Consider the following 45,409-nt stretch of genomic DNA (forward strand, 5'->3'; position numbering starts at 1 on the left):
CGCGTGGCCGCCTGACGCTCTCGACCGCTACCGGCGGTGATGACGAGCGGACACGGTCGGTTGCAGCCTTCCGCCGTCGCGTCCAGCGCATGACCGGGCACCGTGCCTCGGACGTCGCCAAGGAACGCGTGATGCGCGAGGTGATCATCCCCGAGACGATCACCATCCAGGAACTCGCCAACCGCATGACCGAGCGTGGCGTCGACGTCATCCGCCTGCTGATGAAGCAGGGCGCGATGCACAAGATCACCGACGTGATCGACGCCGACACTGCTCAGCTGGTGGCCGAGGAAATGGGCCACACCGTCAAGCGCGTTGCCGAATCCGACGTCGAAGAAGGCCTGTTCGATACGCCCGACACCGATGAGATGCTGATCCAGCGTCCCCCGGTCGTGACCATCATGGGCCATGTCGACCACGGCAAGACCTCGCTGCTCGATGCGATCCGCCAGACCCATGTCGTGACCGGCGAGGCCGGTGGCATCACCCAGCATATCGGCGCCTATCAGGTGACGACGCCGACCGGCTCGAAGGTGACCTTCATCGATACCCCGGGCCACGCCGCCTTTACGGCGATGCGTGCACGTGGTGCCAAGGTGACGGATATCGTCGTTCTCGTGGTGGCGGCCGACGACGGCGTGATGCCGCAGACGGTCGAGGCCATCAACCACGCCAAGGCGGCCAAGGTTCCGCTGATCGTGGCGATCAACAAGATCGACAAGCCCGACGCCAACCCGGACCGCGTGCGGTCCGAGCTGCTGCAATACGAGATCCAGGTCGAGACGCTGGGCGGCGAGACGCTGGAAATCGAGGTTTCGGCCAAGACCGGCCAGAACCTCGACAAGCTTCTCGAGGCTATCTCGCTGCAGGCTGAACTGCTCGATCTCAAGGCCAATCCCGATCGCGCTGCCGAAGGCACCGTGATCGAGGCGAAGCTCGATCGTGGCCGCGGCCCGGTCGCGACCGTGCTCGTCCAGCGCGGCACGTTGCGCACCGGCGACATCGTCGTGGCGGGCTCGGAATGGGGCCGCGTGCGCGCCCTGATCGGCGACACCGGTGCCCAGATCAAGGAGGCGCCCCCGTCGCTGCCGGTCGAGGTTCTCGGATTCAACGGCACGCCTGAGGCCGGCGACCGCGTCGCGGTTGTCGAATCCGAAGCGCGTGCCCGTGAGGTCACCGATTACCGTGAGCGTCAGAAGCGCGACCGGATCGCAGCTCGTGGCGGTGGATCGGCAGCGGGCCGCTCGCTCGCGGAGATGATGCGCGACCTCAAGGAAGGCGCTGGCCGCAAGGAATTCCCGCTCGTCGTCAAGGGCGACGTGCAGGGTTCGGTCGAGGCCATCGTCGGCACGCTCGAGAAGGTCGGCAACGACGAGGTGCGCGCACGCGTGCTGCAGTCGGGTGTCGGCGGCATCACCGAATCCGATATCACGCTCGCCCAGGCTTCCGGCGCGGCTGTGATCGGCTTCAACGTGCGTGCCCACAAGGAAGCGCGCGAGGCGGCCGAACGGGCCGGCGTCGAAATCCGCTACTACAACATCATCTACAACCTCGTGGATGACGTGAAGGCGGCGATGTCGGGCCTGCTGGCTCCGACCCTGCGCGAGACGATGCTCGGCAATGCCCAGATCCTCGAGATCTTCAACGTCTCGAAGGTCGGCAAGATCGCCGGCTGCCGCGTCACCGACGGCACGATCGAACGCGGCGCCAATGTCCGCCTGATCCGCGACAATGTCGTGGTCCACGAGGGCAAGCTCTCGCAGCTCAAGCGCTTCAAGGACGACGCCAAGGAAGTGGTTGCCGGCCAGGAATGCGGCATGTCCTTCGAGAATTATCAGGACATGCGCGCTGGCGACGTGATCGAGTGCTATCGCGTCGAGGAGATCAAGCGGACGCTGTGATCCGTCGCGGCCGGGCTTGTCCCGACCGCCTGACGATGACGAGCGCCCGCTCCTTCGCAGAACCTTGACGTCATGGCCGGGCCAAGCCCGGCCATGACGTTTCTACGATCCACGCTCATCCGGTCCGAGTCCGGAGATCGAGAACCATGGCAAGACCAGCAAAACCCAGCGGCCCCTCGCAGCGACAATTGCGCGTCGGCGAACTCATCCGTCACGCACTGGCCGAGATGCTCGCCCGCGGCGACATTCACGACGACGTGCTGGCGAAGCATGTCATCACCGTGCCGGAGGTGCGCCTCTCGCCCGATCTCAAGCTCGCGACGGCCTACATCATGCCGCTCGGCGGCAATGACATCGCGCCGGTCCTGAAGGCGCTCGATGGCCACAAGCGCTATATCCGGGGCGAGATCGCCCATCGGGTGAACCTGAAATACGCGCCCGATATCCGCTTCCGCCAGGATGAGAGCTTCTCGGAGGCCGAACGCATCGATGCGCTGCTCGATTCCGATTCGGTGCGCCGCGACACGCTGCGCCAGCCCCTGAAGATCGACCAAGACGACCATCATGACGACGAATAGCGAGACAGTGGCGCCTCCGCACGCGCAGCAGCCCCGCCCGAAGAAGCGCGACGTGCATGGTTGGGTGGTGCTCGACAAGCCCGTCGGCATGACCTCTACCCATGCGGTCAGCGTGGTGAAGCGCGCCTTCAGCGCCAAGAAGGCCGGCCATGCCGGCACGCTCGACCCCCTCGCTTCAGGCCTGCTGCCGATCGCGCTGGGCGAGGCGACCAAGACAGTCCCCTTCGTCATGGATGGCCGGAAGGCCTATCAGTTTACCGTCGCCTGGGGCTCGCAGACCGAGACCGACGATACCGAAGGCCGTGTGATTGCGACCTCGGAGCTACGCCCGCAGGAATACGCCATCGCGGCCCTGCTGCCGCGCTTCACGGGCACGATCCTGCAAACGCCCCCCAAATACTCAGCCATCAAGATCGCCGGCGAGCGCGCCTATGACCTCGCCCGGGATGGCGAAGAGGTGGTGCTGCAGCCCCGCCCGGTCGAGATCGATGCGCTGTCGATCGTCAGCCATGACGGCGCGACGACGACGTTCGAGGCCGAATGTGGCAAGGGCACCTATGTACGCGCCATCGCCCGCGATCTCGGCGTTGCGCTCGGCTGCCTCGGGCATGTCGCCCATCTCAGGCGCACCCGCGTCGGCCCCTTCACGGTGACCGAGGCGACGACCGTCGAGACGTTGCGCAGCAGCCAGGAAGAGGCCGAGGGCGCACTCCGGCCGGTCGCAGCAGCGCTTGAGCTCATTCCGGAGATCGTGGTCCATCGCGATGCGGCCCTGCGGCTGAAGCGTGGCCAGAGCGCACTATTGCGCGGTCGCGATGCGCCGATCGAAGCCGAGGCTGTCTATGCGACCAGCGGCGGCGTGCTCATCGCCACTGGCTCGATCAGCAATGGCGAGCTGGTGCCGCACCGGGTCTTCAATCTCTAATCCATGCGGTCGGATCCCGTATCCAATCCCATGATTCAACCCCCTGGGTTTGCGTCGGCCTTTCCGAAAGCCGCAATCCACTTTTCGGGCCGATGCTTCAGGCCGGGACGAGACTGAACTGCGTGGCGCGCAAGCGTGCAGCGTCACGCAGGGGCGGTGCTCCGAACAGGCGACTTGTACTTCCAGCTGAACTGCGACGGGCTTTCATAGCCCGCCCTGAAGCCCGCCAAGGCGGCATCGAACAACTCCGGCCTAGCCGGGTCCGGCATCATGCCGGAGCCAGGCGGCGGCCTGCATCTCGGCCGCCGCCGCTACCAGAAAGCCTGAATTGCTCGCGATGGTTCAGTAACCGACCGTGAAGCGCTGGCGCGAGTGGGCAGGCTTCTCCAGTTCGTCGACCAATGCGATCGCGTAGTCCTCGGCCGAAATCGCGCTCTTGCCCTGCGCATCGACCAGAAGCTGATCCCTGCCGAGGCGGAACTTGCCGGTGCGCTGGCCGGGCTGGATCAGCGCCGAGGGTGACAGGAACGTCCAGTCCAGTTGGCTCTCACCCTTGAGCAGCTCGAGGAAGGCGCCGCCCTTCTTCGCCTCTGCCAGATAGATCGCCGGGAACTCCGGCGTGTCGAACAGCTGCTTGCCTGGCGCGACCTCGAGACTGCCCGCGCCACCGACGACGAGATAGCGCTTCACGCCGGATTGCTTGACGGCGGCCAGCAGAACCGCCGGGTCGCTCGCGGTGAAATGCACGGCACTGATCACCGCGTCATGGCCAGCGAGCACGCTGGCCAGCCCGTCGCGATCGAAGACGTCGCCTTTCAACGGCGTCACACCAGTCGCCGCTGCGACCTTTCCGGGGTTGCGGGTGATCGCCGAAACCGCGTGTTCGCGGGCGGACAGCTCGGCCAGCAGGCGCGAGCCGATGAAGCCGGTAGCGCCGATGAGAGCGATTTTCATGAGATCTGCCTTTGGCTAGTATCTTTCAGGAACCAACATCCTGTGCGATACTAGATGGAGGCAGCGTGGAGCCTCGTAAAGAAGGCACTTTCACGCGACATGGTCACCTGAGGGAAACCACGATGCTGCAACGCCCGGACGCCTTCAACGCCCAATGCCCGACCCGCCAGGTCCTCGACCGCATCGGCGATAAATGGGCGGTGCTGATCCTGATTCTGCTCGGAGAGGGGACGTTGCGCTTCAACGAGCTGCGCCGACGCATCGACAACATCTCGCAGAAGATGCTGTCGCAGACATTGCGGAGCCTGGAGCGCGATGGGTTGATCAGCCGCGAGGCGTTCCCCACCGTGCCCGTAACTGTCGAGTATTCGCTGACCGAACTCGGCCGCACGCTTGCAGCAACCGTGCACGGATTGACGCGCTGGGCCGAGACCCATATCGGCGAGGTCGAGGAAGCGCAGAGGCGCTACGACCACGGTCTGCCCCGGCCTGCCTCGTCGCCGCGCTAGCGTTTTACCCAGATTCGTGTATATCCCGCGCCAACCGGCCTTGCGGCTGGCTGCGCATCTCCTCCGTGATGAGGTGGATTGCGGGTTCCGGACCTTGCTGGACGACATCCCGGCCTGGCCCGCCAGATCAACATTCAACTGAAGGATCACACGATGTCGATTACGCCGGAGCGCAAGACCGCGCTCGTGAAGGAACATGCCACCAAGCCGAATGACACCGGTTCGCCGGAGGTCCAGGTCGCGATCCTGACGGAGCGCATCAACAACCTGACCGGTCACTTCAAGTCGCATGTCAAGGACAACCACTCGCGTCGCGGCCTGCTGAAGCTGGTTTCGCAGCGCCGTTCGTTGCTCGACTATCTCAAGGGCAAGAGCGAAGCGCGCTACAGGACGCTGATCGAGAAGCTCGGCATCCGCCGCTGATCGATCGCAAGAGCTTCCCGCCCGGCACCGATCGGTTCCGGGCGGTTTTTCCAGAGCATGATGCCGAAAGGTGGGAACCATCTTTCGGGCGACATGATGCTCCTACTCCAGGGTCTGGCCGCAATGGTGCGGCGCCCTGACTCCAACGCGGCGGCCGCATGGGTGGCTTAGCCGCAGGCCTCCGCCGGACGCCCCGACGTCCATGGCAGGATCGCCGAGCGCTCGGGCGCAATGCTCACCGTCTCCCGAGCTTTCCGCCGTCTTGCCCATGGGCTTGAGACGTCCGGACGTGTGCCACATCCGATCCGAAAGAGAACCATGTTCGACATCCAAACCGAAGAGCTGATCTGGGGCGGGCGCAAGCTCGTGCTCGAAACCGGCAAGGTCGCCCGCCAGGCCGACGGCGCCGTGCTCGCCACCTATGGCGAGACCGTCGTGCTCGCCACCGTCGTCTCGGCCAAGGAGCCGAAGCCGGGCTTCGACTTCTTCCCGCTGACCGTGAACTACCAGGAAAAGACCTTCGCGGCCGGCCGCATCCCGGGCGGCTACTTCAAGCGCGAAGGCCGCCCGAGCGAGAAGGAGACCCTGGTCTCCCGCCTGATCGACCGGCCGATCCGCCCGCTTTTCGCCGACGGCTACAAGAACGACACCCAGGTGGTCTGCACCGTGCTCCAGCATGACCTGGAGAACGACCCCGACATCGTTGCGATGGTCGCAGCTTCGGCCGCACTGACCCTGTCCGGCGTGCCCTTCATGGGCCCGGTCGGCGCCGCCCGCGTCGGTTATTTCGACGGTGCCTACAAGCTCAACCCGCTGGTCGACGAGATCAAGGAATCGGGCCTCGACCTCGTCGTCGCCGGTACCCAGGACGCCGTCCTGATGGTCGAGTCGGAAGCCAAGGAACTCTCCGAAGAGATCATGCTCGGCGCCGTGATGTTCGGCCACAAGCATTTCCAGCCGGTGATCGACGCCATCATCCGTCTGGCTGAAAAGGCCGCCAAGGAGCCGCGCGACTACCAGCCGGCCGACCAGTCGGCGATCCTCGACGCCGTGCTCAAGGTTGGCGAAGCCGAGCTCCGCGTCGCCTACAAGATCACCGCCAAGGCCGAGCGCTATAAGGCTGTCGACGCCGTCAAGGCGAAGGTCGTAGAGGCGCTGGTCTCGGCCGAGCCGGATGGCGTGAAGACCTTCACCAAGGAACAGGTCGCCGGCCAGTTCAAGGAAGCCCAGGCCAAGATCGTGCGCTGGAACATCCTCGACGACGGCATCCGCATCGACGGTCGCGACGTCAAGACGGTCCGCAAGATCGTGGCGGAAGCTGGCATCCTGCCGCGCACCCACGGCTCGTCGCTGTTCACCCGCGGCGAAACCCAGGCGCTGGTCGTGACCACGCTCGGCACCGGCGACGACGAGCAGTTCATCGACTCGCTGGAAGGCACCTACAAGGAAACCTTCCTGCTGCACTACAACTTCCCTCCCTACTCCGTCGGCGAGACCGGCCGGATGGGTTCGCCCGGCCGCCGCGAGATCGGCCATGGCAAGCTCGCCTGGCGCGCGATCCGTCCGATGCTGCCGGCCAAGGGCGAGTTCCCCTACACGATCCGCGTCGTCTCGGAGATCACCGAGTCGAACGGCTCCTCCTCGATGGCCACCGTCTGCGGCGCCTCGCTGGCGCTGATGGATGCCGGCGTGCCGCTGAAGGCTCCGGTTGCGGGCATCGCCATGGGCCTGATCCTGGAAGGTGAGCGCTTCGCGGTGCTCTCCGACATCCTCGGCGACGAGGATCATCTCGGCGACATGGACTTCAAAGTGGCCGGTACCGCTGCGGGCATCACCTCGCTGCAGATGGACATCAAGATCGCCGGCATCACCGAGGAGATCATGCAGGTCGCGCTTGGCCAGGCCAAGGGCGGTCGTGACCACATCCTCGGCGAGATGTCCAAGGCGCTCTCCACCTCGCGCGCCCAGCTCGGCGAATATGCCCCGCGCATCGAGACGATGAAGATCCCGGTCGACAAGATCCGCGAAGTCATCGGTTCGGGCGGCAAGGTCATCCGCGAGATCGTCGAGAAGACCGGCGCCAAGGTGAACATCGAGGACGACGGCACCATCAAGATCGCTTCGGCCGACGGCAAGTCGATCGAAGCCGCGATCAAGTGGATCAAGTCGATCGTCTCGGAAGCCGAGCCGGGCATGATCTATGACGGCACCGTGGTGAAGATCATGGAGTTCGGCGCCTTCGTGAACTTCTTCGGCGCCAAGGACGGCCTGGTTCACATTTCCGAACTGGCCGCCCAGCGCGTCCAGAAGGTCTCGGACGTCGTCAAGGAAGGCGACAAGGTCAAGGTCAAGTTCCTCGGCCAGGACGAGCGCGGCAAGATCCGCCTCTCGATGAAGGTCGTCGACCAGGAGACGGGCGAGGATCTGACCGAGAAGCTCAAGGCTGCCCGCGACGCCGAGAAGGCCCGCGAGAAGCAGTCCGCCAGCGAGTAAGCTCCGGCTGCATCGCCAGACCACAGGACGCCCTGCATCTCACGATGCAGGGCGTTTTCTTTTTTGCGCTGCGAAGGGGCTGGCGCTCGCGCCTGTCTCCCAATAGTCTAGACTTATTGGTTCTTGGAGATCGGCATGACCGACCACAGCATCACGTCGCTTGAGACGCTCGCCGCCCGATATCCGAACCCCGTCGCGCCGGCCTCGGTCGCCAAGGAGATCGACCATGTCGACGAGAACTATGCTGCGCTGATCGCCGCCTCGCCCTTCATGGTGCTCGCGACCAACGGTCCGGAGGGCCCGGATTGTTCGCCGCGCGGGGATCTGCCGGGCTTTGTCACGGTCCGGGACGCGAAAACGCTCCTGATTCCGGACAGAAAAGGCAATAACCGTCTGGATTCGTTAAGAAATATTCTGTTCGATCCGAGAATCGGAATGCTCTTCCTGGTCCCCGGATACGGCGAAACCCTTCGGGTGAACGGCACAGCGACCCTTTCGACCGACCCCGAGCTCTGCGCGCGCTTCGAGATGGCCGGAAAGCTGCCGGCCTGCGTGATCGTGGTCGATGTGGAACAAGTCTACTTCCAATGCTCGCGCGCCGTGGTCCGGGCCGACCTTTGGAACCCGGCCAAACATGCCGACAGGCGTGAGTTGCCAAGCGCCGGACAGATCCTGCGTGACATCACTGCGCGGAACGAGGCGATCGAGACCTTTGACGGTGCTGCCTATGACAAGGCGCTGCCGGAGCGCGTGAAGGCGACGCTGTACTGAATCGTCGTGCGCAGCTGCACTTCCGGGCCGCCGCGTCGTGCGACGCGGCTCGTGAAATGGCGTGCCATGATCGAGACCCGCCCGACCATGACACGCCGAACCTGAAACCCGATCAGGTCACAGCAGGCCGTTGTCGCCCGCCAGCACCTTCAGGTTCACATCCGGCCTTGCACCGACATGGCTGATGATCTCGGCAGCGGCCAGCGCGCCGAGCCGCAGCGAGTCCCGCACCTCGCGGCCCGAGGTCAGGCCGAAGAGGAAGCCCGCGGCGAAGAGGTCGCCCGCGCCGGTTGAATCGACGATGCGCTCCACCGGGAAGACCGGTTCGGCGACGATGCCGTCAGGCGTCACCGCCAGAGCGCCCTTCTCCGAGCGCGTCACCGCCGCAACGATGTTCTCCGCGCGCAGCGCAGCGAGCGCGCTGTCGAAATCGCCGGTCTGGTAGAGGCTCTTCAGCTCGTGCTCATTGGCGAAGACGATATCGACCAGCCGGTTGCGGATCAGCCCGAGGAACTCGTCGCGATAACGATCCACGCAGAAGGAATCCGACAGGGTGATCGCGACACGGCCGCCAGCTGCATGGGCAAACTCCGAGGCCTTGCGGAAGGCTTCCTTGGCCGCCGGCGGATCCCAGAGATAGCCCTCGAGATAGATGATGTCGGCGTTCTGGACCGTATCCTTGTCGACATCCGCGACAGTGAGGCCCTGGCAGGCGCCGAGATAGGTATTCATCGTGCGCTCGCCATCAGGCGTAACGAAGATGAAGGAACGGGCGGTCGCCGGACCGTCGGCGGCAAAAGCGGTATCGAAGCTGACGCCCTGCGAGGTCAGGTCATGCCGGTAGAGCTTGCCGAGTTCGTCCTGCTTCACCTTGCCGATGAAGGCGCCCTTGCCGCCAAAGGAGGCAAGGCCCGCGATGGTGTTGGCGGCGGAACCGCCCGAGATGACCTTGGCCGGGCCCATCGCCGCATAGAGCGTCTCGGCACGGGGCTCGTCGATCAGCATCATCGCGCCCTTGGTCAGCTCATGCGCGACCAGAAAATCCTCTTCCGCGCGAGCGATGACATCGACGATGGCGTTGCCGAGCGCCAGAACATCGTAACGGGCATTTTTCATGAAGGAGTTCCGTGGGTTGGCGAAAATGGTACGAATGATGGGCGTTTCGCATCAGGACCCGATGCGGTCAAGCACGGCCACGCCGGCGACTGGCCTGGTCAAGCACGGCGCGCAGCGCGGCAAGTTCGTCGGGACCGAGTTCGGCGATCTCAAGGGCAAGCCGGTTGGCGATCAGCGTCGCCTCCGGTGCCAGTCCCGCAGTATCGACCGTGATGCGGGGGTGGGACAGCTCGGCGAGACGAACGAGTTCGTCAGCCTCGTCCCAGATCACGCCGAGCAGATGGATCACGCCCTGGATCAGCGCAAAGGTCGGCTGGCCGCGCTTGCCATGCTCAAGGGCCGAGAGATAGGCCGGCGTGACGCCCAGCGCCGCGGCCATTCCGGCCAACGTCACGCCGCGAGCTGCGCGCAGCTCCCGAACGCGCTGGCCAAAGGGTGTCACGCGCCGCTCTCACGGTGCCGGCGCAGACGGATATAGAGCGCGCCGGCGCCGCCATGGCGCTGCTCGGCCTCCTCGAAGCCGACGACGAAAGGGCGCAGATCCGGTAGCCTCAGCCAGTGCGGCACGCTGCGGCGCAGGACACCACGCTCTTCGCCGAAGATCGCATCGCCCGCGGCGCCCTTGCCCGTCACGACCAGAGCCAGCCTGGTGCCGCGCGCCTGCTCGCGGCGCAGAAAGGCACATAGCGCCGCATGAGCAGCATCCTGCCGCAGGCCGTGCAGGTCGATCACCGCCTCGACGGATTGGGTTCCGCGACGCAACTGGGTACGCAGGCGGCGCTCGAGCGGCGCCAGCGGCGGCGGGGTGATCCTGGGCGGTTTGACGGCAACCACCAGAACAGGGGCGGCAGCCTCAGTAGGAGGTGGCGCGGGGGCCGCTGCAGGCTCCTCAGGCGGCGGCGCGGCGCGCCCCCGCAATGGCGTCACCGAACGCGCAACCTGCCGCCACAGGGCAATGTCGGCCTCCGACAGGGTCTTCTCGCGACGGAGGCGCATTCCTCAGCGCGCCTCCGCCCGCGGGCAGAGCACCGTGAAGTCAAAGGAATGGCGGACCAGCCCGGCGCGATGACCCGCCGCCTGGCCGGAACCGACGAACAGGTCGACCCGCGACGGTCCGACGATGGCGGATCCCGTATCCTGCGCAATCATCAAGCGTGACAGCCGCTCCATGTCGCCGCTGCCGGTGGGAATTGTCGCATCGATCCAGGCTGGCAGTCCGTAGGGCCAGATGGCGCGGTCGACGGCGATGCTACGCAGCGGCGTCAGGGGCAAACCCGCACCACCGATCGGCCCCGACTCGGCCGGCAAGTCGTCCTTGCGGGCGAAGAAGACGAAGGAGCGGTTCAGGCGGATCAGGTCCCGGGCAAAACCGGCATCAGCCTTCAACCGAGCGACCAGCTTGTCCATGGTCATCTCGGCCGGCGGGATGTTCTCGCGCTCGCTGAGCACCCGGCCGAGTGACGTATAGGCGTGGCCGTTGCGGCCGGAATAGACCAGCCGCACGACCCTGCCGTCCTGCAACCGAACCCGGCCGGAGCCCTGCACCTGTAACACGAAGCGGTCGACCGGATCGCGCAGCCAGGCGATCTCCAGGCCCTGCCCGTCGAGCGCGCCATTCTCGATCGCCGTCCGATCGGGATAGGGCTCTAGGCCCCGGGGAGTGCGGCGGGCGGCGGACAAGGCAGGTTCCAGCCCCGGCCAAGCGTCGCCTGCAAGGCGCGTCACCAGATCGGCAGGGCGGGCATAGAGCGGCGTAGGGAACTGGGCGGAGGGGGCGAGCGAGCCTTCGAACTCCGGCTCGAAATAGCCGGTCATGAAGCCGCCCTCGGCGCCGCTCGGCCGGATGCGCCAGAAACTGAAACGCTCCTCGAAGAAGCGACGCGCCGCCGTCCGGTCGACCGGCCCGCGAGCCGTCAGCCTGCCGGCTTCGGCGCAGACAGCGGTGAGCACAGCGGGGATCGGGACGCCTTGCCGAAGCGGGGGATCGGTAGCGCAGCCAGCTGCGAAAATCGCCAGCGCAATGCGGTGATCGTCATCGGGCCATCCCGGTATTGCGCCGGGAGAGATGGCCTCTGCGCGGGCGCCGGGCGGCAAGCTTGGACCGGCGGGCGCTTGTGTCATTGCAGCGGACAACATGGCGGCCACCAGCGCAATGCGCCCGAGGCCACGGGTCACGCGCCGGCTTCGGTCGCGACCAAAAGCCAATTCGGGTCGCGGCTGCCGAGCTGACGCGAGAAGGTCCAGATATCGTTGACCTCCGAAACCGCCTCGGCGCTGCCGTCGACCACAACGCCCTGTGCATCACGGACAACACTGATCAGCTGCGAAACGAATGCGATCGTCACCTGAGCCGTCTTGCCCTTGACGTCGACGGCTGTGATCTCGGCCTTGTCGATCGAGACGAAGGAGGATTCCGCCTTCTCGCCGCGCTTCTCGCGGTCGGTAATCGCCTGCTCGAAGCCATCATAGACTTCCTTGGCGAGGAGGCCCTTCAGGACCTTGCGGTCGCCGCGGGCGAAGGCGGTGACGATTGTCTCGTAAGCAGATTTCGCACCCTGCAGGAAACCCTTCGGGTCGAAATCCTGCTCCTGGCGAACGATGGCCTCGATGCCGGCAATGATCGGCGAATCCGCAGGCGCAATGTCCTTCCAGCGCTCGGCCGCCGGAACGGCCGTCGCAGCGGGATCATTGGCTGCGCCGGGCAGGCGAATGACATTGTCGCGCTTGGCCTCGGGAGCGCCGGCCTGATCAGGTCGCATCGGCGGCGTCTCACGCCGCGCGAAGGGATCCTTTGGCGGCTGCTCGCTGCCGGTCTTCTGGCCAAGCACAGAGCGAAGCTTCCAGGCGACGAAAACGGCCAGAGCCAGGAAGACCAAAGTCGTCATGTCGAAGGAATTTTGCATCGAACGCTGATCCGGAACCCCAGTGACCGCCTCGCATCAACAGCGGCGGTCGGCCGGCCGCCGCATGCGATATGGTGATCAAGGCTCGTAACATCCACCCCCGAGCTTGTGAAGGCGGCTTCTTGTGCCTGAGGAAGCTCCATGATAGCCGACGCAAGCATTGCACCGGGGAGCGGTGCGCAGTCCCGGGCGCCGGCAAGGCGTGGGATTTCCCGATTAAAGCCTGCCAGACGATGATGGGACCGATGGCCAACGACATCCCCAACGGCAACGGCGCGAGCGAGGCGAACGCTCAGCCGAGCATGAATGCCCTGATCCAGTACACCAAGGACTTCTCCTTCGAGAATCCGAAGGCGCCCCGCGCGCTCGGCCAGCAGAACGAGCAGGGCCCGCAGATGTCCCTGCAGGTCAATGTCTCGACCACCGCGCTGTCGGAGACCGATTACGAGACCGTGCTCCAGCTCGAGGGCAAGGCCGTCCTGAACAACGAGACGCTGTTTGCGTTCGATCTCAGCTATGCCGGCGTGTTCCGGCTGCTGAACATACCGCAGGAGCATATTCACCCCGTTCTGGTGATCGACTGCGCGCGGCTGCTGTTCCCGTTCGCCCGCCAGATCATCGCGGACGCGGTCCAGACCGGCGGATTCCCGCCTTTCTATGTTCCGCAGATCGATTTCGCGATGCTGTATCAACAGCGCATGCAGGAGCTTCAGGCCCAGCAGCCGCAGGCGCCCAACGCCTGAGCGAGCCTGCCGCCTCCGCAAGCCGACGATATCGAAAGGGCCCTCGCGGGCCCTTTCTTGCATTTCAATCAATAATCGCGCGCATTTCGCAACGCCTTGCGCATCGGCAAGGCAAACTCCATCTCCCACATTCATTGAAGCGGGCGCCAATCCGGCGTCCGCATTTTGTTATGTGGAGACCCGATGGACCATCTGATGACGCTTGCTGCCGACCCCGCCGTATGGGCGGCTCTCGGGGCACTGATCGCCATGGAGGTTGTCCTCGGCATCGACAATCTGATCTTCATCTCGATCCTGACCAACAAGCTGCCTGAGGAGCAACGTTCGCTCGGCCGCAAGATCGGCATCGGGCTTGCCCTGTTCATGCGGCTCGCGCTGCTCGGTACCGTCGCCTTCATCGTGCAATTGACGGAGCCGATCGTCTCGCTCTTCGGCAAGGCCTTCTCCTGGCGCGATTTCATCCTGATCGCCGGCGGCCTTTTTCTGGTCTGGAAGGCGACGACCGAAATCCATCACAAGGTCGACGTCAATCACGGGCCCGATGTGTTCGACGGCGGTCGTGCGGCAACCGTGACCTTCGGCGCTGCGATCTTCCAGATCCTGCTGCTCGATCTGGTCTTCTCGATCGACAGCATCATCACGGCCGTCGGCATGACAGAGCATGTCCCGGTGATGATGATTGCGGTGATCGTCGCCGTGCTGGTGATGCTGCTGGCCGCCGACCCGCTGGCGAAGTTCATCGAAAAGAACCCGACGATCGTGATGCTGGCCCTCGGCTTCCTGCTGATGATCGGCGCCACGCTGATCGGCGAGGGTTTCGGCGCCCATATCCCGAAGGGCTACATCTACGCCGCCATGGCCTTCTCGGCGCTGATCGAGGGCCTCAACATGATGTCCCGGCGCGCCGATCGTAGCCGCAGCTGACCGACCCGAAGCTGAGCCGCGTGAGGCGGCTCAGCTTTCCTTGGCCAGACCGAGATAGCCGCTCCAGAGCGGTGTCTTCAGGGTCAGGATGAAGCTCTCATGAGCGGCCATTGCCGCCTCGTCGAGGCAGGGCGCGAGCGGGCGCTGGCGCTGCGGCCGCTCTGAAAGATCGGCGAGACCGTTGCCGGGACCGGCAGCGCTGACCACGCCAAGTCCGAGATCGGCCTGTTTGCCGCCGATCAGCTCGATATAAACCTCGGCGAGAATCTCCGAATCGAGCAGCGCGCCGTGCTGGGTGCGCCTCGTATTGTCGATGCCGTAGCGCTGGCAGAGCGCATCGAGACTGTTCGAGGCTCCGGGATGCTTGCGTCGCGCCATCGCCAGCGTATCGACGACCAGCGATGGATCGATCGGGCCACGGCCGACACGCTTCATCTCCATGTTCAGGAAGCCGACGTCGAAGGACGCGTTGTGGATGACGAGCCGCGCGCCATCGATGAAGGCTGCAAACTCCTCGGCAATGGCCGCGAAGACGGGCTTGTCCGCCAGGAAGGCATCGGACAGTCCGTGGACCTTGAAGGCGCCTTCCGCCATCGCCCGTTCGGGGTTGATGTATTGATGGAAGGTACGGCCGGATGGGCAGTGATTGACCAGTTCGACGCAGCCGATTTCAACGACGCGATCGCCGCCATTGGCTTCGACGCCGGTCGTCTCGGTATCGAGAACGATCTCACGCATGCCTGGACGCCTTTTCTTGCCGGCTCCGGCCAGGACGGCCGGCCAATGCCTGGAGGATAGAGCGGACCTGCCTCTGTGCCACCAGCAAGCCATGCGAGGTGTCCACAAGGAAGTGGGCGTGCCGGCGCTTCTCGGCATCCGGCATCTGGCGCGCAAGGATCGCGTCCAGCTTCTCCGCCGTCATCTCCGGACGCGCCAAAACGCGGGCGCGCTGCACTTCAGCAGAAGCCGTGATCACGACGACGGCGTCACAGCGATACCCTCCTCCAACCTCAAGCAGGAGCGGCACATCGAGGACCCCGATATCGCTCCCCGCTGCAATGCAGTTCTTGATGAAAGCGATCTCCTCCTCCCGCACCAGAGGATGAATGATCGCCTCCAGCGCGCGCAGGGCGTCGGGCTTGCCCACAACCATCGAGGAGAGTCGGGCACGATCGACGGCCCCGTTCACCACTGCGCCCGGAAAGGCCGCCGCGATCGGTGCGACCGCCCTGCCCCGGTAGAGCGCATGGACGGTGGCATCGGCATCATGGACAGGCACACCGTGGGCCCGGAACATCTCCGAGGTGGTCGACTTTCCCATGCCGATCGAGCCGGTCAGTCCCAGGATGAAGGTCATGCGGCACCCAGCGAATCAGGCGCCCAGGATATCGGCTTCGAGCCGGGCCCGCAGCGCCGGCGTGACCTTCGGGGTCACACCGAACCAGCGCGCGAAACCGGGGACGGCCTGATGCAGCAGCATGCCGAGGCCATCGACCGGAACACCGCCGCGACGTTCCGCCTCTTCGAGCAGGGGCGTCCGCAACGGCACGTACACGATGTCGTCAACGATCGTGCCGGGGCGCAGCCTGGTGAGATCGAGATCGAGCGGCGGCTTGCCGTTCATCCCAAGCGCCGTCGTGTTGACGATCAGATCGGCCGATCCGACCAGCTCATGACGCCTTGACCAAGCTTGTGCCTCCACCGGCGCTCCGAGTGCCCGGGCAAGTTCCATGGCTCGGTCGGCGCTGCGGTTGACGAGGATGATCCGCTCGAGGCCGCGGGCCTTCAGTCCAAAACCGATCGCCCGCGCCGCGCCGCCCGAGCCAAGAATGAGAGCCGTTGCGACCCGCTCGCTCCAGCCGGGAACGCTGGCGTCGAGATGGGCGAGGAAGCCGGCAGCATCGGTGTTGTCGCCGAACAGGCAACCATCGTCACGCCAGATCGTGTTCACCGCACCCATCGCGCGGGCGACGGGGCTGAGTTCATCGACCAGCAGCAGCGACGCCTCCTTGTGGGGAACTGTGACGTTGCCGCCCACGAATTCGCCGCTCCGCACCCGGGCCATGAACGACGAGAGTGCAGCCGGTGCGACATCGATGCGTTCATAGGATCCATCGAGCCCATGCTCGGCGATCCAGCTGCCGTGAATGAGCGGCGAGCGTGAATGGGCGATCGGGTGACCGATGACGAAACAGCGACGGGTCATGGAATTCAGATGTCCGGATCAATCGACGAGAGCGCCCTGCTCGCGCAGGGCTTCGAGTACGGCAAGGAGCGGGAGGCCCAGAATGGTGAAATGGTCGCCCTCGACGGCAGCGAAGAGCTGGGAACCAAGGCCCTCGAGCTGGTAGCCGCCAACGCTGGTCAGGATCGCCGGGCCAGCAAGTTCGACATAGGTCGCGATGAAATCGAGCTCGAGCCGCCGCATCGTCAGTCGTGCGGTCTGCCCGCCTTCAGCCAGGATCTCGCCGTCGCGCGCCAGCACAAAGGCGGAATGAAGCTCATGCGTGCGCCCAGCCAATGTCGCGATCTGCGCGGCGGCGCCAGGGAGATTCTCTGCCTTGTGAAAGATCTGGCCCTCGCAGGTCAACGTCTGGTCGGCGCCGAGCACGAAGCGGCCGGGCTTCATCACGGAGACATGCAGCGCCTTCGCGCAGGCAAGCGCCGCCGCGATCGCCTCGCCTTCGACTCCCTGTGCGAGGAGCGGCGCCTCGGCGGCTCGCTCGTCGATATCGGGCTTCAGGGTGTCCACCGGGATCCCGGCTGCGCGCAGCATCCCAGCCCGGGTAGTACTGCCGGAAGCAAGCAGCAGCGGCGCCGCTGCACGCCAGAGAGAGGGGCTCTTCGTCATGTCGCGATGAACTTCATGCGATGGTCGCGCAGCAGGTCGAGGATCGCTGCCGCCGTTTCCTCGATCGAGCGCCGGGTGACATCGATCACCGGCCAACCCCTGCGGGCGCAAAGCTTGCGCGACTGCGCGATCTCGTCGGCCACGGCTGTAGGGTCGACATAGGGCGTCTCATCATCCGCCTTCATCGAGAGCAACCGGTTCTGTCGAATCTGGACGATGCGCTCAGCGCTGGCGACCAGCCCGACGATCAACGGCTTTCTCAGCCGTTCAAGTTCGACCGGCAAAGGCACATGGGGGACCAGCGGTACGTTGGCGGTCTTGATACCGCGATTGGCGAGATAGATGCTGGTCGGTGTCTTCGAGGTTCGGCTGATGCCGACGAGGATGATATCCGCGCTTTCCAGATCGCCTCCAAGCTGCCCGTCATCATGCATCAGCGTGTAGTTCATCGCGTCGATGCGGCGGAAATATTCGGCGTTGAGGACATGCTGCGCGCCCGGCCGCGGCGACCCCGCCTGGCCGAGATAGGACTGGAACAGGGACAGCACCGGGTTCAGCACCGACAGACAGGGGCAGCCGAGCTCCTGGCAGAATTTCTCGAGCCGCTCGGCCCATTCCGCTTCGACGAGCGTGTAGAGCACGACCCCCGGCGAGGATTCGATCTCCGCCAGGACCCGGGCAAGCTGCGCCTCGGAGCGGACCAGCGGATAGACATGCTCGATGGCCGAGACCGATTCATATTGGGCGGCGGCGGCCCGGCTGACCGCAATCAGGGTCTCGCCGGTGGCATCGGACACCAGATGCAAATGAAAATAGTTGCGCGCCACGTGGGCTCCCGGGGCTTAACGAAGTTGCAACCTCTAGCGCGCCATATCGGCAATGCAAATTGTCGTCCTGGACCGGGACCCCCAGCGCTGACCGCGATGAGGGGTCACGCTGGTCATGGGGACTGCTGTGGACAACCGTACATCCGAGCGGAGCGCGGGACCGCGACTGTATAACTCCCTCTTTCCATCAACAGGCTGGCCCCTGGGGACACGTGGAGCGATGTTTCACGTGAATCATTTTAACGATCGGCAGCCCCGGCCGCGATTCTGATTTCTTACTAATCAGTTAAGGCGCCCCACCCCCCGGGCGATTCCACCCTGCGACATCGGCTCGCCCTGTGGACCGGTTGTGGACAAAGTTGGGCCGGGCTATTTGCCCCTGACCAAGAGTCAAAACAAAAGAATATCTCTCTAAGATTCTTTTAAGATTCAGACCTGAACGGCTGACCGGAGTGGGCATGGCGAACGAAGATCCGGTTTTCCTGCGGAGCCTTTCGGGCGAGGTGATGGCAAGGCCGCCGATCTGGCTGATGCGCCAGGCCGGACGCTATCTGCCGGAGTACCGCGAGGTCCGGGCCAAGGCAGGTGGCTTTCTCGAGCTCTGCTACAACCCCGCCTTTGCTACCGAAGTGACCCTTCAGCCAATCCGCCGTTTCGGTTTCGATGCAGCGATCCTGTTCTGCGACATCCTCGTCGTGCCGCATGCGCTTGGCCAGAAGCTCTGGTTCGTCCAGGGCGAAGGTCCGCGGTTGGAGCCCGTGGGCGATGCGAAGAGGCTTGGCGAGATCCACGAGGAGATCGACCAGGACATGCTGGCGCCGGTCTACGAAACGGTTGGCAAGGTCAAGGCTGCCCTGCCAGGCAACACCGCCTTCATCGGCTTCTGCGGGGCGCCTTGGACGGTCGCGACCTACATGGTGGCTGGGCGGGGCACGCCGGATCAGGGTCCCGCGAAGGAACTCTTCACACGAGACCCGGAGCTGTTCGCCCGGCTGATCGACCGGATCGTGATGGCGTCCATCGCTCATCTCAACGCTCAGCTCGATGGCGGCGTCGATGCGGTGCAGATTTTCGACAGCTGGGCTGGCTCGCTTGGCGAAGATGATTTCATGCGTTGGTGCATTGCGCCGACCAAGCGGATCGTCGACGGAGTACGGGCGCGTCATCCCAAGGCAAAGGTCATCGGCTTTCCCCGGGGGGCCGGCCGCCTGATTCCGAGCTATGTCAAAGCGACCGGGGTTGATGCTGTCGGGCTCGAGACGGACATCGATCGCGAATTTGCGCGGACGCAGATCCAATCGCTGGCGCCGATCCAGGGTCACCTTGACCCGCAACTTCTCCGGGCAGGTGGTACCGAGCTGGAACGGGAGGTCGCCGCGATCCGTACCTCCTTCGGCGCCGGTCCCTTCGTCTTCAATCTCGGGCATGGCATCCTGCCGGATACGCCGATCGCTCATGTCGAACGCTTGATTGCGGCCGTCAGGTCATGATGAGGATGCAGTGATGCTGATCGACTGGATCAAGGCTTTTCACGTGATGGCGGTCATCTCCTGGATGGCCGGCATGCTCTATTTGCCCAGGCTGATGGTTTATCACGCGGAGGCGCAGACCGGCTCGGTGCAGTCCGAAACCTTCAAGATCATGGAACGCCGGCTCCTCAAGGGCATCATCAATCCGGCGATGATCGTGACCTGGGTGCTGGGTCTGTACCTCGCCTGGGCGATCTATGGCTTCAAGGGTGGCTGGCTGCACGGCAAGATTCTGCTCGTGGTCATCCTCTCCGCCATCCATGGCATCCTGGTCGGACGGGTCAGGGCCTTTGCCGAAGATCGCAACGACAAGTCGGCGCGCTATTACCGGATCATCAACGAAGTGCCGGCACTGCTGATGGTCGGAATCGTGATCCTGGTCGTCGTCAAACCGTTCTGAGCGACGCCGACGTTTCCGGCTTGAGAGTCCACGGGAAACCAGCTATCAAGCGCAACGCGACTTTTTGCGTCCTCCCTGTTGTCGATGGTTCGTGAGCTGGCTGCCGGTGCAGACGCTCATGGTGCGCATCCCCTGCGCACTGGTCCTTCCAGGCCCTGTCGAGCCCTCCACTGAGTCCCTGACCTCCGCCATTCGTGTGGGGGCGTTTACGATCCGGGTGCCCCATGCGGGAAATCAAGCTTCACGAACTCAAGGTCAAATCGCCGACCGAGCTTCTTGCCTTCGCCGAAGGCATGGAGGTCGAGAACGCCAGCACGATGCGCAAGCAGGAGCTGATGTTCGCCATCCTCAAGCAGTTGGCCGCCAAGGAAACCGAGATTCTCGGCGAGGGCGTGGTCGAGGTGCTGCAGGACGGGTTCGGCTTCCTGCGCTCCTCCGACTCGAACTATCTGCCGGGTCCCGACGACATCTACGTTTCGCCGTCGCAGATCCGCAAGTTCGGCCTGCGCACGGGTGATACGGTTGAAGGGCCGATCCGTGGACCCAAGGATGGCGAGCGCTATTTTGCGCTGCTCAAGGTCAACACGATCAATTTTGAGGACCCGGAGAAGATCCGGCACAAGATCCATTTCGACAACCTGACGCCGCTGTATCCGGACGAGCGTCTGCGGCTGGAAGTTCAGGATCCGACCAAGAAGGACTTCTCGCCCCGCGTCATCGACATCGTCGCTCCGATCGGCAAAGGCCAGCGCGCCCTGATCGTGGCGCCGCCGCGCACCGGTAAGACGGTTCTGCTGCAGAACATCGCGCAGTCGATCACCAACAATCATCCCGAGTGCTATCTGATCGTGCTGCTGATCGACGAGCGGCCCGAGGAAGTCACCGACATGCAGCGTTCGGTGAAGGGTGAGGTTGTGTCCTCGACCTTCGACGAGCCGGCCACGCGCCACGTCCAGGTCGCGGAGATGGTCATCGAGAAGGCCAAGCGCCTGGTGGAGCATGGCCGCGATGTCGTGATCCTGCTCGACTCGATTACGCGCCTCGGCCGTGCCTACAACACCGTGGTCCCCTCTTCCGGCAAGGTGCTGACCGGTGGTGTCGATGCCAACGCGCTGCAGCGGCCGAAGCGCTTCTTCGGCGCGGCCCGCAATATCGAGGAAGGCGGCTCGCTGACCATCGTCGCGACTGCGTTGATCGATACCGGCAGCCGCATGGACGAAGTCATCTTCGAAGAGTTCAAGGGCACCGGTAACTCGGAAATCGTGCTTGACCGCAAGGTGGCCGACAAGCGCATCTTCCCGGCGATCGACATCCTGAAGTCGGGCACCCGCAAGGAAGAGCTGATCACGCCGAAGGATGTGCTGCAGAAGACCTATGTGCTGCGCCGCATCCTGAATCCAATGGGACCGCAGGATGCGATCGAGTTCCTGATCGACAAGCTGCGGCAGACCAAGCAGAACTCCGAGTTCTTCGACTCGATGAACACCTGATCGGATCGGGAATCGCGACGCCGCACGAAGCTGCAGCGTCGGAGATCCAATACTTTCAGCGAGGCGGATCGGCAGTCATGCCGACCCGCCTTTCTTGTTTGGATCCGGGGTCACCGGCCAGCAGAAACGGCATCCTGCAATTGATTCGGATCCGTTACGGGAGGCAGGCAACGCCCGGCGAAACAGATGAAGGCGGCACCGCTGCCTGCAAGACGCGCCATGGAAGCGGCTGGGTGGTCCGATGGTAGCGCGCTGGGATCGGGGCAGTCGACGATCATCGTCGTCGTGTAGGGCAATGCCAGCGCAGCCGCGCGAAGACGTTCGCGTTCGGGTCCAGCCAGGATGATCTCGATGCCGTGCCGCGCCAGATCATAAGCATTGAGTACGGAGCCATGGGCGACCGGCGCGCGCTCGGCAGCGGCCAATGCTGCTGCGAGAAACCGTTCGGCCTGGGCCCTATCGGTCGGGGCTCCGCTCTTGGCCGCCAGACGAAGCAGGTTCCCTGCATGCACGCCATTAGCGTTCGGGACTGCGTCGTCGTGAGTCGGCCTCGGTACGACCGGAAGAACGGCGCTATCGCGTTGAGTCATACCAAGTAGACTCGTATCGACGTGGCGGTAGTACCGCCAGAGATGGGCGGACCAGCGCAGGGCGTGGTCAAGGAAATGCCGTTCCGATGTGGCGTCGTGGAGTGCCAGGGCCGCTTCGATCATCGCCGCGTGATCGAGGGCAAAGCCCGGGGTGATCAACCGGCCCGCGCGGTAGGAGTGAGCGAGGCCGTCGCCATGCTTCATTGATTCGGCGACGAAATGGTAGGCTCGCCGAGCAAGGGCCAGCCAGGCGGGCTCCGCGAGTAGACCGGAGGCTCGCACGAGCGCCGCGATCATCAGCCCATTCCAGTCGGCCAGGATTTTGTCGTCGCGGGCCGGAGGAACCCGGCGAGCGCGCAACGCCAGGAGATCCCGCCGGATGTTGGCCAATTGCTGCTCGAATGCCGGATCCGGATCGGGCGTGTCGAGCCGGTTGAGGATTGTGACGCCTTCCCAGTTGCCATGGGCGGTGACGTCATAGTGCCGGGCGAAGAGTTCTGCGTCGGCTGGCGTGAGATGGCTGGCCAGCTCCGATGCAGTCCAGACATAGAATTTGCCTTCGACCCCCTCGGAATCGGCATCGAGGCTGGAGGCGAAAGCGCCCTCCTGTAGCAGCATGTCCCGCTCAAGCCAGGTGACGATGCCCTGGGCCGCGCTGTGCGCCAGTGGATTGCCGCTGCGCTTCGCCTCGAGCGCATAGAGCCCGAGTAGCTGGGCATTGTCATAAAGCATCTTCTCGAAATGCGGCACGAGCCAGCGCTCGTCGACCGCGTATCGGGCGAAGCCGCCGCCGAGGTGATCGTGAATGCCGCCACGCGCCATGCGTTCCAGGGTGCGGGTCGCCGGCAGGAGCGTGGTCGCGTTCCCAGTGCGGCTGCCGTGACGCCAGAGCAGCTCGATCAGGCCAGGATTGGGGAATTTTGGTGCGCCGCGCAGCCCGCCATGCTGCGGATCGAAGGATTGGGCGATCTCGCTGGCGATCTGGTCGAGGTCAGGTTCGTATCGGGCTTCCGGGCTTGCTGCAGCCTCACTCTGCTCGAGTGCAGCCTTGATCGCGGCGGCATTGCGCGCGACCCGCTCGGGCTCTTGTGCGTGGACGGCCGCGATCTGCTGCAGCACGTGGCTGAAGGAGGGCCGTCCATAGCGCGCCGTTGGCGGAAAATAGGTGCCGCCCCAGAATGGCTGACGGTCGGCGGTGAGGAACATGGTCAGCGGCCAGCCCCCCTGTTCGCCCAGGCTGTGCAGCGCGTTCATGTAGACCTGATCGATATCGGGTCGCTCCTCCCGGTCGACCTTGATGTTGACGAAGCGCGCGTTCATCAGCGCCGCGGTTGCCAAGTCCTCAAAGCTCTCATGGGCCATGACATGGCACCAGTGGCAGGCGGCATAGCCGACCGAGAGCAGGACCGGGCGACCGCTTGACTTTGCCTCGGCAAAGGCTTCCTCGCTCCATTCCCACCAATGGACGGGGTTGTCCTTGTGCTGCAGGAGATAGGGGCTGGCGGCGGCCCCGAGACGATTCATCGACGGATCTCCCAGGCGGATCAGCGTCGCAACGGAAAGATGTGCTGCCTATGACGACCGGACAGGATTACCCAACGATTGTGGCGCTATCGTCGGCCAATGGCCGCGCCGGGGTGGCTGTCCTGCGGGTGTCCGGGCCGCAAGTTCGATTCGTCCTCGAAACAATTTCGGGCGTTATCCCCAACCCGCGGCATGCGGTGCTTCGACACCTGCGCCACCCCGTCTCCCACGAGGTGATCGATTCGGCTCTGGTCCTGTTCTTCCCGGGACCAGCGAGCTTCACCGGCGAGGATGTCGCCGAGTTCCATGTCCATGGTTCGCGTGCGGTGATGGCGGCCCTGCTCTCGGCATTGACCGGGCTACCAGGGCTTCGATTGGCGGAGGCCGGCGAATTCACCCGGCGGGCCTTTGAGGCGGGAAAGCTGGATCTTGCAGCGGTCGAGGGCCTGGCTGACCTGATCGATTCGGAGACGGAATGGCAGCGTCGACAGGCGCTTCGGCAGATGGAGGGAGCGCTTGGTCATGCGGCCGGGCTGTGGCGAGATCAGTTGATCGGCGCCATGTCGCTGTTGGAGGCCGAGATCGACTTCTCGGATGAAGGCGATGTTTCCGGAGCGCTTGTGGAGAACGCCATTGTGTCCGTCACGGACGTGCTGACGAGCCTGCGCGATGCCCTTGGATCGTTTCGGATGGGCGAGCGCGTTCGTGAGGGATTTGTCGTCGTGCTGGCGGGACCGCCCAATGCGGGAAAGTCGAGTCTGCTGAACGCCCTCGCCCGCCGCGACGTGGCGATCGTCTCGCCGCAACCTGGTACGACCCGCGACATGATTGAGGTCCGGCTTGATCTCGCCGGTTTCCCGGTGACGTTGATCGATACGGCGGGTTTGCGCGAGAGTGTCGATCCGATCGAGGCAGAGGGTGTCCGCCGGGCGACGGCTCTGGCCGAGAAGGCGGATCTGGTGCTGAGACTTCGTGCAGTCGATTCGTCTCCGAACCGAGCGTCCGTTGAACCGCAGGATCTGATGGTTGCCACCAAGTGCGACTTGCCCGGGCAAGTTGGCGCCGGTGAACTGGCGGTCTCCGTGCAAAGCGGTGTCGGACTCGATACGCTGTTGAGGAGCGTTTCGGAGCGGCTCGGTGCGCTGACCAATCCAGAGCCCGCATTGCTGACCCGCGAGCGACAGCGCGTAGCGGTTACGGACGCGGTGGCGGCTCTGCAGCGGGCAGCGGGTTCCGGGCACGGACAGGTCGAGCTGCTGGCTGAAGACATCAGGATCGCCGTGCGCGCGCTCGAACGGCTCGTGGGGCGGATCGACGTCGAGGATGTGCTGGACCGGCTGTTTGCAGGCTTCTGCATCGGAAAGTAGAGAACCCGCTGCGCGGCGTTTCACGTGAAACCTTCAGCTGAGAGATCACAAGAATCTTGACCCTCGGCACGGGGTTGGCTAGCGACATGCGCATGTCCCATTCCATTGCCACAGATCGCTATGACGTCATCGTCGTAGGTGGCGGCCATGCCGGCGCCGAGGCGGCGGCCGCTGCTGCGCGTCTTGGCGCGCGCACGGCGCTGTTGACCCATCAGCGCGAGACGATTGGTGTGATGTCCTGCAATCCTGCGATCGGCGGATTGGGCAAGGGCCATCTGGTGCGTGAGATCGATGCGCTCGACGGTATCATGGCCCGCGCAGCTGACCGTGCTGGCATCCAGTTCCGGATGCTGAACCGCCGCAAGGGCCCGGCCGTTCGCGGCCCGCGCGCGCAGGCAGACCGGAAACTCTATCGGAGTGCGGTTCAGGATTTGCTCGCCGAGCTTGAGCATCTCGAGATCGTGGTCGGTGAGGCCTTTGACCTCGATATAGTGAATGGCGCGGTTCAAGGCGTCATTCTGTCCGACGGGCGTCGATTCGCTTGCGGAACGGTTGTCCTGACGACTGGTACCTTTCTGCGTGGATTGATCCATATCGGCGAGAAGACAATTCCGGCAGGACGCGTTGGGGAAGCCCCGTCGCTTGGTCTATCGGCCACGCTGGAGCGTCACGCGCTTCCGCTTGGTCGCCTCAAGACGGGTACGCCACCACGGCTGGATGGGCGCACGATCGCCTGGTCCACGCTGGAGATGCAAGCCGGCGACGAGCCGCCGGAGCCGTTCTCCGCGCTGACCGATGCGATCACGACGCCTCAGATTTCCTGCGGCATTACCCGCACCACGCTGGCTTCGCACGAACTGATCCGCGCCAACCTCCATCGGGCGCCGATGTTTTCGGGCCAGATCGAGGGCCGAGGACCACGCTACTGCCCATCGATCGAGGATAAGGTCGGCCGGTTCGGGGATCGCGACGGCCACCAGATCTTTCTGGAGCCGGAGGGGCTCGATGATCCCACCGTCTATCCCAACGGTATCTCGACCTCCTTGCCGGAAGATGTGCAGCTCGGCTTGCTGAAGACGATTCCTGGGCTTGAAGATGCAGCCATGCTGCGTCCTGGCTATGCGATCGAGTATGATTTCGTCGATCCGCGCGCCTTGAAGAACTCGCTCGAAACGCGCGCGATCGCCGGTCTGTTTCTCGCGGGCCAGATCAACGGAACGACCGGTTATGAGGAGGCGGCTGCCCAGGGGCTCTTTGCGGGCCTCAATGCGGCGCGGCGTGCCGGTGGTGCAGAGCCGATCGCGATGGATCGGACGACCTCCTATATCGGCGTACTGGTTGATGACCTCGTGACGCGTGGGGTGACAGAGCCATATCGGATGTTCACGTCGCGTGCAGAGTTCCGGCTGTCATTGCGTGTCGATAACGCCGACGAGCGGCTGACCCCGTTGGGTATCGAGCTCGGCTTGGTCGGAGGCGAGCGTGAACGCCGGTTTCAGGCCAAGGCCGCGCAAATCGACGGTTTGCGGGTGCAATTGAAGAACCTCCGGCTGACACCGCAACAGGCCGACCAGGTCGGCCTGCAATTGAACCGCGATGGCGTGCGTCGGAGCGCTTATCAACTCCTCTCTTATCCAGACATCAGCTTCGAGCAGCTGGCGGCGATTTGGCCGGAGCTCAACGCCCACCCCGCCTCCGTTGCGTCGCGCGTTACTGCGGATGCGACTTATGCTGTCTATCTCGACCGACAGGCTGCCGAGATCGGGGCCTATCAGCGTGACCAAGCTCTGGAGGTCCCGGCCGATCTCGACCTTGATGGTATTTCCGGGCTCTCGAATGAATTGAGAGCGAAGCTGTCGCAGCAGCGCCCGGCCAATCTCGCGCAAGCATCACGGATCGAAGGCATGACTCCTGCTGCACTGACCTTACTGGCGGCCCATGCGCGGCGGGATCGCAAGCGCGCGACGCAAACGGCGGCCTGAGTCGTGGCTGTTGACAATGATGACCGCGCCCGCGCTCTGCGCTTGACTCCTGTTTCACGTGAAACACAGGAGCGGCTCGCGCTGCTGGTCGCAGAGCTGGTCAAGTGGCAAAATGCGAAGAACCTGGTCTCTTCGACGACGCTTTCGGATGTCTGGACGCGGCACGTCGCTGATTCGCTCCAGCTCTTCGCATTGGCGCCTGACGCCAGAACCTGGCTCGATCTCGGCTCAGGCGGTGGATTTCCCGGACTTGTGATCGGGATCTGTCTTGCCGAACAGGGGCAAGGCCGAATCCATCTGGTCGAGAGCAATGCGCGCAAATGCGCCTTTTTGCGCCACGCGGCCAGGGTGACCGGTGCGCCTGTGACGGTTCATGCCTCGCGGATCGAGGATATCGTTGGGGAGTTCACAGAAAAAGTCGACGTCGTGACGGCCCGGGCGCTCGCACCGCTCCCGATTCTGCTAGGATGGTGCAAGGAGTTGTTGAGAACCGGGACACTTGGGCTCTTTCCCAAGGGACAATATCTAGATGCTGAATTGACCGAAGCGTCTAAATATTGGAAGATTCAGGCCTCGACAGTTGTCTCCGTGACAGATCCGGCAGCTCGCATTCTGTTGATTCGCGAGGCCGAGCAGCGGGCTGATACATGACCGATCTGACTCCCATTACCCTTCCCCCCCGCCGGCCACGTGTGCTGGTGCTCGCCAATCAGAAGGGCGGCGTCGGCAAGACGACGACGGCCATCAATCTCGGCACGGCGCTCGCCGCGATCGGTGAGAAGGTGATGATCGTCGATCTCGATCCGCAGGGGAATGCCTCGACCGGGCTCGGCGTTGACCGGAAGAGCCGGCAATCCTCGACCTATGATGTGCTCTGCGGCGATATCGGCCTTGGTCAGGCGCTGCAGGAAACCGCTGTACCTGGTTTGTTCATCGCGCCGTCGACGCTCGATCTGCTTGGTGTCGAGCTCGAGATCGCCAGTGCCAAGGATCGCACCCAGCGCCTCAAGAAGGCGATCGACGAAATTTCCGACGATCAGCGCTGTGCGGACCTGACCTATATTCTGATCGACTGCCCGCCTTCGCTCAGCCTGATCACCATCAATGCGATGACGGCAGCCGACGCCGTGCTTGTGCCGCTGCAATGCGAGTTCTTCGCGCTGGAGGGCCTCAGCCAGCTGCTCAAGACGGTCGAGCAGGTTCGCAATGGGCTCAATCCGCGCCTGATCATTCAGGGCGTGGTCCTGACCATGTTCGACCCGCGCAACAATCTCTCCGGTCAGGTCATGGCCGACGTTCGCGAGTTTTTGGGCGACAAGGTCTATGAGACCGTGATCCCGCGCAATGTCCGGGTTTCGGAAGCCCCGTCCTACGGCAAGCCCGCCCTGCTCTACGATCTCCGCTGTGCCGGCTCGCAGGCCTATTTGCGGCTGGCATCCGAAGTCATCAGGCGGGAGCGTGCGCTGCGCGCCGCTGCCTGAACTCATTTCGTATTTAGTATCAAGAGGTTGAATTATGGCCGAGGAACAGGGACGTTCACGTCTTGGCCGGGGTCTCGCCGCTCTGATTGGAGATGTCGGCGACGAGATCGGAGCGCTCGAGCGTGCCAGAGGCCAGCGTCGGGTTCCAGTCGAGTTCCTGCGGCCGAGCGCGCGGAATCCGCGGCGCAGTTTCGCGGATGACGAGCTCGAGGATCTGACGGCTTCCGTGCGCGAGCGCGGGATCCTGCAGCCGATCATCGTGCGCCCGCTCAAGGGCATGGCCGACGCCTATGAGATCATCGCCGGCGAACGGCGTTGGCGTGCCGCGCAGCGCGCCGGCCTGCATGAGGTTCCCGTCATCCAGGTCGAGGCTGACGACCGCGAGGCGCTGGAAATCGCCATCGTCGAGAACGTCCAGCGCAGCGACCTGAACGCGATCGAAGAGGCCGCCGGGTACGAGCGCCTGATTGCCGAATTCAGCTATACCCAGAACGATCTGGCCCGCGTCATCGGCAAGAGCCGAAGCCATGTCGCGAATACGCTGCGCCTTTCAAAACTGCCGGAGCCTGTCCGGCGGATGGTGGCTGAGGGCGCCGTTTCGGCGGGCCACGCGCGCGCGCTGCTCTCGGTCACGGATCCTGAGCTGATGGCGCGCAAGATCGTCGATGAGGGCCTCAGCGTCCGCGACATCGAACGGTTGGTGCAGGAAGAGGCGCGGGGTGAGAGCAGGAGCTCCCCTGGCAAGCCGAAACTCGACAAGGATCCGGACACCCGCGCGTTGGAAAAGGCGCTCGAGGAGGTTCTCGGGCTATCAGTGTCGATCCAGCACCGTCCGAGCGGCGGAGGCGACATGAAGATCGGCTACAAGACGCTCGATCAGCTCGATGCCCTGTGTCGGCGCCTGAAAGCCTGATCAGGCCCCTTGCGCTTACTCGCTAGGAACCGCGCCCGCCGCTCTGTGCCAGCCGGGCGAGGGTCCAAAGGGTGCGTGCAGCGGTTGGACGGGCGAGTTCGCCATCGCGCCTGACCGCAAGAGTTGCGGTTCCCAGAATGCCGACCGCTTCGGTGAGCTTCTGCACGGACCATACGTTCAACGCCGCTTCAGCGGCCGCCATGCGGGGAAAGGGCAGCCGCATGCTGGAGACCGCGTCCCGGGCGCTGCGGCCGCCATCGACGCTCTGACGGGCTTTCAGCAGCGTCAGGGCGTGGCGTAGCAAGCCGCCAAGCATCACCCCGGAATCGAGGCCTTCGCTCGACAGCTTCGCGAGCGCCAGATCGAGCACGGCCAGACGGCCGGCGAAGACCGCATCGACGAGCGCAGCCTGCTCGCGTTGTGCCGTATCGCCGACGACCGCCTCGATATGCGCTTCGGTGACGGCTGGATCTGCGCCAACATAGAGCAGAAGCTTTTCGATCTCGCGGCGCGATGTCTGGCGATCGCCGCCCAATAGCCCGGACAGCTGTTCGCGCGTGGTGCGGTCGATCGATTTGCCGGCAGCCCGGACCATTTCATCGATGATACTACCAAGATCGCGCGCCGCATCGCCGTAGCAGGGCACGGCGAGGGCCGTTCGTGCCTTCTCACAGGCCTGGCGCAGGGGATTGGTGCGTTGGAGATCACCCGCTTCGACGATGACGATCGCGTCCTGCGATGGCGTCGACAGCAGCGGCTCGACCGCCGCGAGCAGCAGCTTCGATGTCGGTGACACGCGAATGGCACGCCGGCCGCCGAACAGGCCGATGGTATTGGCTTCGTCTACCAGCTTGAGGGGATCGGCAGCGACATCATCGCCATCCATGCGAATGAGCTGGAAGGCATCGTTGATATCGTCGACGCTGGCGCGTGCGAGCGCTGTCGCCCGCTCGGAGACAAGGCCGGAATCGGGTCCATAGATCAGGATGAGGCGCCAGGCCGGGTCCAGCTTGGTCAGGGCCCGGTCGGCCTCATGCGCCTTGATGGCGACCATTGCCTGTCGTCCGGCTCAGCCGCCGACGAGATCGGCGGCGATCTGCCCTTGGATCAGGGTTGCCAGCGACTTGCCGGCTCGAATCTGGGCATCTCGTGCTGCGCGGACCGTGGAAAAACGCTGCTGGGAGCGTTCATAGGGCGCGCGCGTTATGGTCGTGCCGGAGGATACGACCTCTCCTGTACCTTCCCGGACGAGCGACCAGGTGGCTGTCGCGACGAGAACGGCGGAGTCGGCGCGGCCACTGACGTAGTCGACGGTGACGACTTCGATCGATTCCCGGATCGAGGCCTGGAGCTTCAGGCGCTTCGGACCAGTGGCCTCTCCGGCTCCGCCGCCGTCGAGTTCGAAGACGAGTTCGTTCCGCAGGTAATGCCCGACCAGGCCCTTGATCTCGGGGACCTCGATATTCCTGAGCGCCGCCTTGACGCTGCCGCCGACGGTGCTGGTGGTATTCTCGGCATAGAGCGGGCGCAGGCACCCACCAGCAAGCGCGGCGGCGCCGAGTGCGGCGGCCAGCATGAGGCGGCGGGTAGGCACACCGCGACCAGGTCGGCAGCGGTGCGAATCAGACGACGACATTCACAATTCTCCCCGGCACCACGATGATCTTCCGGATCGGGCGATCGTCCAGGGCTTTGATGACGGCCTGGGATGACCGAACGATGGCTTCGACGGAGACCGTATCCGCATCGGCCGGCACGGTCACCTCTGCGCGCTTCTTGCCGTTGATCTGGACCGGCAGCGTGACGCTGTCGTCACGGAGCAGTTCGGCGTCAGCCACCGGCCAGGAGGCTTCGCCAACGAGGCCGGGTTGGCCGAGCGCGTGCCAGCACTCCTCGGCAAGATGCGGCATCATCGGCGCGACAAGCTGCGTGACGATGGCGGCCGCCTCGTGCAGCGCAAACGCCATATCGCTGGCAAGCGCGGGATCCTCGGCAGCTCCGTCGAGCGCCTTCGCGATGGCGTTTGTCAGCGTGTAGATATGAGCGACGCACCGGTTGAAGCCGAGGCGCTCGATATCGGCGCCGACGGCGTGCAGGGCACGATGGCTGGCCTTGCGCAAGGTGAGGGCCGCCTCACCGAATTCCGCGGCAGCACCCGCTGAATTGCCGGTCCGCTCGGCGATCTCGCCGATCAGCCGCCATAGGCGCTGCACGAAGCGGGCTGCGCCCTGAACGCCTTCGTCCGTCCAGATCACATCGCGATCCGGCGGCGAGTCCGAAAGCATGAACCAGCGGGCGGTGTCGGCGCCGTAGGAGGCGATGATGTCGTCGGGGTCGACCACATTCTTCTTCGACTTCGACATCTTCTCGATGGAGCCGATCTCGATTGGCGCCCCGGTCTCGACATGGAAGCCACGACGCTCGCTGCCATTGGCCTCGATACGGACATCGCCGGGCTCGACCCAGGTTCCATCCTCGGCTCGGTAGGTCTCATGGACCACCATGCCCTGGGTGAAGAGGCCGGCAAAAGGCTCGTCCAACCCGGCATGGCCGGTTGCCTTCATCGCGCGGGTGAAGAAGCGCGAATAGAGCAGGTGCAGGATCGCGTGCTCGACGCCGCCGATATACTGGTCAACCGGAAGGAAGCGGTCGACGACCTTGCGATCGGTCGGGCTCTCGGTGCGCCAGGGATCGGTGAAACGGGCAAAATACCAGGAGGAATCGACGAAGGTATCCATCGTGTCGGTTTCACGACGGGCCGGCTTGCCGCAATTGGGGCAGGCGACATGCTTCCAGCTCGGGTGATGGTCGAGCGGGTTGCCGGGCTTCTCGAAGGAGACGTCATCCGGCAGCTTGACCGGCAGGTCGGCATCCGGGACCGGCACGGTACCGCAATCGGCACAGTGGATGATCGGGATCGGGCAGCCCCAGTAGCGCTGGCGCGAGATGCCCCAATCGCGCAGGCGGAAATTCACCTTGCGCGTGCCAACGGGCTGATTGCCGCGTGTCTCGCTCTCCAGCCGGCGGGCCACCTCTTCTTTCGCTTCCGGAATGGTCATGCCATCCAGGAAACGCGAATTGATCATGCGGCCATCCTCGACATAGGCCGTGTCCGTGATGACGAAGCTTTCGGGGTCGACACCCTCGGGGCAGACGACCGGGGTGTTGCCGAGCCTGTATTTGTTGACGAAGTCGAGGTCGCGCTGGTCATGGGCCGGGCAGCCGAAAATGGCACCGGTACCGTACTCCATGAGGATGAAGTTCGCGACATAGACCGGCAAAGTCCACGATGGATCAAAGGGATGGACTGCGCGCAGGCCGGTATCGAAGCCGAGCTTCTCGGCCTTGTCGATCGCTTCCTGCGCCGTGCCGGTGCGCTTGCACTCCTCGATGAAGGCCTGCAGTTCCGGGTTCCTGGCTGCGGCGGCCTTGGCCAGCGGGTGATCGGGCGCGATCGCCATGAACTTCGCGCCGAACAGCGTGTCCGGGCGTGTCGTATAGATCTCCAACTCGGATTGGCCGAAGGCATTCGATTCGAGTGCGAAACGAATCAGCAGCCCTTCCGAGCGGCCGATCCAGTTCTTCTGCATCAGCCGCACCTTCTCCGGCCAGCGCGTCAGCCCTTCCAGGGCGTCATGCAGCTCCTGACCGTAATCGGTGATCTTGAAGAACCACTGGGTCAGCTCGCGAATCTCGACGAGAGCGCCGGAGCGCCAGCCACGCCCGTCGATGACCTGCTCATTGGCGAGCACGGTCTCGTCGACTGGATCCCAGTTGACCTTGGCGGTCTTGCGATCGACCAGCCCGGACTTGAGGAAGTCCAGGAACATCTTCTGCTGGTGGCGATAATAGCTCGGGTCGCAGGTAGCGAGTTCGCGGCTCCAATCCAGCGAGAGCCCCATCGACTGGAGCTGCGTGCGCATCGTCGCGATGTTGGCGTAGGTCCATTCGCGCGGATGGATCTTGTTGGCCTTGGCAGCGTTCTCGGCCGGCAGGCCGAACGCATCCCAGCCCATCGGGTGGAGAACGGAAAAGCCCTTGGCCCGCTTGTAGCGCGCAACGACGTCGCCCATCGCATAGTTGCGAACATGGCCCATATGGATGCGCCCCGACGGATAGGGGAACATCTCGAGCACGTAGTAGCTCGGGCGCGTATCGTCATTGCGTGTCTCGAAGAGCTTGCGCTCATTCCAGACCTGACGCCATTTCGGCTCGGATTCCTTGGGATTGTAACGTTCGACGGCCATGATGCGCGGGCAATTCTTGGATAAGCGGAGCCTGCCGGCCGCTTCCTAGGAAATCGCTGGGCGCTTTCAGAGGAAACAGAAGGCCGTTTCCGCAGTTAGAGCGGGAGTCGGGCGGAAAACCGGTTCCGGCTTTTCCACATCATGTTCTAGGACACCATTGCACGCACGCGGTCAACGTCGCGCGCGAGATGGAAGGGTTTCACGATGAACGATACGGTTACGCGGCTGGCCGCCACGCAAGCGGCGATTGCACGCGCCGCGCGTGATTTCGAGCGCCGCCCAGCAGATGTGACGCTGATCGCCGTTTCGAAGACCATGCCGGAGGAGGCGATCCTTCCTGCCCTGGAAGCAGGACAGCGCGTCTTCGGCGAGAACTACGTCCAGGAGGCCAAGGCGAAATGGCCGGGCCTGCGCGAGCGCTTTCCCGATGTCGAACTGCACATGATCGGCCCGCTGCAGTCGAACAAGGCACGGGACGCGGTCGCCCTGTTCGATGCGATCCATACGCTCGACCGCGAGAGCCTGGCGAAGGAACTTGCCCGCGAGATCGCGAGGGCCGGCCGGGCACCGAAACTCTTCGTGCAGGTGAATACCGGCGAGGAACCGCAGAAGGGAGGCATCAATCCGGGCGAGGCCGACGCGTTCATCGCGCTCTGCCGCACGCATCACGGTTTAGTGATCGAGGGGTTGATGTGCATTCCGCCAGCCGACGAGCCGCCCTCGCCGCATTTCGCGCTGCTGGCCAAGATCGCTCTGCGCAACGGGATTGGCGGACTCTCGATGGGAATGAGCGCCGACTACGAGGCCGCGATCCAGCTCGGTGCTACCCACGTTCGTGTCGGTAGCGCGATCTTTGGGGCCAGGGCGTAGGGAGCTCCCTGTTTGCACGCCGGTAGCGGGTCGACCCGGCGGTAGTGCCGAGTCGACCCCAAGGCCTACTGATCGCGCTGACTGCGGATCCTACCGGATTTCCATGACGCAGCGCCGGGCGAGGCGCGGCAGCAGCTTCTCAAAGACATGCCGCTCGACAGCGACGCAACCCGCCGTCGGAGTGAAGCCAGGCCGGGCCAGGTGCCAGAAAATCGCACTTCCGCGGCCGCGAATCACGGGAGCATCGTTCCAGCCCATTTCGACGATGACGTCGTAGAGATGGTCCTCGCGTGTGAGCCGCTCCTCGGCTTCGCCGGGCGGGCGGTCGATCAGACGATTGTAGCGCCGGTCGCTCCTATCGTCGCACCAGGCATCGCGAGGTGCGATCCTGCGTAGCGGCAAGCTGGTCTGGGGGCGGGGCAAGCGATCAGCGCGATAGAAGATGCGCCGCAGCGGCAATGTGGCGCGGGGAGTGCCGCCATCGCCTTCCCGCTTGGCGACAATGATGCCGGAGCGGCCAAGGGCACAGGGAAAACAGGCGCCGCCAGCGATCAGAAAACCCTTGCGGCGATCATGCACGGAGCGGACGATTTGCAACCGGGTTAGGCCGCGCCGCACCTCGCCTGGACCGGCACCGCCGGCTTGATCACATTTTCTCACGGATATTCCACCCCACCTGACTTGCAGTCGCGATTCAGCGGGCTCATGGTGCCGGAATCGCAAACCGTTCAAATGATTGCCATGCCCGCCGTCCATCATATTCTTCTGGTTGACGACGACCAGACGTTGCGTGACGCGCTCGCGGAGCAGCTCGCGCTTTATGACGAGTTCCGGATCTCGACGGCTGCGACGGCATCCGCCGGCGTGAAGGCCGTTCAGGCCGAACGGGTCGATCTCGCCGTCATGGATGTCGGGCTTCCCGACATGGATGGTCGCGAGGCGGTGAAGGTGATGCGCCGCAACGGCTTCAAGAGCCCGGTGATCATGCTGACCGGGCAGGGCTCGGACGCCGATACCGTGCTCGGACTGGAAGCCGGCGCCAATGATTATGTGGTGAAGCCGTTCAAGTTCGCGGTGCTGCTGGCGCGTATCCGCGCCCATTTGCGGCAGTACGAAGCGAGCGAGGATGCCGTCTTCCAGGTCGGCCCCTATACCTTTCACCCAGGATCGAAGCTGCTTGTCAGCGAGAAGGGCTCGAAGACCAAGCTCACCGAGAAAGAGACCGCGATCCTGCGCTTTCTCTATCGTGCCGGCCGCAAGCCGATTGCCCGCGAGATCCTGCTTCAGGAGGTCTGGGGCTATAATTCACAGGTCACCACCCACACGCTGGAGACCCATATCTATCGTCTGCGCCAGAAGATCGAGCCCGATCCGGCCAATGCGCGACTATTGGTGACGGATGCGGGCGGCTATCGCCTGAATCCTTGAGATTCCATGGCGCTTAACGACGACATCGCATTCCTGGCCAAACAGCCGCTGCTGGGTCTCATGGACCATGACGCCTTGCGGCTCGTGGCCTTTGCCGCCGAGAACCGCATCCTGCGCGCCGGTGATGTGCTCTTCCGCCGCAACGACGGTTCGGATGGTGCCTATCTCGTCGTCTCGGGTGCGATTGCGCTCATGAGCCGGGATGACGGCCAACCCGCCGACGAGGTGGTGGGTCCAGGCGGGTTGATCGGGGAGCTGGCGCTGTTCGCCTCGATCAAGCGGCCGGTGACGGCCGTTGCGCGCGAGCCCACGCAACTGATGAAGCTCTCGCGCAGCGTGATGCGCCGGGTGCTCGGCGAATCCCCGCAATCGGCTCAGGCGATCGCGGCTGCGATCGGAGAGAGGCTGCATGGCTTCATGGGCGAATTGTCACAGGTTCGCGATGCGCTGATCGCGATCGATCGAAGCTAGAGCGCTCGATCAGAGCTCCAATGTCACCGTGACGGGAACGTGGTCCGAGGGCCGCTCCCAACCGCGTGCTTCACGCAGGAAGGTGACGTCGCGCAGGGTCGGCTTCAATCCGTCAGAGAGCCAGATATGGTCGAGCCGGCGACCCTTGTTCGAGGCAGCCCAGTCGGCGGCACGGTAACTCCACCAGCTATAGAGCTTCTCGGGTTCGGGCCGCAGCGTGCGCGCGGCATCGCTCCAGCCAAGCTCGGTGCGCAGCGTTTCGAGCGTCGTGGTTTCGATGGGTGTATGGCTGACCACGTCGAGAAGCTGCTTATGGCTCCAGACATCGTGCTCATAGGGCGCGATATTGAGGTCGCCGAGCAGGATGCTTGGCCGGTCGGTTGGTCGTTTGGCGATTCCCCAGGCGCCGAGTTCGTCGAGAAAGGCGAGCTTGTGGGCGAACTTGTCGTTCAGGTTCGGATCCGGGATGTCGCCTCCGGCCGGAATGTAGAAATTATGGATGGCGACGCCCGCGGCAGCGCCAGCTCCCTTGTCGAGTACGACCGTCATATGGCGGGCATCATTGCGTCCGCACATCGCCATGGCGTCCTTCTCGCTGAAGGGCAGGCGTGAGACGATCGCGACGCCGTTATAGCCCTTCTGGCCGATGAAGGCCTGATGGACATAGCCGATCTTCTCGAAGGCCTTGGCGGGAAACTGCTCGTCAGGAGTCTTGGTCTCCTGCAGGCACAGTACGTCCGGCGCGGTGGTGGTCAGGAATTCCGTCACCATGCCGATGCGCAGGCGCACCGAATTGATGTTCCAGCTCGTAACGGTCAGATTCACGCAGTGGTTCCGGATCGAAAGGGAGCCGGAAACTGGGTCTTGGCAGCGGAAAAAGCAAGCCGCTCCGAAGCCTGACGGCGTTGCAGCCGCCGCCTCGTCTCGCAAGCAAGCCCGGCGCTCGAAATCGCTTGGAGGGCGGCCCCTTCAGCGCGTGCTCAGAGCATGCGCTCGTAGTTGATCACGAAATTCTTCGGATCGGGACGCCGCTGCGTATCGAGGTTGTAGAGCGAGACCGATGTCTCGTAGCCCTGGGGATCGATGACCACCCACTGCCTGAGTTCATTGGCCGCCATGTCGTAGTTCAGGGTGATCTTCGACGTGCCGCCAAGGGTCGAACGATCCTCGACGCTGACCGACAGGATGTCGCCCTTGGTGCTGACCTTGGTGATGGTCGAATCTCGGGCAAGGTCCATGCGCTCCTTGACTAGGAACTTCAGTGGCGTCTGGCCGATCGAGTAGAGATCCTGGGTCGCGAGCTTCTTGTCGCGGATCGCCACCGAGGTGCCGTCGGCGATGACTTCCATGGTCACGGGCGGCCGATACTCGAAGCGCATCTTGCCTGGGCGCTGGATATAGAGCTTGCCTTCGAAGCGGCGGCCGTCAGAGGCGAACTGGATGAAGTCGCCCTGCAAGGTCGCAAAGCCATTGAAATAGGCATTGAGACGCTCGACAGCTTCCTGCTGTGTGAGCGGGGCTGAATGCTTGCTGGTGGTCGACTTGACCGGGACGGCAGCCGGACGGGGCTGTTCGGCGGCGACCGTGGTGATGACCGGAGCGGAGGTTGCCTCCGCGGTCCGCGGCAGGCCAAGCCCCGGCGGTCGCATGGGCGGCAGCGGGATCGCGCGGGGAGCTGCCGGCTTTGCGGCCGGCGCTGCGGGTTTGGCCTGAAGATCAAGCGGCTGGGCCGCGAGCGGGCCAGACGCAATGGCGAGCCCAAGCGCGACAAAGGCGCCGAGCGAAGCCTGCATTGGCGAAACGCGTGTCATGAGCAAAGCTGCTCCGATGCTGGGGCCATATCGGCCTGGATGTTCGCGTCATTGCCTGATGCGGGCAATGACTGGAGGCGGGCGAAATGGCCCGCCGCCTCAGGTAAACGCATCAACCACCGTATGAGTTGCACTTCAGCGTGGCAATTTGAGGACCTGCCGTCTCTCTGCCGTCCGCTCAATCCTCGTCTTCCCTGGCGCGGCTGGCCTCGACGAGGATTTCTCGCTTGCCGGCGTGGTTGGCGGGGCCGACGATGCCCTCGTTCTCCATGCGCTCCATGATCGAGGCGGCGCGGTTGTAGCCGATCTGCAGGCGGCGCTGGATATAGGAGGTCGAGGCCTTCTTGTCGCCCGCCATCCTCGTCATCGCTGCCGGCCTCCTCCTCGGCGGTGACCGCGTCGAGATAGTCCGGCCGGCCTTGCGTCTTCAGATGCGCCACGACCTTCTCGACCTCGGCATCCGAGACGAACGGCCCGTGCACGCGGGTGATGCGGCCGCCRCCGGCCATGTAGAGCATGTCGCCCTGGCCGAGCAGCTGCTCGGCGCCCATCTCGCCGAGAATGGTGCGGCTGTCGATCTTCGAGGTGACCTGGAACGAGATGCGGGTCGGGAAATTGGCYTTGATCGTGCCGGTGATGACGTCGACCGAGGGCCGCTGGGTCGCCAGCACGACATGGATGCCGGCGGCGCGCGCCATCTGCGCCAGGCGCTGGATCGTGCCCTCGATTTCCTTGCCGGCGACCATCATCAGGTCGGCCATCTCGTCGACGATGACGACGATATAGGGCAGGGGCCCCAGATCCATCACCTCTTCTTCGTAGATCGCCTCGCCGGAATGCTTGTCGAAGCCGGTCTGCACGGTGCGYGTGATGATCTCGCCGGCAGCCAGCGCCTCGCCGACCCGGACATTGAAGCCGTCGATGTTGCGCACRCCGAGCYTCGACATCTTCTTGTAGCGCTCCTCCATCTCGCGCACCGCCCATTTCAGCGCGACCACCGCCTTCTTCGGGTCGGTGACGACGGGGGTGAGCAGATGCGGGATGCCGTCATAGACGGAGAGCTCGAGCATCTTGGGRTCGACCATGATCAGCCGGCACTGYKCGGGSKTSAGCCGGTAGAGGATCGACAGGATCATGGTGTTGATCGCGACCGACTTGCCCGAGCCGGTGGTGCCGGCGACGAGCAGATGCGGCATGCGGGCAAGATCGGCGATCACCGGCTCGCCGCCGATGGTCTTGCCGAGGCAGAGCGCCAGCTTGTGCTTGGTCGATTCGAAATCCTGGCTGGCGAGCAGCTCGCGCAGGAAGACGGTCTCGCGCTTGGCATTGGGCAGTTCGATGCCGATCGCGTTCTTGCCCTGGACAACGGCGACACGCGCCGAGATCGCGCTCATCGAGCGCGCGATGTCGTCGGCCAGCGAGATCACCCGCGACGACTTGGTCCCCGGCGCCGGCTCGAGCTCGTAGAGCGTCACGACAGGGCCCGGGCGAACCTGGCTGATCTCGCCGCGCACGCCAAAGTCCTCGAGCACCCCCTCGAGCAGGGTCGCATTCTGCTCCAGCGCATCCGTCGAGATGGCTGTCGAGGGGACCTTCTTCGGTTCGGCAAGATAGGTCAGCGGCGGCAGCTCGAAATGATCGCGATCGAGCAGGGACGGCTGGGCCTCGCGCGACAGACGCTTGCCAGGCTTGGGAGCAGCGGGCCGGGCGGTGACGCGCGGAGCATTGAGATCGCGCAGGTCCTGCGGTTCATCATCATCGTCGATATCGCCATCGGGAAAGTCGACGACGCGACTGGCCGGACGCGGGCTGGGCAACGGCTCGGGGGCGAAGACTGGAGGGGCAGCGCGGGCCGCAGCTTCGTTGAACTGCGGTTCGCGGCGTACGCGGCTGACGGGCTGGTTGCCAGCGGAGCCAGTGGCGCTGACGGCCGGTTCCGGCGGGTGCGGCAGGCGACGCAGGATCGCGCCCTTGAGCGCCATTGCGCCATGGGCAAGCCAGCCGACAAGGATGACGGCGAAACCGGGCTCGTCGTCGCGACGCTCCTCGGTCTCGGCCCAGGACTCGTCTTCGTCGTCGCTGTCATTGACCGGATCTTCGTCGGTGACGAAGCCGAAGCCCGCGGCGGCGGTCACGGCGAGAATTGCTATACCGGCATAGAGAAAAGCGACAAGGCCGCCGAGGGCGCTGCCTGCGATGCCGACGAGATTGCGCGTCCCAAACAGCAGGCCGTCGCCGATCACGCCGCCCATCCCGGTGGGCAAGGGCCAGCGCGGCGTCGCCGGAAGGGCGCTCGCGACGGCCGCCGTCGCGACGATACCGACAACCCAGAGACCGAGCTTGAGCGCGCCGCGATCGAACAGGTGGAAGCGCATCAGGCGCAGCGCCCAGATCAGCGGCGGGAAGAGCATGGCGATGACGCCGAGCCCGATCATCTGCATGGTCAGATCGGCGATCATCGCACCCGGGCGCCCGAGCAGGTTGTTGACGGCGCCGCCGGTGGCGTTGTTGAGGCTGGGGTCTTCAGCGGCCCAGGTCGCAAGCGCGAGTGCGATGGCCGCTGTCAGCGCCAGCAGCCCGAGCCCGACCATCTCCGACGTCCGTCGCGACAGGAATTCCCGCGCGGGATCGGGCAGGCGATCGATCAGGGATGAGGAGCGTCGGATTGTTCGCATGCCGGCCGGGCCGCCTTCCACAGGACTACAGGCCGCATCATACCGGCCTCCAGCGATCAGGGTATGAAGGTCAGGTTAAGACCCGCTTAACCTTGAAGGGGAGCGCCTCGCCGGCGGATCGATCGGCCTGCTTCTGCGGGCGGAGTTACCATGAGAAAGGCCCCGGCGGGAGACCGCCGAGGCCTGTTTCACGTGAAGCGGCGGGAGACGCTTACATGCTGTAGGCGCGCTCGCCGTGCTCGGCGATGTCGAGGCCTTCGCGCTCCTGATCCGTGGTGACGCGCAGACCGACGACGACGTCGACGATCTTGTAGAGGATCAGTGAGCCGACGCCGCTGAAGACGAGCGTGAAGAGAACGGCCTTGGCCTGAGCCACGAATGCCGGCCCGAATTCATAGGCCGCGGTGACGAGCTCGCCCGGCTTGGAGACATAGTCCGGGATGCCGCCGCCGCCGAGCGCCTGATTGACCAGGATGCCGGTGGCCAGGGCGCCGATGATGCCGCCGACGCAGTGGATGCCGAACACGTCGAGCGAATCGTCGTAGCCGAGCGCATTCTTGACGGTGGAGCAGAAGACGAAGCAGACGGCGCCAGCGACGAGGCCGAGCACGATCGAGCCCATCGGGCCTGCGAAGCCAGCGGCCGGCGTGACGGCGACGAGACCGGCAACCGCGCCCGAGACCATACCGAGCAGCGAGGGTTTGCCCTTGGCCGCCCATTCGACGAAGAGCCAGCCGAGCGCGGCTGCCGCCGTGGCGACGAAGGTGTTCATCATGGCAAGCGCGGCGGTGCCGTTGGCCTCGAGATTCGAGCCGGCATTGAAGCCGAACCAGCCGACCCAGAGCAGGGCTGCGCCGATCAGCGTCATGGTCAGCGAGTGCGGGGCCATCAATTCCTTACCGTAGCCGACGCGCTTGCCGAGCAGCATGCAGCCGACGAGGCCGGCGATGCCCGCGTTGATGTGGACGACGGTGCCGCCGGCGAAGTCGAGCGCACCCCATTTGAAGAGCATGCCGGCATCGGCGTTGACCGCGTCGAGCGCCGCGGTTGCGGCCGCCTTGGCATCGGGGCCCGCCTCAGCGACAGCCTTGGCCGCATTGCCGACGGCATCGGGACCGCCCCAGTACCAGACCATATGGGCCATCGGGAAATAGATGAAGGTCACCCAGAGGGCGGTGAACAGCATCAGCGCCGAGAACTTGATGCGCTCGGCGAAGGCGCCAACGATCAGGGCCGGCGTGATGCAGGCGAAGGTCATCTGAAAGCAGATGTAGACGTATTCGGGGATGACGACGCCGTTCGAGAAGGTCGCCGCGACCGAGTTGCCGTCGACGCCGCGCAGGAAGGCTTTCGAGAAGCCGCCGACGAAATCGTTCAGGCCGCCGCCGTGGGTGAAGGCGAGGGAGTAGCCGTAGATCACCCAGAGCAGGCTGACCATGCAGACGATGGCGAAGACCTGGGTCAGCACCGAGAGCATGTTCTTGCTGCGCACCAGGCCGCCATAGAACAGGGCGAGGCCGGGAATCGTCATCAGCAGCACGAGCACGGTCGAGCTCATCATGAAGGCGGTATCGCCCTTGTTCGGCACCGGCGCGGCGGGAGCCGCCGCTGTCTGGGCCAGCGCGACCGCCGTGGTCGCGGCGAGCACCGCTCCGACCAGCCCGGCCCGCAATGGGGTCTTGAAATTCATCGGTTGAAACTCCTGGACTGAAGGATCGAGAGGATCAGAGGGCGTCGCCGTCGGTCTCGCCTGTGCGGATGCGGACGGCCTTCTCGATCGACGATACGAAGATCTTGCCGTCGCCGATCTGGCCGGTACGGGCTGCGGCGGTGATCGCCTCGATCACCTTGCCGACGAGCTCGTCCGAGACGGCGACTTCGATCTTGATCTTCGGCAGGAAGCTCACGGCATATTCGGCACCGCGATAAATCTCGGTATGGCCCTTCTGCCGGCCATATCCCTTCACCTCGGTCACGGTCAGGCCATGCACGCCGATGGCGGTGAGCCCGTCGCGCACCTCCTCCAGCTTGAACGGCTTGATGACAGCCATCACGATTTTCATGCTTGGGTTTCCCCGTTTCCGCCGCCCGGATGTCAGCCCCGGCGATCGCGTTGCGCTCCGCGCGCGCCGGGAGCCCGACACACGTCACGGCCGGTCAATTCAAGGCCCGTGCCAACTGCCGGAGGGGGATCATGAGGGGATGACGCAAGGAAAAACGCCCCGTCGCACCACTCGGTGCGGGGTGATTGCCTAATAAGCAGGCAAATGCTTGGTTGCTGTGCTTCTGCTTAGAAAGCGCTCATTCGCGGTCCGGACGCGGCCGGATCAGGCCTTCCTGCGCCACGGACGCGACGAGCTTGCCATGGCGATCGAAAACAAGGCCGCGGGAGAACCCGCGCGCGCCCGAGGTCGAGGGGCTGTCCTGAGCATAGAGCAGCCAGTCATCGGCGCGGAAGGGGCGATGAAACCAGAGCGCATGATCGAGGCTCGCGCCCTGGATCTGCTTGTCGAACACGGTCTTGCCATGCGCGATGAGGCTCGAATCGAGCAGCATCAGATCCGAAGCATAGGCAAGCACGCTTTGATGAACCGCCGGATCGTCGGGCAAAGGCTGCATCGAGCGGATCCAGACATTGAACTTCGGCTCCATCTTCTCGCCTGTGACGTAGCGCTGGAGCTCGACGGGCCGAATCTCGATCGGCCGCTCGCGCTGGTAATAGGCGCGCACGGCTTCGGGCATATGCGGCAGCACGCTGCGCTGCATCTCCTCCCGGTTCGGCAGTTCCTCCGGCATCGGCACGTCCGGCATCGGCATCTGATGCTCATAGCCGGGTTCTTCAGCCTGGAACGAGGCGGACATCGAGAAGATCGCCTCGCCATGCTGGATCGCCAGCACGCGCCGCGTCGTAAACGAGCGGCCGTCGCGGAGCCTTTCGACCTCGTAAATGATCGGAGTCTCGGGGTCGCCCGGCAGCAGGAAGTAGGCGTGCAGCGAGTGCGGCTGGCGGCCTTCCACTGTCTGGCAGGCGGCGTAGAGGGCCTGCCCGATGACCTGCCCGCCGAAGACCCGCTGCCAGCCGATCTTGGGGCTGCGACCGCGGAACAGATTGCGCTCGAGCCGCTCGAGGTCGAGGATCGACATCAGGGAGTCGCTGATCTGGGACATGGTTCTCCAGGCTCGACTGGCGGGCGGATTGACGGGCGGGCCGGCTGAGCCGAAGACGGTTCCGCCGTATCCTCCGCATCAGCACCGACGCACCGGGCGTCGTCAAGCGCTGGTCCAGGCGTGGTCGGCATGAGGCGCAGGAGCAGGACGATGGGGCAGCAGACCGGCCATTCCGGAAGGCGGATCGTGATCGCGGGTGGCGGCATCGCCGGGCTTTCGCTGGCGCTGGCGCTGAAACGGGCGCTCGGCGAGGCTTATGCAATCGTCCTGGCGGACCCGGCGCTTGCGGCACCGCCGCGTCAGGACAACCGCGCCTACGCCGTGGCGGCGGCTGCACGCAACATGCTGGAGGTGCTGGGCGTCTGGGAGGCCGTTGCAGGCAGTTCTGCCGCGATGACCGAAATGGTGGTGACCGACAGCCGCAATCCAGACGTGGTGCGTCCGGTCTTCTTGACCTTTGACGGCGAGATCGAGCCCGGACAATCCTTCGCCCATATGGTCGAGAACATGGCGCTGATGACGGCGCTGTTGAGCGCCTGCCGTGAAGCGAATGTCGAGATGCGGCCGGAAGGCGTTCGCGGTTTCGATGCGCAGGACGATACCATCGAGATCACCTATGCGGGCGGCGAGCGCATTGGGGCGTTGCTGCTCGTGGCTGCGGATGGCGCGCGGTCGCGGCTCCGCGAACGCGCCGGCATCGGTTGGGTCGGCTGGTCCTACCACCAGTCCGGGCTGGTTGCGACGCTGAGCCATGAGCGGCCGCATGACGGGCGGGCCGTCGAACATTTCCTGCCATCCGGGCCCTTTGCGATCCTCCCGCTCAGCGACGGCGGCAGGCTCGGCCACCGCTCTTCGATCGTCTGGACGGAGCGCGAGGAGAATGTCGCGGCGCTGCTCTCGCTCGACGAGGCCGATATGCTCGACGAGATCGAGCGGCGCTTCGGACTGGAGCTTGGGGAGCTTGCACTGGAGAGCAAGGTCACGGCGATGCCGCTCGGCTTTGGCGTGGCGCGTCGCTTCGTCGGCGACAGGCTGGCGCTGCTTGGTGACGCCGCTCACCTGATCCATCCGATTGCCGGCCAGGGGCTCAATCTCGGGCTGAAGGATGTCGCGGCCCTGGCTGAGGCCATCGTCGATGCCGCGCGGCTTGGGCTCGATCCAGGCAGCGCCGACGTTCTCGAAGGTTATGAAAGCGCCCGGCGTTTCGACACGGTTGCGATGGGCGCGGTGACGGACGGGCTCAATCGGCTATTTTCAAATGACGTAACGCCATTCCGCCTGGCTCGCGATTTCGGGCTCGGGCTGGTCGATCGGATGCCAGGGCTGAAGCGCTTCTTCATCCGCGAGGCGGCGGGACTGGCAGGGGACCCGCCGCGCCTGCTCAGAGGCGAGGCGCTCTAGATGTGTAGTCCCGAAATCTGATGGTGCATCATCGATCCTGAGTCGTCAGGAGGAGGATGCATTATGGGAAGCGTTCTTCATGGCAGCGCCCGCACGACGGCGCGTGTTCGAGCCGAGCTCCAAGGGTCGAAAGAGAGCAGCCGG

Annotated in this window: 42 protein-coding genes and 1 pseudogene (1 of these 43 only partly in view); 21 read left to right on the forward strand and 22 right to left on the reverse strand. The window is 64.5% G+C overall.

Annotated features, from left to right (window positions below):
- The 3 genes from infB to truB form a co-directional block, all read left to right on the forward strand.
- Nucleotides 1-1,901: the 3' portion of a translation initiation factor IF-2 gene (gene infB / locus AC1DGP_RS07945; RefSeq protein ID WP_476831952.1), read on the forward strand. Its footprint begins 958 nt before the window's first position; the window shows 1,901 of its 2,859 coding nt (coding positions 959-2,859); the start codon falls outside the window, past its left edge; the stop codon is at nt 1,899-1,901.
- A gap of 146 nt (nt 1,902-2,047) precedes the next feature.
- A complete protein-coding gene (gene rbfA / locus AC1DGP_RS07950) occupies nt 2,048-2,479 on the forward strand; it encodes a 30S ribosome-binding factor RbfA (RefSeq protein ID WP_441492025.1) in 432 nt (143 codons plus the stop codon).
- A complete protein-coding gene (truB, locus tag AC1DGP_RS07955) occupies nt 2,466-3,404 on the forward strand; it encodes a tRNA pseudouridine(55) synthase TruB (protein WP_476767842.1) in 939 nt (312 codons plus the stop codon). Before rbfA ends, truB begins: the two co-directional genes overlap by 14 nt.
- 342 nt (nt 3,405-3,746) lie before the next feature.
- On the opposite strand, the gene AC1DGP_RS07960 is transcribed toward truB, so the two are convergent.
- On the reverse strand, nt 3,747-4,358 hold the full coding sequence (locus AC1DGP_RS07960) for an NAD(P)-dependent oxidoreductase (RefSeq protein WP_441505096.1): 612 nt from the start codon (nt 4,356-4,358) through the stop codon (nt 3,747-3,749).
- 122 nt (nt 4,359-4,480) lie between these two features.
- Between AC1DGP_RS07960 and AC1DGP_RS07965 the strand changes: the two genes are divergently transcribed.
- The 4 genes from AC1DGP_RS07965 (at nt 4,481) to AC1DGP_RS07980 (ending at nt 8,554) form a co-directional block, all read left to right on the forward strand.
- Nucleotides 4,481-4,867: a winged helix-turn-helix transcriptional regulator gene (locus AC1DGP_RS07965; RefSeq protein WP_441492028.1), complete on the forward strand. Its 387-nt coding sequence runs from the start codon at nt 4,481-4,483 to the stop codon at nt 4,865-4,867.
- Between the two features lie 153 nt (nt 4,868-5,020).
- Nucleotides 5,021-5,290 carry a 30S ribosomal protein S15 gene (gene rpsO, locus AC1DGP_RS07970; protein ID WP_043239192.1) on the forward strand — a complete coding sequence of 90 codons (270 nt, stop codon included), beginning with the start codon at nt 5,021-5,023 and terminating at the stop codon, nt 5,288-5,290.
- Between the two features lie 318 nt (nt 5,291-5,608).
- Nucleotides 5,609-7,783: a polyribonucleotide nucleotidyltransferase gene (gene pnp, locus AC1DGP_RS07975; protein WP_476831953.1), complete on the forward strand. Its 2,175-nt coding sequence runs from the start codon at nt 5,609-5,611 to the stop codon at nt 7,781-7,783.
- Between the two features lie 135 nt (nt 7,784-7,918).
- The gene (locus AC1DGP_RS07980) at nt 7,919-8,554 is read left to right on the forward strand and encodes a pyridoxamine 5'-phosphate oxidase family protein (protein ID WP_476831954.1); all 636 of its coding nucleotides are present in this window, start codon (nt 7,919-7,921) and stop codon (nt 8,552-8,554) included.
- Between the two features lie 117 nt (nt 8,555-8,671).
- On the opposite strand, the gene AC1DGP_RS07985 is transcribed toward AC1DGP_RS07980, so the two are convergent.
- The 5 genes from AC1DGP_RS07985 to AC1DGP_RS08005 form a co-directional block, all read right to left on the reverse strand.
- A complete protein-coding gene (locus AC1DGP_RS07985; protein WP_113515707.1) occupies nt 8,672-9,670 on the reverse strand; it encodes an adenosine kinase in 999 nt (332 codons plus the stop codon).
- Nucleotides 9,671-9,737: 67 nt separating this feature from the next.
- Nucleotides 9,738-10,112 carry a helix-turn-helix domain-containing protein gene (locus AC1DGP_RS07990; RefSeq protein WP_069878577.1) on the reverse strand — a complete coding sequence of 125 codons (375 nt, stop codon included), beginning with the start codon at nt 10,110-10,112 and terminating at the stop codon, nt 9,738-9,740.
- Nucleotides 10,109-10,666, reverse strand: a complete 558-nt coding sequence (locus tag AC1DGP_RS07995; RefSeq protein WP_476831955.1) for a Smr/MutS family protein — start codon at nt 10,664-10,666, stop codon at nt 10,109-10,111. Before AC1DGP_RS07995 ends, AC1DGP_RS07990 begins: the two co-directional genes overlap by 4 nt.
- Before the next feature lie 3 nt (nt 10,667-10,669).
- The gene (gene mltA, locus AC1DGP_RS08000) at nt 10,670-11,620 is read right to left on the reverse strand and encodes a murein transglycosylase A (RefSeq protein WP_476831956.1); all 951 of its coding nucleotides are present in this window, start codon (nt 11,618-11,620) and stop codon (nt 10,670-10,672) included.
- Nucleotides 11,621-11,841: 221 nt separating this feature from the next.
- Nucleotides 11,842-12,573, reverse strand: a complete 732-nt coding sequence (locus AC1DGP_RS08005) for a Tim44/TimA family putative adaptor protein (protein ID WP_069878579.1) — start codon at nt 12,571-12,573, stop codon at nt 11,842-11,844.
- A gap of 245 nt (nt 12,574-12,818) precedes the next feature.
- On the opposite strand from AC1DGP_RS08005, the gene secB reads away from it, so the two are divergent.
- Both secB and AC1DGP_RS08015 read left to right on the forward strand, forming a co-directional pair.
- Nucleotides 12,819-13,316, forward strand: a complete 498-nt coding sequence (gene secB / locus AC1DGP_RS08010) for a protein-export chaperone SecB (RefSeq protein ID WP_069878580.1) — start codon at nt 12,819-12,821, stop codon at nt 13,314-13,316.
- A 183-nt stretch (nt 13,317-13,499) separates the two neighbouring features.
- Nucleotides 13,500-14,240, forward strand: a complete 741-nt coding sequence (locus AC1DGP_RS08015) for a TerC family protein (RefSeq protein ID WP_441505103.1) — start codon at nt 13,500-13,502, stop codon at nt 14,238-14,240.
- A gap of 30 nt (nt 14,241-14,270) precedes the next feature.
- Here the strand turns inward: AC1DGP_RS08015 and dnaQ are convergent, their stop codons facing one another.
- Genes dnaQ through AC1DGP_RS08040 form a run of 5 tightly spaced genes read right to left on the reverse strand, consistent with a single transcriptional unit; the run spans nt 14,271 to nt 17,918 of the window.
- Nucleotides 14,271-14,978: a DNA polymerase III subunit epsilon gene (dnaQ, locus tag AC1DGP_RS08020; protein ID WP_476831957.1), complete on the reverse strand. Its 708-nt coding sequence runs from the start codon at nt 14,976-14,978 to the stop codon at nt 14,271-14,273.
- On the reverse strand, nt 14,971-15,597 hold the full coding sequence (gene coaE / locus AC1DGP_RS08025; protein WP_476831958.1) for a dephospho-CoA kinase: 627 nt from the start codon (nt 15,595-15,597) through the stop codon (nt 14,971-14,973). Before coaE ends, dnaQ begins: the two co-directional genes overlap by 8 nt.
- A gap of 15 nt (nt 15,598-15,612) precedes the next feature.
- Complete coding sequence (locus AC1DGP_RS08030) at nt 15,613-16,446, reverse strand: shikimate dehydrogenase (RefSeq protein ID WP_476831959.1); 834 nt, start codon at nt 16,444-16,446, stop codon at nt 15,613-15,615.
- Between the two features lie 18 nt (nt 16,447-16,464).
- Nucleotides 16,465-17,091: a Maf family protein gene (locus AC1DGP_RS08035; protein WP_476831960.1), complete on the reverse strand. Its 627-nt coding sequence runs from the start codon at nt 17,089-17,091 to the stop codon at nt 16,465-16,467.
- Entirely contained in the window at nt 17,088-17,918 is an 831-nt protein-coding gene (locus tag AC1DGP_RS08040) for a pyruvate, water dikinase regulatory protein (RefSeq protein ID WP_441492038.1), read from the reverse strand. The genes AC1DGP_RS08035 and AC1DGP_RS08040 overlap by 4 nt, the downstream gene beginning before the upstream one ends.
- Before the next feature lie 458 nt (nt 17,919-18,376).
- Here AC1DGP_RS08040 and hemE point away from each other — a divergent pair, with 458 nt between their 5' ends.
- From hemE to rho, 3 genes are all read left to right on the forward strand, one after another.
- Complete coding sequence (hemE, locus tag AC1DGP_RS08045; RefSeq protein WP_476831961.1) at nt 18,377-19,408, forward strand: uroporphyrinogen decarboxylase; 1,032 nt, start codon at nt 18,377-18,379, stop codon at nt 19,406-19,408.
- A 13-nt stretch (nt 19,409-19,421) separates the two neighbouring features.
- Complete coding sequence (hemJ, locus tag AC1DGP_RS08050; RefSeq protein ID WP_441492040.1) at nt 19,422-19,847, forward strand: protoporphyrinogen oxidase HemJ; 426 nt, start codon at nt 19,422-19,424, stop codon at nt 19,845-19,847.
- A gap of 224 nt (nt 19,848-20,071) precedes the next feature.
- On the forward strand, nt 20,072-21,337 hold the full coding sequence (gene rho, locus AC1DGP_RS08055; protein WP_069878589.1) for a transcription termination factor Rho: 1,266 nt from the start codon (nt 20,072-20,074) through the stop codon (nt 21,335-21,337).
- A gap of 110 nt (nt 21,338-21,447) precedes the next feature.
- On the opposite strand, the gene AC1DGP_RS08060 is transcribed toward rho, so the two are convergent.
- Nucleotides 21,448-23,451: a thioredoxin domain-containing protein gene (locus AC1DGP_RS08060; RefSeq protein ID WP_476831962.1), complete on the reverse strand. Its 2,004-nt coding sequence runs from the start codon at nt 23,449-23,451 to the stop codon at nt 21,448-21,450.
- Between the two features lie 50 nt (nt 23,452-23,501).
- Here AC1DGP_RS08060 and mnmE point away from each other — a divergent pair, with 50 nt between their 5' ends.
- The 5 genes from mnmE (at nt 23,502) to AC1DGP_RS08085 (ending at nt 29,194) form a co-directional block, all read left to right on the forward strand.
- Nucleotides 23,502-24,818: a tRNA uridine-5-carboxymethylaminomethyl(34) synthesis GTPase MnmE gene (mnmE, locus tag AC1DGP_RS08065; RefSeq protein WP_441492042.1), complete on the forward strand. Its 1,317-nt coding sequence runs from the start codon at nt 23,502-23,504 to the stop codon at nt 24,816-24,818.
- Nucleotides 24,819-24,910: 92 nt separating this feature from the next.
- Nucleotides 24,911-26,800 (forward strand): tRNA uridine-5-carboxymethylaminomethyl(34) synthesis enzyme MnmG, encoded by a 1,890-nt coding sequence (gene mnmG, locus AC1DGP_RS08070; protein ID WP_441505110.1) that lies wholly within the window; start codon nt 24,911-24,913, stop codon nt 26,798-26,800.
- A 3-nt stretch (nt 26,801-26,803) separates the two neighbouring features.
- A complete protein-coding gene (gene rsmG / locus AC1DGP_RS08075; protein ID WP_441492044.1) occupies nt 26,804-27,451 on the forward strand; it encodes a 16S rRNA (guanine(527)-N(7))-methyltransferase RsmG in 648 nt (215 codons plus the stop codon).
- Nucleotides 27,448-28,281 carry a ParA family protein gene (locus tag AC1DGP_RS08080; protein ID WP_441505111.1) on the forward strand — a complete coding sequence of 278 codons (834 nt, stop codon included), beginning with the start codon at nt 27,448-27,450 and terminating at the stop codon, nt 28,279-28,281. Before rsmG ends, AC1DGP_RS08080 begins: the two co-directional genes overlap by 4 nt.
- 34 nt (nt 28,282-28,315) lie before the next feature.
- Complete coding sequence (locus AC1DGP_RS08085; RefSeq protein WP_476831963.1) at nt 28,316-29,194, forward strand: ParB/RepB/Spo0J family partition protein; 879 nt, start codon at nt 28,316-28,318, stop codon at nt 29,192-29,194.
- A gap of 22 nt (nt 29,195-29,216) precedes the next feature.
- Here AC1DGP_RS08085 and holA read toward each other — a convergent pair whose 3' ends face one another.
- The 3 genes from holA to leuS are packed head-to-tail and all read right to left on the reverse strand — an operon-like array spanning nt 29,217 to nt 33,441.
- Nucleotides 29,217-30,248 carry a DNA polymerase III subunit delta gene (gene holA, locus AC1DGP_RS08090; RefSeq protein ID WP_441505112.1) on the reverse strand — a complete coding sequence of 344 codons (1,032 nt, stop codon included), beginning with the start codon at nt 30,246-30,248 and terminating at the stop codon, nt 29,217-29,219.
- A 15-nt stretch (nt 30,249-30,263) separates the two neighbouring features.
- Nucleotides 30,264-30,830, reverse strand: a complete 567-nt coding sequence (locus tag AC1DGP_RS08095) for a hypothetical protein (protein WP_441492047.1) — start codon at nt 30,828-30,830, stop codon at nt 30,264-30,266.
- A complete protein-coding gene (gene leuS / locus AC1DGP_RS08100; protein ID WP_476831964.1) occupies nt 30,817-33,441 on the reverse strand; it encodes a leucine--tRNA ligase in 2,625 nt (874 codons plus the stop codon). Before leuS ends, AC1DGP_RS08095 begins: the two co-directional genes overlap by 14 nt.
- Nucleotides 33,442-33,645: 204 nt before the next feature.
- Between leuS and AC1DGP_RS08105 the strand changes: the two genes are divergently transcribed.
- Nucleotides 33,646-34,311 carry a YggS family pyridoxal phosphate-dependent enzyme gene (locus AC1DGP_RS08105; protein ID WP_476831965.1) on the forward strand — a complete coding sequence of 222 codons (666 nt, stop codon included), beginning with the start codon at nt 33,646-33,648 and terminating at the stop codon, nt 34,309-34,311.
- Between the two features lie 90 nt (nt 34,312-34,401).
- On the opposite strand, the gene AC1DGP_RS08110 is transcribed toward AC1DGP_RS08105, so the two are convergent.
- The gene (locus AC1DGP_RS08110) at nt 34,402-34,971 is read right to left on the reverse strand and encodes a L,D-transpeptidase family protein (protein ID WP_476775124.1); all 570 of its coding nucleotides are present in this window, start codon (nt 34,969-34,971) and stop codon (nt 34,402-34,404) included.
- Nucleotides 34,972-35,052: 81 nt separating this feature from the next.
- On the opposite strand from AC1DGP_RS08110, the gene AC1DGP_RS08115 reads away from it, so the two are divergent.
- Together AC1DGP_RS08115 and AC1DGP_RS08120 are read left to right on the forward strand one after the other, a co-directional pair.
- A complete protein-coding gene (locus AC1DGP_RS08115; RefSeq protein ID WP_069882335.1) occupies nt 35,053-35,739 on the forward strand; it encodes a response regulator transcription factor in 687 nt (228 codons plus the stop codon).
- A gap of 6 nt (nt 35,740-35,745) precedes the next feature.
- The gene (locus tag AC1DGP_RS08120) at nt 35,746-36,210 is read left to right on the forward strand and encodes a cyclic nucleotide-binding domain-containing protein (RefSeq protein ID WP_476775125.1); all 465 of its coding nucleotides are present in this window, start codon (nt 35,746-35,748) and stop codon (nt 36,208-36,210) included.
- Between the two features lie 9 nt (nt 36,211-36,219).
- On the opposite strand, the gene xth is transcribed toward AC1DGP_RS08120, so the two are convergent.
- The 6 genes and pseudogenes from xth to tesB form a co-directional block, all read right to left on the reverse strand.
- On the reverse strand, nt 36,220-37,035 hold the full coding sequence (xth, locus tag AC1DGP_RS08125) for an exodeoxyribonuclease III (protein ID WP_441492052.1): 816 nt from the start codon (nt 37,033-37,035) through the stop codon (nt 36,220-36,222).
- A gap of 155 nt (nt 37,036-37,190) precedes the next feature.
- Nucleotides 37,191-38,021 (reverse strand): LolA family protein, encoded by an 831-nt coding sequence (locus tag AC1DGP_RS08130; RefSeq protein ID WP_441492053.1) that lies wholly within the window; start codon nt 38,019-38,021, stop codon nt 37,191-37,193.
- A 178-nt stretch (nt 38,022-38,199) separates the two neighbouring features.
- Nucleotides 38,200-40,696: pseudogene (locus AC1DGP_RS08135) on the reverse strand (FtsK/SpoIIIE family DNA translocase).
- Between the two features lie 211 nt (nt 40,697-40,907).
- The gene (locus AC1DGP_RS08140; protein WP_441493289.1) at nt 40,908-42,386 is read right to left on the reverse strand and encodes an ammonium transporter; all 1,479 of its coding nucleotides are present in this window, start codon (nt 42,384-42,386) and stop codon (nt 40,908-40,910) included.
- 34 nt (nt 42,387-42,420) lie between these two features.
- Nucleotides 42,421-42,759 (reverse strand): P-II family nitrogen regulator, encoded by a 339-nt coding sequence (locus AC1DGP_RS08145; RefSeq protein WP_043236992.1) that lies wholly within the window; start codon nt 42,757-42,759, stop codon nt 42,421-42,423.
- A gap of 238 nt (nt 42,760-42,997) precedes the next feature.
- Nucleotides 42,998-43,864, reverse strand: a complete 867-nt coding sequence (tesB, locus tag AC1DGP_RS08150; protein WP_441509090.1) for an acyl-CoA thioesterase II — start codon at nt 43,862-43,864, stop codon at nt 42,998-43,000.
- A gap of 150 nt (nt 43,865-44,014) precedes the next feature.
- On the opposite strand from tesB, the gene AC1DGP_RS08155 reads away from it, so the two are divergent.
- Nucleotides 44,015-45,265: a ubiquinone biosynthesis hydroxylase gene (locus tag AC1DGP_RS08155; RefSeq protein ID WP_441509089.1), complete on the forward strand. Its 1,251-nt coding sequence runs from the start codon at nt 44,015-44,017 to the stop codon at nt 45,263-45,265.
- Nucleotides 45,266-45,409 lie beyond the last annotated feature (144 nt).

This window comes from Allobosea sp. 05T433, assembly GCF_056396065.1.

Excerpts from the sequence above, each read along its gene's own strand:
- AC1DGP_RS08145 (WP_043236992.1), bottom strand. The coding sequence starts at position 42,759 with ATGAAAATCGTGATGGCTGTCATCAAGCCGTTCAAGCTGGAGGAGGTG.
- AC1DGP_RS07960 (WP_441505096.1), bottom strand. The coding sequence starts at position 4,358 with ATGAAAATCGCTCTCATCGGCGCTACCGGCTTCATCGGCTCGCGCCTG.
- AC1DGP_RS08105 (WP_476831965.1), top strand. The coding sequence starts at position 33,646 with ATGAACGATACGGTTACGCGGCTGGCCGCCACGCAAGCGGCGATTGCA.
- tesB (WP_441509090.1), bottom strand. The coding sequence starts at position 43,864 with ATGTCCCAGATCAGCGACTCCCTGATGTCGATCCTCGACCTCGAGCGG.
- AC1DGP_RS08030 (WP_476831959.1), bottom strand. The coding sequence starts at position 16,446 with ATGACCCGTCGCTGTTTCGTCATCGGTCACCCGATCGCCCATTCACGC.
- dnaQ (WP_476831957.1), bottom strand. The coding sequence starts at position 14,978 with ATGCGTGAGATCGTTCTCGATACCGAGACGACCGGCGTCGAAGCCAAT.
- AC1DGP_RS08005 (WP_069878579.1), bottom strand. The coding sequence starts at position 12,573 with ATGCAAAATTCCTTCGACATGACGACTTTGGTCTTCCTGGCTCTGGCC.
- pnp (WP_476831953.1), top strand. The coding sequence starts at position 5,609 with ATGTTCGACATCCAAACCGAAGAGCTGATCTGGGGCGGGCGCAAGCTC.
- rbfA (WP_441492025.1), top strand. The coding sequence starts at position 2,048 with ATGGCAAGACCAGCAAAACCCAGCGGCCCCTCGCAGCGACAATTGCGC.
- hemE (WP_476831961.1), top strand. The coding sequence starts at position 18,377 with ATGGCGAACGAAGATCCGGTTTTCCTGCGGAGCCTTTCGGGCGAGGTG.
- AC1DGP_RS08060 (WP_476831962.1), bottom strand. The coding sequence starts at position 23,451 with ATGAATCGTCTCGGGGCCGCCGCCAGCCCCTATCTCCTGCAGCACAAG.
- secB (WP_069878580.1), top strand. The coding sequence starts at position 12,819 with ATGGCCAACGACATCCCCAACGGCAACGGCGCGAGCGAGGCGAACGCT.
- AC1DGP_RS07965 (WP_441492028.1), top strand. The coding sequence starts at position 4,481 with ATGCTGCAACGCCCGGACGCCTTCAACGCCCAATGCCCGACCCGCCAG.
- holA (WP_441505112.1), bottom strand. The coding sequence starts at position 30,248 with ATGGTCGCCATCAAGGCGCATGAGGCCGACCGGGCCCTGACCAAGCTG.
- AC1DGP_RS08085 (WP_476831963.1), top strand. The coding sequence starts at position 28,316 with ATGGCCGAGGAACAGGGACGTTCACGTCTTGGCCGGGGTCTCGCCGCT.
- AC1DGP_RS07995 (WP_476831955.1), bottom strand. The coding sequence starts at position 10,666 with ATGCGCCTCCGTCGCGAGAAGACCCTGTCGGAGGCCGACATTGCCCTG.
- truB (WP_476767842.1), top strand. The coding sequence starts at position 2,466 with ATGACGACGAATAGCGAGACAGTGGCGCCTCCGCACGCGCAGCAGCCC.
- AC1DGP_RS08130 (WP_441492053.1), bottom strand. The coding sequence starts at position 38,021 with ATGACACGCGTTTCGCCAATGCAGGCTTCGCTCGGCGCCTTTGTCGCG.
- mnmE (WP_441492042.1), top strand. The coding sequence starts at position 23,502 with ATGACGACCGGACAGGATTACCCAACGATTGTGGCGCTATCGTCGGCC.
- AC1DGP_RS08115 (WP_069882335.1), top strand. The coding sequence starts at position 35,053 with ATGCCCGCCGTCCATCATATTCTTCTGGTTGACGACGACCAGACGTTG.
- rho (WP_069878589.1), top strand. The coding sequence starts at position 20,072 with ATGCGGGAAATCAAGCTTCACGAACTCAAGGTCAAATCGCCGACCGAG.
- AC1DGP_RS08080 (WP_441505111.1), top strand. The coding sequence starts at position 27,448 with ATGACCGATCTGACTCCCATTACCCTTCCCCCCCGCCGGCCACGTGTG.
- leuS (WP_476831964.1), bottom strand. The coding sequence starts at position 33,441 with ATGGCCGTCGAACGTTACAATCCCAAGGAATCCGAGCCGAAATGGCGT.
- AC1DGP_RS07985 (WP_113515707.1), bottom strand. The coding sequence starts at position 9,670 with ATGAAAAATGCCCGTTACGATGTTCTGGCGCTCGGCAACGCCATCGTC.
- AC1DGP_RS08155 (WP_441509089.1), top strand. The coding sequence starts at position 44,015 with ATGGGGCAGCAGACCGGCCATTCCGGAAGGCGGATCGTGATCGCGGGT.
- rpsO (WP_043239192.1), top strand. The coding sequence starts at position 5,021 with ATGTCGATTACGCCGGAGCGCAAGACCGCGCTCGTGAAGGAACATGCC.
- AC1DGP_RS08095 (WP_441492047.1), bottom strand. The coding sequence starts at position 30,830 with ATGTCGTCGTCTGATTCGCACCGCTGCCGACCTGGTCGCGGTGTGCCT.
- mnmG (WP_441505110.1), top strand. The coding sequence starts at position 24,911 with ATGTCCCATTCCATTGCCACAGATCGCTATGACGTCATCGTCGTAGGT.
- AC1DGP_RS08035 (WP_476831960.1), bottom strand. The coding sequence starts at position 17,091 with ATGACGAAGAGCCCCTCTCTCTGGCGTGCAGCGGCGCCGCTGCTGCTT.
- AC1DGP_RS08015 (WP_441505103.1), top strand. The coding sequence starts at position 13,500 with ATGGACCATCTGATGACGCTTGCTGCCGACCCCGCCGTATGGGCGGCT.
- coaE (WP_476831958.1), bottom strand. The coding sequence starts at position 15,597 with ATGACCTTCATCCTGGGACTGACCGGCTCGATCGGCATGGGAAAGTCG.
- hemJ (WP_441492040.1), top strand. The coding sequence starts at position 19,422 with ATGCTGATCGACTGGATCAAGGCTTTTCACGTGATGGCGGTCATCTCC.
- AC1DGP_RS08120 (WP_476775125.1), top strand. The coding sequence starts at position 35,746 with ATGGCGCTTAACGACGACATCGCATTCCTGGCCAAACAGCCGCTGCTG.
- AC1DGP_RS08140 (WP_441493289.1), bottom strand. The coding sequence starts at position 42,386 with ATGAATTTCAAGACCCCATTGCGGGCCGGGCTGGTCGGAGCGGTGCTC.
- AC1DGP_RS07980 (WP_476831954.1), top strand. The coding sequence starts at position 7,919 with ATGACCGACCACAGCATCACGTCGCTTGAGACGCTCGCCGCCCGATAT.